Source organism: Leeuwenhoekiella nanhaiensis, from assembly GCF_002744755.1.
GTDB classification, from domain to species: Bacteria; Bacteroidota; Bacteroidia; order Flavobacteriales; family Flavobacteriaceae; genus Leeuwenhoekiella; species Leeuwenhoekiella nanhaiensis.
The window spans coordinates 1-57,671 of the sequence record NZ_KZ319288.1 but is presented as its reverse complement, the minus strand read 5'-3'; the positions used below and the strand labels follow the sequence as shown (position 1 = coordinate 57,671).

At 41.5% G+C, this 57,671-nt stretch carries 41 protein-coding genes and 1 tRNA gene (1 of these 42 running past the window's edge); 14 read left to right on the top strand and 28 right to left on the bottom strand.

Going from position 1 to position 57,671, the window contains the following annotated elements:
• Both CJ305_RS03895 and CJ305_RS03890 read left to right on the top strand, forming a co-directional pair.
• Positions 1 to 1,089: the 3' portion of an alanine dehydrogenase gene (locus tag CJ305_RS03895; RefSeq protein ID WP_099644945.1), read on the top strand. 108 nt of this gene lie to the left of the window's left edge; the window shows 1,089 of its 1,197 coding nt (coding positions 109-1,197); its start codon lies beyond the left edge, outside the window; its stop codon occupies positions 1,087 to 1,089.
• 15 nt (positions 1,090 to 1,104) lie between these two features.
• The gene (locus CJ305_RS03890) at positions 1,105 to 1,488 is read left to right on the top strand and encodes a hypothetical protein (protein ID WP_099644944.1); all 384 of its coding nucleotides are present in this window, start codon (positions 1,105 to 1,107) and stop codon (positions 1,486 to 1,488) included.
• 18 nt (positions 1,489 to 1,506) lie between these two features.
• On the opposite strand, the gene CJ305_RS03885 is transcribed toward CJ305_RS03890, so the two are convergent.
• Positions 1,507 to 2,679, bottom strand: coding sequence for a proline dehydrogenase family protein (locus tag CJ305_RS03885; RefSeq protein WP_099644943.1), 1,173 nt, complete (start codon positions 2,677 to 2,679; stop codon positions 1,507 to 1,509).
• An 89-nt stretch (positions 2,680 to 2,768) separates the two neighbouring features.
• Here CJ305_RS03885 and aroB point away from each other — a divergent pair, with 89 nt between their 5' ends.
• Both aroB and CJ305_RS03875 read left to right on the top strand, forming a co-directional pair.
• The gene (gene aroB / locus CJ305_RS03880; protein ID WP_099644942.1) at positions 2,769 to 3,848 is read left to right on the top strand and encodes a 3-dehydroquinate synthase; all 1,080 of its coding nucleotides are present in this window, start codon (positions 2,769 to 2,771) and stop codon (positions 3,846 to 3,848) included.
• A gap of 74 nt (positions 3,849 to 3,922) precedes the next feature.
• Positions 3,923 to 4,258, top strand: a complete 336-nt coding sequence (locus CJ305_RS03875) for a hypothetical protein (protein WP_099644941.1) — start codon at positions 3,923 to 3,925, stop codon at positions 4,256 to 4,258.
• A 62-nt stretch (positions 4,259 to 4,320) separates the two neighbouring features.
• Here the strand turns inward: CJ305_RS03875 and trxB are convergent, their stop codons facing one another.
• Positions 4,321 to 5,277 (bottom strand): thioredoxin-disulfide reductase, encoded by a 957-nt coding sequence (trxB, locus tag CJ305_RS03870; RefSeq protein ID WP_099644940.1) that lies wholly within the window; start codon positions 5,275 to 5,277, stop codon positions 4,321 to 4,323.
• 188 nt (positions 5,278 to 5,465) lie between these two features.
• Here trxB and CJ305_RS03865 point away from each other — a divergent pair, with 188 nt between their 5' ends.
• Entirely contained in the window at positions 5,466 to 6,596 is a 1,131-nt protein-coding gene (locus CJ305_RS03865; protein ID WP_099644939.1) for a PQQ-dependent sugar dehydrogenase, read from the top strand.
• The gene (locus CJ305_RS03860) at positions 6,593 to 7,045 is read left to right on the top strand and encodes a c-type cytochrome (RefSeq protein ID WP_099644938.1); all 453 of its coding nucleotides are present in this window, start codon (positions 6,593 to 6,595) and stop codon (positions 7,043 to 7,045) included. Before CJ305_RS03865 ends, CJ305_RS03860 begins: the two co-directional genes overlap by 4 nt.
• Before the next feature lie 6 nt (positions 7,046 to 7,051).
• Here the strand turns inward: CJ305_RS03860 and CJ305_RS03855 are convergent, their stop codons facing one another.
• Positions 7,052 to 7,498, bottom strand: a complete 447-nt coding sequence (locus CJ305_RS03855; protein ID WP_223248794.1) for a hypothetical protein — start codon at positions 7,496 to 7,498, stop codon at positions 7,052 to 7,054.
• A 230-nt stretch (positions 7,499 to 7,728) separates the two neighbouring features.
• On the opposite strand from CJ305_RS03855, the gene CJ305_RS03850 reads away from it, so the two are divergent.
• A tRNA-Pro gene (locus tag CJ305_RS03850) sits at positions 7,729 to 7,803 on the top strand.
• Positions 7,804 to 8,346: 543 nt separating this feature from the next.
• On the opposite strand, the gene CJ305_RS03845 is transcribed toward CJ305_RS03850, so the two are convergent.
• The 6 genes from CJ305_RS03845 to CJ305_RS03825 form a co-directional block, all read right to left on the bottom strand.
• Complete coding sequence (locus CJ305_RS03845) at positions 8,347 to 8,961, bottom strand: alpha/beta hydrolase (protein ID WP_099645450.1); 615 nt, start codon at positions 8,959 to 8,961, stop codon at positions 8,347 to 8,349.
• Positions 8,962 to 9,668: 707 nt separating this feature from the next.
• Positions 9,669 to 9,824, bottom strand: coding sequence for a hypothetical protein (locus CJ305_RS19410; RefSeq protein ID WP_189319379.1), 156 nt, complete (start codon positions 9,822 to 9,824; stop codon positions 9,669 to 9,671).
• 42 nt (positions 9,825 to 9,866) lie between these two features.
• Positions 9,867 to 10,265: a BLUF domain-containing protein gene (locus tag CJ305_RS03840; protein ID WP_099644936.1), complete on the bottom strand. Its 399-nt coding sequence runs from the start codon at positions 10,263 to 10,265 to the stop codon at positions 9,867 to 9,869.
• Between the two features lie 488 nt (positions 10,266 to 10,753).
• Positions 10,754 to 10,927 (bottom strand): adenylosuccinate synthetase, encoded by a 174-nt coding sequence (locus CJ305_RS03835; protein WP_143469344.1) that lies wholly within the window; start codon positions 10,925 to 10,927, stop codon positions 10,754 to 10,756.
• A 271-nt stretch (positions 10,928 to 11,198) separates the two neighbouring features.
• The gene (locus CJ305_RS03830; RefSeq protein ID WP_099644934.1) at positions 11,199 to 12,176 is read right to left on the bottom strand and encodes a bile acid:sodium symporter family protein; all 978 of its coding nucleotides are present in this window, start codon (positions 12,174 to 12,176) and stop codon (positions 11,199 to 11,201) included.
• A gap of 100 nt (positions 12,177 to 12,276) precedes the next feature.
• Positions 12,277 to 15,405: a beta-galactosidase, LacZ type gene (locus CJ305_RS03825; protein WP_099644933.1), complete on the bottom strand. Its 3,129-nt coding sequence runs from the start codon at positions 15,403 to 15,405 to the stop codon at positions 12,277 to 12,279.
• 436 nt (positions 15,406 to 15,841) lie between these two features.
• Here CJ305_RS03825 and CJ305_RS03820 point away from each other — a divergent pair, with 436 nt between their 5' ends.
• Positions 15,842 to 16,090: a hypothetical protein gene (locus CJ305_RS03820; RefSeq protein ID WP_099644932.1), complete on the top strand. Its 249-nt coding sequence runs from the start codon at positions 15,842 to 15,844 to the stop codon at positions 16,088 to 16,090.
• A 184-nt stretch (positions 16,091 to 16,274) separates the two neighbouring features.
• Here the strand turns inward: CJ305_RS03820 and CJ305_RS03815 are convergent, their stop codons facing one another.
• From CJ305_RS03815 to CJ305_RS03805, 3 genes are all read right to left on the bottom strand, one after another.
• Entirely contained in the window at positions 16,275 to 16,463 is a 189-nt protein-coding gene (locus CJ305_RS03815; RefSeq protein WP_099644931.1) for a hypothetical protein, read from the bottom strand.
• 46 nt (positions 16,464 to 16,509) lie between these two features.
• Positions 16,510 to 17,634, bottom strand: a complete 1,125-nt coding sequence (locus CJ305_RS03810; RefSeq protein ID WP_099644930.1) for a formylglycine-generating enzyme family protein — start codon at positions 17,632 to 17,634, stop codon at positions 16,510 to 16,512.
• Between the two features lie 105 nt (positions 17,635 to 17,739).
• The gene (locus tag CJ305_RS03805) at positions 17,740 to 18,513 is read right to left on the bottom strand and encodes a M90 family metallopeptidase (protein ID WP_099644929.1); all 774 of its coding nucleotides are present in this window, start codon (positions 18,511 to 18,513) and stop codon (positions 17,740 to 17,742) included.
• A gap of 236 nt (positions 18,514 to 18,749) precedes the next feature.
• Here CJ305_RS03805 and CJ305_RS03800 point away from each other — a divergent pair, with 236 nt between their 5' ends.
• The 4 genes from CJ305_RS03800 to CJ305_RS03785 all read left to right on the top strand — a co-directional run bounded on the left by CJ305_RS03800 (position 18,750) and on the right by CJ305_RS03785 (position 24,046).
• A complete protein-coding gene (locus CJ305_RS03800; RefSeq protein ID WP_099644928.1) occupies positions 18,750 to 19,115 on the top strand; it encodes a DUF2200 domain-containing protein in 366 nt (121 codons plus the stop codon).
• 120 nt (positions 19,116 to 19,235) lie between these two features.
• The gene (locus CJ305_RS03795; protein ID WP_099644927.1) at positions 19,236 to 20,138 is read left to right on the top strand and encodes a cation diffusion facilitator family transporter; all 903 of its coding nucleotides are present in this window, start codon (positions 19,236 to 19,238) and stop codon (positions 20,136 to 20,138) included.
• Between the two features lie 201 nt (positions 20,139 to 20,339).
• Positions 20,340 to 22,760 (top strand): TonB-dependent receptor, encoded by a 2,421-nt coding sequence (locus CJ305_RS03790; protein WP_099644926.1) that lies wholly within the window; start codon positions 20,340 to 20,342, stop codon positions 22,758 to 22,760.
• A 158-nt stretch (positions 22,761 to 22,918) separates the two neighbouring features.
• Positions 22,919 to 24,046 (top strand): PepSY-associated TM helix domain-containing protein, encoded by a 1,128-nt coding sequence (locus tag CJ305_RS03785; protein WP_099644925.1) that lies wholly within the window; start codon positions 22,919 to 22,921, stop codon positions 24,044 to 24,046.
• Positions 24,047 to 24,247: 201 nt separating this feature from the next.
• On the opposite strand, the gene CJ305_RS03780 is transcribed toward CJ305_RS03785, so the two are convergent.
• Positions 24,248 to 25,732 (bottom strand): cellulase family glycosylhydrolase, encoded by a 1,485-nt coding sequence (locus CJ305_RS03780; RefSeq protein ID WP_189319378.1) that lies wholly within the window; start codon positions 25,730 to 25,732, stop codon positions 24,248 to 24,250.
• Positions 25,733 to 26,175: 443 nt separating this feature from the next.
• Here CJ305_RS03780 and CJ305_RS03775 point away from each other — a divergent pair, with 443 nt between their 5' ends.
• On the top strand, positions 26,176 to 27,873 hold the full coding sequence (locus CJ305_RS03775; RefSeq protein WP_099644923.1) for a hypothetical protein: 1,698 nt from the start codon (positions 26,176 to 26,178) through the stop codon (positions 27,871 to 27,873).
• Positions 27,874 to 27,989: 116 nt separating this feature from the next.
• Positions 27,990 to 29,015: a hypothetical protein gene (locus CJ305_RS03770; RefSeq protein WP_099644922.1), complete on the top strand. Its 1,026-nt coding sequence runs from the start codon at positions 27,990 to 27,992 to the stop codon at positions 29,013 to 29,015.
• Positions 29,016 to 29,220: 205 nt separating this feature from the next.
• Here the strand turns inward: CJ305_RS03770 and CJ305_RS03765 are convergent, their stop codons facing one another.
• From CJ305_RS03765 to CJ305_RS03695, 15 genes are all read right to left on the bottom strand, one after another.
• On the bottom strand, positions 29,221 to 29,556 hold the full coding sequence (locus tag CJ305_RS03765) for a hypothetical protein (protein WP_099644921.1): 336 nt from the start codon (positions 29,554 to 29,556) through the stop codon (positions 29,221 to 29,223).
• A gap of 28 nt (positions 29,557 to 29,584) precedes the next feature.
• Positions 29,585 to 31,291 (bottom strand): glycoside hydrolase family 5 protein, encoded by a 1,707-nt coding sequence (locus CJ305_RS03760; protein WP_099644920.1) that lies wholly within the window; start codon positions 31,289 to 31,291, stop codon positions 29,585 to 29,587.
• Between the two features lie 21 nt (positions 31,292 to 31,312).
• Complete coding sequence (locus tag CJ305_RS03755) at positions 31,313 to 33,040, bottom strand: Calx-beta domain-containing protein (protein ID WP_099644919.1); 1,728 nt, start codon at positions 33,038 to 33,040, stop codon at positions 31,313 to 31,315.
• Positions 33,041 to 33,305: 265 nt separating this feature from the next.
• On the bottom strand, positions 33,306 to 34,715 hold the full coding sequence (locus CJ305_RS03750; protein WP_099644918.1) for a sulfatase: 1,410 nt from the start codon (positions 34,713 to 34,715) through the stop codon (positions 33,306 to 33,308).
• Positions 34,708 to 36,501, bottom strand: coding sequence for an alpha-L-fucosidase (locus tag CJ305_RS03745; RefSeq protein ID WP_099644917.1), 1,794 nt, complete (start codon positions 36,499 to 36,501; stop codon positions 34,708 to 34,710). The genes CJ305_RS03750 and CJ305_RS03745 overlap by 8 nt, the downstream gene beginning before the upstream one ends.
• Positions 36,502 to 36,576: 75 nt before the next feature.
• Positions 36,577 to 38,262, bottom strand: a complete 1,686-nt coding sequence (locus CJ305_RS03740; RefSeq protein WP_099644916.1) for a sulfatase family protein — start codon at positions 38,260 to 38,262, stop codon at positions 36,577 to 36,579.
• Between the two features lie 61 nt (positions 38,263 to 38,323).
• Entirely contained in the window at positions 38,324 to 40,069 is a 1,746-nt protein-coding gene (locus tag CJ305_RS03735; RefSeq protein WP_099644915.1) for an endo-1,4-beta-xylanase, read from the bottom strand.
• Positions 40,070 to 41,491, bottom strand: coding sequence for a sulfatase (locus tag CJ305_RS03730; RefSeq protein ID WP_099644914.1), 1,422 nt, complete (start codon positions 41,489 to 41,491; stop codon positions 40,070 to 40,072).
• A gap of 15 nt (positions 41,492 to 41,506) precedes the next feature.
• Positions 41,507 to 42,925 (bottom strand): sulfatase-like hydrolase/transferase, encoded by a 1,419-nt coding sequence (locus CJ305_RS03725; RefSeq protein ID WP_099644913.1) that lies wholly within the window; start codon positions 42,923 to 42,925, stop codon positions 41,507 to 41,509.
• A 6-nt stretch (positions 42,926 to 42,931) separates the two neighbouring features.
• On the bottom strand, positions 42,932 to 44,509 hold the full coding sequence (locus CJ305_RS03720) for a sulfatase (protein ID WP_099644912.1): 1,578 nt from the start codon (positions 44,507 to 44,509) through the stop codon (positions 42,932 to 42,934).
• A 10-nt stretch (positions 44,510 to 44,519) separates the two neighbouring features.
• Positions 44,520 to 46,169, bottom strand: a complete 1,650-nt coding sequence (locus tag CJ305_RS03715; RefSeq protein WP_099644911.1) for a sulfatase family protein — start codon at positions 46,167 to 46,169, stop codon at positions 44,520 to 44,522.
• On the bottom strand, positions 46,166 to 48,529 hold the full coding sequence (locus CJ305_RS03710) for a glycoside hydrolase family 3 N-terminal domain-containing protein (RefSeq protein WP_099644910.1): 2,364 nt from the start codon (positions 48,527 to 48,529) through the stop codon (positions 46,166 to 46,168). Before CJ305_RS03710 ends, CJ305_RS03715 begins: the two co-directional genes overlap by 4 nt.
• A 23-nt stretch (positions 48,530 to 48,552) precedes the next feature.
• The gene (locus tag CJ305_RS03705; RefSeq protein WP_189319377.1) at positions 48,553 to 50,103 is read right to left on the bottom strand and encodes a RagB/SusD family nutrient uptake outer membrane protein; all 1,551 of its coding nucleotides are present in this window, start codon (positions 50,101 to 50,103) and stop codon (positions 48,553 to 48,555) included.
• 43 nt (positions 50,104 to 50,146) lie between these two features.
• Positions 50,147 to 53,323 (bottom strand): SusC/RagA family TonB-linked outer membrane protein, encoded by a 3,177-nt coding sequence (locus CJ305_RS03700; protein WP_099644908.1) that lies wholly within the window; start codon positions 53,321 to 53,323, stop codon positions 50,147 to 50,149.
• A 211-nt stretch (positions 53,324 to 53,534) separates the two neighbouring features.
• Positions 53,535 to 57,431, bottom strand: a complete 3,897-nt coding sequence (locus CJ305_RS03695) for a hybrid sensor histidine kinase/response regulator transcription factor (RefSeq protein ID WP_189319376.1) — start codon at positions 57,429 to 57,431, stop codon at positions 53,535 to 53,537.
• Between the last annotated feature and the right edge of the window lie 240 nt (positions 57,432 to 57,671).

Here is a 57,671-nt window from a genome sequence, read left to right as displayed (position 1 = left end):
CATTTTCAGGAAAAACGAGTATGTTTGACTCCTGATGCAGTAGGTGCTCTTACTGCTCATGGTCACCGGGTTCTTATTGAATCTAACGCTGGGGCTGATGCCCGTTTCTCAGATCACGACTATTCTGAAGCCGGAGCTGAAATCACTTCTGACCGCGCACGCGTTTTTGGCTGCCCAACGGTTTTAAAAGTCGAACCCCCTTCCCTGGAAGAACTGGAAATGATTAATCCACAAACGGTGATCATTTCAGCCATTCAACTTAAAACTCAGAAGAAAGAATATTTTAAAGTTCTTGCTACTAAACGGATCACAGCATTAGCCTTTGAATTTATTAAAGATGCCGATGGTACCTATCCTGCTGTAAGAGCCTTAAGTGAAATTGCAGGAACGGCTTCGGTGCTTATCGCCTCAGAAATTATGTCCAGACCAGAACATGGCAACGGATTGATGTTTGGCAATATAAGCGGGGTTCCTCCTATTGAGGTAGTAATTATTGGAGCCGGAACCGTTGGAGAGTTTGCAACCCGTTCTGCTCTTGGCCTTGGTGCCAACGTCAAAGTTTTTGATAATTCGCTTACCAAGCTGAGATGCCTTCAGGTTAACGTAGGTAGACCTTTATATACTTCAACCATTCAGCCTAAAAACTTACTGAAAGCCCTAAGACGATGTGATGTCGCTATAGGTGCTGTACGTGGCAAGGAGCGTTCCCCGGTAATTGTTTCAGAAACCATGCTGGAGTATATGAAACCCGGTTCAATAATTATTGATGTGAGTATAGACATGGGAGGCTGTTTTGAAACCAGTGAAGTTACCTCCCACGATAAACCCACTTTTGTAAAACACGGAGTTGTACACTATTGCGTTCCAAATATTCCCTCACGTTATGCGCGTACTTCTTCGATTTCTATAAGCAATATTTTCACCCCCTACCTGATTGAAATAGGTGAACACGGTGGGCTTGAAAATAGCCTTCGAATAGATAAGGGTTTGAAAAACGGATTGTATTTTTACCGCGGAATTTTAACCAGCAAATCGGTAGCAGATTGGTTTGATCTTCCGTTTAGAGATATTAATCTGCTCTTTTTTTAAGCACAATCACATTTCATGAAAATTTTATATCGCCTCGGCTTTTATCTTGGTGGCTTCTCTATAGGTCTTATTTTACTAGCTTTTTTTATAAAAGGAAGTGGTGTTGAACTACCTTCGTGTGATTATTTACCAAACGCACGCCTGCTGAAAACCATTCGAAATAATGGATACGCGCTCTCCCCTCAGGCTGAAAAACAACTACAGGAATTGGCTTTAGATACTTCAGACCTGAACACTGTTTTTCTGGAAGGTGAGGTAGATTTCAAAAACAGTGATCCCCGAAAAGAACCATGTGGTTTTTATATTATAAACTCTCAAGAAACTATGCCAGTTCCGCTAGTAGCAAAAGTTGAGCGCTGTGATGAAGCATTTGAAGTGTTGAGCATCACTAAAAAATAGTTCTACTTAAGCTTACAGCTATAGATTTCTGCGTTTACGCTCCTGCTTGATTAACGTGAGCTCTCTGTTGGTTTGACCAGCGACTGATGTATTTTCTTCCGCTCTGCGTATCAGATAGGGCATCACATCTTTTACAGGACCAAAGGGAAGATATTTCGCCACATTATAACCGTGATCTGCAAGATTAAAGCTGATGTGATCACTCATTCCATAAAGCTGTCCAAACCAAAGGCGTTCATCTTTGCTCTCGATTTCCTTTTGAGCCATAATCTCGATAGCCAGGTAATTGCTTTCCTCATTATGAGTACCAATGAAAGCCCAGATCGTATCTAAATTGTCTAAAATATAGACTAGCATTGCGTTAAAATGCGCATCGGTTTCTGCTTTGTCTTTACATATAGGAGAGTCATAACCCTTTTCCTGAGCCCGCTCCCGCTCTTTTTCCATATAGGCACCACGAACAATCTTGACTCCCAGCTTATACCCTTTTTCCAATGCATCTTCGTGCATTTCTTTTAGGTAATTGAGACGATCCCATCGGTAGCATTGCAAAGTTGTATATACCACCGGATACTCCGTGTTGTACTTTTGCATCATTTTCAACACCAAATCATCTACAGCTCCCTGCATCCAGCTTTCTTCAGCATCTATAAGCAAACGAATGTTACACTCTTTTGCTTTATTACAGGCTTTATCAAACCGCTCCTGAATACGTTCCCATTCCTGTTTTTCACTTTCGCTTAGTGCCTCCTTCTCGGTAACTTTCCTAAGAACTTCAAACCTTCCAAATCCGGTGGGTTTAAACACGGAAAAAGGCATACCCGGTTTATCTTTCGCAAACTGAATAATACTAATTACCCGCTCTAGGGCCTCATCAAAAAGCGCTTCGGTCTCCTTACCTTCTACTGAAAAGTCAAGAACCGAATGAACTCCTTTACCATACATTGCCTTAATTGTAGGTTCGCAATCCTTTTCGCTAACTCCACCACAAAAATGATCAAATACAGTAGCCCTGATTAAACCTTCAACAGGTAAACTCGCGTTAAGAGCAAAACGTGTTACTGCAGTTCCAATTTTCACAAGTGGTTGTACAGAAATCATCTTAAATAAGAAATAAGCTCTTTCTAACTCACTATCTGATTTTAAAGAAAATGCACATTGAGTATCATCAAATATCTTTTGCTCTAACATAATGTAAATTTAGGCGCCAAATATAATTAGAATCGCAACGGGAGTTTAACAAAAAGGTACTAATTTCGCTCTCTTAAAGAAGTTTTAACATGCAGGCAGTACAGGCTAAAGACTATCAGGTTGTATTTGGAAATTCAGGTTATAACACCCTAAATAATATCTTAAAAGAAAAAAAACACAGTATCCTTTTTATACTGGTTGACAGCAATACGCACGAGTATTGTCTGTCTCATTTTCTTCAAAATCTGGAGACCGATCAGACCATCGAAATTATAGAAATTGACCCCGGGGAGGAATACAAAAATCTGGAGACCTGCACCGGTGTATGGAATGTCTTGTCTGAACTTAATGCCGATCGTAAAAGCCTGTTGATCAATCTGGGGGGTGGCGTGGTAACAGACCTTGGAGGCTTTGTAGCCTGTTGTTTTAAAAGAGGAATTGATTTTATCAACATTCCCACTACCCTGCTGGCGATGGTGGATGCTTCTGTGGGAGGAAAAACCGGAGTAGATCTTGGGTCACTTAAAAATCAAATAGGTGTCATTAGCAATCCCGATCTCGTACTGGTTGATCCTCATTTTCTGGGAACTTTACCTATGGAAGAATTGCGAAGTGGTTATGCCGAAATGTTAAAGCACGGGCTTATTCATTCTCAATCGTATTGGGACGCTGTAAAGGATGCTGATTTTTCAAAGTTTGAAGATCTCGGCGAATTAATCAGACAATCTGTGGAGATTAAGAATGAGGTGGTTTTGAAAGACCCTTACGAAAAAGACCTGCGCAAAAGCCTGAATTACGGGCATACTTTGGGTCACGCCATAGAGTCTTTGTTTATGGAAGACAGCTCGAAAAACCGACTGCTGCACGGAGAAGCTATTGCTGTAGGTATGATTTTAGCCAATTATCTTTCGCGGGAAATTACCGATTTCGATAATACGCTGTGTGATGAAGTTTCAAAAGCTATTTTAGACTTTTACCAGCCCGTTAGTTTTACAGAACAGGATATAGAAGACATTATTAAGTTGCTCAAGTATGACAAGAAAAACAGTCACGGTACAGTTTATTTTGTTTTGCTTAGTAAAATAGGTTCTCCCGTGTTAAATCAGAAGGTTTCAAATGAACTGATTTTTAATGCCTTTGATTACTATAAAAATTTAAGTAAGAAATAAGTAAAATGCCTTGCAGAAGCAAAACGTTTTTTTTTACATTTAACCACTCATAGCACTTAAACTAAATTATACTTATGCGTCGCGTTATTGTCGATTTTAAAAAGCTTACTCCAGAAATACTCGCGCTTCTGGTTGATAAGTACCCCTACGGGTATGATGATGATCACATCATATCTTTTAAAAATGCAAAGAATGAACTTATAGAATGTGTTGAAGTTCGTACTGCAGATACCATCTATCTCGTAAAAGTGAGTAAGAAGCTTGAAAATACAATGGAGAATTACGACGTTGACGACTACGACGATGATGATTTGAACGAACCAATCAGCGAAATGCCAAGCAAATTGCCTGAAGACGATGATGATGAGATGATCGATGAGGCTTCCGAAGAAGAAGAGGACGAAGATTAATTTCAATCCCATAAAAAAAGCTCTCCAAATGGAGAGCTTTTTTTATATATGAATGCGAAGCTTTAGGCTTCTACTTCCTCTTCAATAGATGCCAAGTAGCGCTCAGCATCCAGAGCAGCCATACAGCCCGTACCAGCAGCAGTTATAGCCTGACGGTATTCCTTATCCTGAACATCACCACTGGCAAATACACCAGGCTTATTGGTTTTGGTGCTTTTTGGTTCGGTAATTATATAACCGGTTTCATCCATATCCAGTTGCCCTTTAAAAATATCGGTATTCGGTTTATGACCTATGGCTATAAACAATCCAGTGATATCAATTTGAATGGTTTCTTTAGTCTCATTGTTAATCATTTTTAGACCTTCAACTACCTGCTCTCCCAATACTTCCTCTACTTCGGTATTGTAAAGAACAGTAATATTCTTTCTGGAATTTACCCGGTGTTGCATTGCTTTTGATGCACGCATTTCATCTTTACGTACCAGCATAGTCACGTGCTCGCAAATATTTGCAAGATATGTAGCCTCTTCAGCAGCTGTATCTCCACCACCTACGATGGCTACACGCTGATTCTTGTAGAAGAAACCATCACATACCGCACAGGCCGAAACCCCGCCGCCTCTTAGGCGCTGTTCACTGGGAAGACCAAGATACTTTGCAGTTGCCCCTGTACTGATTATGATACTCTCTGCTTCTATTTCGGTATTGTTGTCTACTACCGCTTTATGTATTCCACCATGTTCTGAAGCAAACTCAACAGAAGTGACCATCCCAATCCGCACCTCGGTACCAAATCGCTCTGCCTGCTTTTGTAACTGAACCATCATCGTTGGACCGTCAATTCCGTCAGGATAACCGGGAAAGTTATCTACCTCGGTAGTGGTTGTCAATTGTCCGCCGGGTTCTAGGCCGGTATACATAACCGGATTCAAATCAGCTCTGGAAGCATATATAGCTGCTGTATAACCAGCCGGTCCAGATCCTATTATCAAACATTTAATTCGTTCTACTGCCATAAAATTTAATTTAATCCTTTAGGGTTTAAATCGTTTTCCATAAAACACAAAAGTACATTAATAAAAATGCATTCTAAAAAATTCCCTAAAGTCAGTTATGAGTCGTTATTAACAACAACTATTTACATAGATTACTTACGCTATGCGAAATCACTGAATATTTTCTATTTTTAGAAAAAATAGCGATTATGAAAAAGTATATATGTGTTTTAAGCTTTATGTTGGTTGGCCTTACTTCCTGTGGTCAGGATCAGCAGGAAGTAAAAGAAAATGACGTACCCATAAGCGTTTCTGAGGCCTATACCTACGAGACCGTGGTGCCAGACCTCGTAAACCCTTGGGGAATGACCTTTATGCCGGATGGAAGTATTCTGATAACCGAAAAGGAAGGAAAGCTCATTCATTTTAAAGATGGTCAAAAAAATGAAATAACCGGACTGCCGGAACTTTCAAACAGAGGTCAGGGTGGACTTTTAGACATCCAGATTGCTCCAGATTATGAAGCAAGTGGATGGATCTATATCACTTTTTCTTCAACTCAGGGTGAAGAAAAAGGAGCAAACACGGCTCTAATGAGAGCAAAAATAAGCGGCAATCAACTGACTGATCAGGAAATCCTCTACAAAGCAGGCCCTAATACCACTAAGGGTCAGCATTTTGGCAGCCGAATCGTTTTTGATAATGAAGGGCACGTATTTTTTACAGCAGGTGAACGAGGCGAACGGGATGTAAATCCTCAAGACATTACACGCGATAATGGCAAGGTATACCGTCTTAATCTTGACGGTAGTATCCCGGAAGACAATCCGTTTGTAGGAGTTGAGAATGCAAAGGAAGCCATTTGGTCTTATGGCCATCGCAATCCCCAGGGAATGATCATCAACTCAGAAACTCAGGAAATCTGGGTTCACGAACACGGCCCCAGAGGTGGTGATGAAATTAACGTCATCAAGAAAGGAGCTAATTATGGCTGGCCGGTTATTACTTATGGGATTAATTATTCAGGAACTCCTATCACCGATGAAAGACAAAAAGAAGGAATGGAGCAACCCCTGTATTATTGGGTTCCATCTATAGCGCCCAGCGGCTTTGCTTTGGTTACCAGTGACGCCTATCCTGAACTAAAAGGAAATCTTTTGGTAGGATCTTTAAAATTTGTGTATTTAGAAGCCCTTTACCTTAATTCAAATAATGAGGTCGTAAAACGTGAAAAACTCCTTGACGGAATAGGTCGCGTACGCAATGTGGTTCAAGGTCCTGATGGTATGATTTATGTAGGTGTTGAAGGCGTAGGAATTGTAAAACTGATCAAAAAATGAAAATAACTATAACAACACTAATCACCCTGATCGTTACCGGATTCGGTTATTTGAGTACTTCAAATTCAGGTGCGGAGTCTTATACTACTATCACTAAAACTACCAATGTTCAGGATGCTTTACAAGAAAGTATAGAACGAGGTGAAACGGTTTATGAGGATTTCTGTATGCAGTGTCACCTCCCTACCGGAGAAGGGGTTGCAGGTGTCTATCCGCCGCTGGCCAAGGCAGATTACTTGCTTAAAAACCGCGAAAAAGCAATCCACTCTGTTAAATATGGTCTCAAAGGAGAAATCACCGTTAACGGAGACATATACAATAGCGTAATGCCATCTCCCGGACTTTACGACGATGAAGTAGCAGATGTGATGAATTACATCTTACATTCCTGGGGGAATACAAGTCCTAAAATGGTAACGGAAGCCGAAGTAAAAGCCATTAAAGAATAGCTGATTTTATTCAATACGTCTATAGTTTTCTGAGGAAATGCGATTGCCTTCATCATCTACACTGATTTGACTGTACGCATTTTCAGAAATCTGAAGCTCAAAAGTGAAGATGCGTAGCGTATCTATCGCACTCATCATACTCTCTGAACCGTATTCTAAAGTCTCGATGAGCATATCATCTGCTACTTTATAGTTACCATAGCCAAACCACTCAACAGAATCCTTAGGCACATAACGCGTCCACATCACTTTATCTGTGGTATACATCTTTATTTGCCTGTAACCATCAGTAGTAGGTAATGTGTCTGAAATCTCGTTATTATCGTAATAATAAAAACTTTCCAATTCCCAGGTGCCTTTAATCAGGTGATCAGGATGGGTGTCATTAGTTGTTTTAAGGCTGCTTAGGAGTACTACAGACATTAAAGCGAGGATATAATATTTAAGTTTCATAATAAAGACAATTAATTAATTCCTATTGACAATCTTAAGTTACAAAAAATATAGTATCAACAAATGAAAACGTTATAGTTTTATAATTTTTCAACGAAAACAACTACTCATTGAACAAAAACAGAATTAGAGCCTATTTCATAGTGAATATCATATTATATCTTCTACAGTAAAGTTTTAAAAGACTTTGCAGTATATCTTAAATAAGTATATTTGCAGCCTGAAAATTTCGGGATGTAGCTTAGTCCGGTTAAAGTGCGCGTCTGGGGGGCGCGAGAGCGGAGGTTCGAATCCTCTCATCCCGACGAACCAAATTTTGGTTAATCTAGAACAGCCTGTTAATCGTTTGACTAAAAGGCTGTTCTTTTTTTATGGTAAAATCTTAAGATATACAGGTCAACGAATTACCACGCTCATCAATTTCATACGTAAACTGCGTAGCAGAAAACCCTTCAGTCTCTGAAAAACTTCGAGACCATTTTTAAATTGTAGCGTAGGATCGATAAACACCCCATTCGTTTTTTTCTGATGCATTCATCGTACAGATTGTGCCGTTTGGTTTATGGGAATCATATTTACTTTTGTAGTAAACCACTCTTCCCAGCTCATCAAGGCGAACTTCCTCCTCAACGGTGTAACAGGAGCACCATGCGTGACCTGTAAAGAGCAAAAGCGTAATTATCATTCTTATCGATATCTTAATTGCTTTTTTCTGAAATTTTCAAAACTTATTATGTATTTAAAGAGACTGAGCTTTAGAAAATCCCAGGTAAATATGACAATTGCTATATTTTTTACATTTGCAGATTAGAGTCTATTAATAATTAGAAAAAAGCTATTTATCAATACTACAAACTATACTGGGCATTTGCCCAATGTATTGTTGGTTTAACCCATTCACTTAGGGGCTTAAACAAAAAGCCGTGCCCCAATCCTGTTTTGAGTTCAATTTCTTTAAAATGCCTGATCGTGCAGGTTGAGCTTTCCTTACGCTGTATGGCAGATACCCCAAATGGATCGGTCTTTTCATAAATGGTCAGGATATTACCACAAAAATTGATTTCCGGAATGTTTTGCAGATCTTCGTCTCTAAAGCTTGCAATGAACACAAAATTTAGATCAGGGTTATTGGCCAAGGTGGAAACGTATTGCGCGATATATCCACCTTTAGAAGTCCCTACAACTGTTATATGCTGTGGCTCGACTCCCGTCTGCATTAAACTGTCAATCTGGTTGACTATGTAGCCGGCGTATTCCCGAGCGTTTACATTAGCATTTCTCAATTCGCTAATTACATTCAACCCGCTTTTTTCAAATGCAGCCAGGATTTCCTTATACTCCGTTCGTCCGTATTCCGGGTGTAATTCGTTGAGCTCGTGTTCCTCTAAAAATCGATTATGAAGAAAAAACAAGTAGCGCTTATCTTTTTTTTGGTAGCGGTTGAGTACCTCTAAAAACTTTATTCCACCTGCTTCCGTCTGGTCATTTATAAAACCTTCATACTCCGGATGGTTTGTAGCAACCCAATTTAGAAGCTGTTCTCTGTTTTTTCCCCAGGTTTTTTCATCAAAATTGAGATATTTCGTTTCAATTTCAGCAATTTTCCCATTTTTGAATTTAAATGTTTCCTGTGTTAAAAATGGTTTTTGCATAAAGAATGCTATGCGTTTATCTGTTTTTGAAACGGTTGTAACGACGCTTTCATTTGCTATATTTAAAGCAAGAACTTTATAGGTTGGATCAAAGACTGAGTCCCATTTTAGCCATTTTTCTACATAATCCTTTTTTGAATACTTAACCTGATAATCATATTCCGGTATTTTTGCAAGAAGGCTATCGCTTATCACATTGAATAGTTTAGAACTGCTCGATAGATCAAGGGCTGTGAAATAGTCTTTGGTGATCGCGATTCTATTTTTTGGAGATGAAGGGTCACCACATCCGTATAGTATAAAAAGCAAAAGAATCAGCGTGTATATTTTCAGTTTGATGGCTTTTCCTTTTCTAGATATTCGCTTTTTCATGGTTCAAACTGGGTCAGTTTTTTTTAGTATTCTTTACCAATATACGGGGGTTTTGCTAAGCATTTAGGATTCAAAACCTATTTAAGAATGCTAATATAATGATTCTTAAAAAAATCTTAAATTCTTAAATTTTGGAGTTGAAAGTACTATTCCATTATGCTTAAAAAATAGAGCGAATCTGAGTGACTTAAGAATTTCCCGGATTGCTCATTTACATAATATGCACTCAACCTGCCCAGTTGGTTGATGATGAATCCCATTGCGAAACCATAGCCCTTTGGCGGGATCAAAACCGATTTCATGTTTTAAGGGCACATCCAATCGCAGATTGAATATTTTCTTAATTATGCTTTTAAAAATGTTTTTATAATACTCTCAACACAAGCAGAGGTAGTAGAAATCGCTCTATTATCAGCCAAAAAAACTCTCAGACTTTCAAGCCCATTATAGTCGTGAACAATGCTAAAGCCGGTTTGATAATTTTCAAAAACGCGAATACTCTCCCTAGTAAATAGCGTGATTACATTTTTATGTCTTCTATCCTTTTTAATTTTTTTAAATAAGGTAGTTATTACGTTTTTGTCTCCTTCTAGAACCTGAAAAAAGCTTCCATCCTTATGGATGAGCACACCGGTTATCTGTTCTTTGTTATTATTTTGAACAGTCTGTTCATAGAGTAAAATAAGATCTTCTTTTTTTAACTCTTTAAGTTCATCGCTTACGTAGCAGATAGAATACATCATTGGAGGTTTCTACAAATAATTCTTTTAAATGATGCTACTTTATACTTCGTCAATAAATCAGAAGGGCTTCTCATAAAGCGCTACCTCTTTTGGCTTAAAAATGCTCGCAAAACCAATAAAGCCTATAGAATCAAATTCAGCTAAACGAAGAATACATTATAATTCAAAACAATGTAGTTCTACTTTACAATACTAAGCGGATTTATCTAGAAAGTTTTGGCTAATAGCCTACTGATAGTATGGTAAATGGTTTCTCCGTCATCGGGAAAAGGAAAATTGTTGTTGAAAATTTCTGTTGATATAAACATCTCATAGCTTTTTGTTTTGCTGTAGCTATGCACTACGACATTCTTAACAAACTCTTAAATTTTGACTTTATAGAACCCGTCTTCATACACTATCCTAGGGGATGGCTGGGCTTTGACTGGGAGTTGCCCCTCCTAGAGGAGCTATGTAGATTATTTTTAAGTGAGAATAGGCATTAAAGCTTAAGGTTTCCTGCGTTTCTTTCTCCAAATAATATAAAGTATAATAAGGATTACAGGCAGGATGACAAACACAACCAGATCAAAAGGATCTTTAAGATTAACCGGAAGATTATCATCGGGATTTTGGGTTCCCGGGGGAAGCTGTAGAATTGCGAAAAATAGGTTTATCATCATCCCAGAAATTTAAAGTTTCACAGGATGATGTTGTATTAAAGAAAACACAAACTTATTTCTGAATTAATGTAGGCTTCCCCCCTTATAGGATACCTTTAAATTCGATAAATAATTAATATTGACCTCCCCCCTTATTTAGGTACTGGTCCTAACGAGAGAATCCGGGGCAATTTAATTCTGTTCAAAATGAGCTACAGACTTTTTCAAAATTACCGGTTCGGCAACCAATAACTTGTATTTCATAAGTTTTGGCAATAAAACCAAATGAAATCTATGTTAACCGGTTGTGGTTTACTTTCTTATAATGAGATGCGATCCCGCTAATGATCAGTATTTGAAAGATATGAAACAGCATCAGCGGAAGCAGAATAAGACCCAGTGATGCAAAATTTTGAAATAAAATCTTCGAAAAAACAGTCCCGTGTACCAGTGATTTTTTAGTTCCACAAAATTGCGCTGTTATTCGGTCTTCTAAAGAAAAACCAAGCCTCTTTGAAATGATACTGATCAAACTATAGATCAATCCAAAAAGCGCCAAAACACCGGCTACAATAAGAAGCAAATCGGCAATAGAAATGCTGCTGAATAAGCCTTCTGAAAACGATTTTGCAAAACTTTTATAAATGATGATCAATATGATCCCTTTATCAAAAAGCGAAAGCTGTTTGCTGTATTTCTCCAGGAATGGTCCAAAAATCAATTGTAACAAGAAACCCAGAATCAGCGGTACTAAAACCTGAAAAACAAGACTCAGGTAAATTTCTGAAAAATCAAAATCAACTGTAGCTGCATCTACAAAAAGACCTATCCACAACGGAGTGACCAAAATCCCGATAATGCCCGAAATGCTGGCGTTAAAGATTGCTGCCGGAAGATTACCTTCGGCTATTGAAACCATAACCACAGATGTACTTACCGTAGATGGTAATGCAGACAGGAAAAAAAACGCCAGCCAGATAAGTTCCTGCTCTTCATTTTGCACAAAGGGCCTTAGCAGTATGACCAGAACCGGAAACAGCACAAAGGTGCTCGCCTGAATCAAAATATGAAGTTTCCAGTTTTTAAGACCTGCTTTTAGTTTTTGCGGACTTAATTTAAGACCGTAAAAAAAGAAAATCAGGGCAATACCTACCGTACTTATCGTATTTAAGACATCAGCTGAGGCTCCTGCCCCCAATTGTGGAAGAAAGTACGCGGTCGCAACTACGATTACGATCGCAAATACAAACCTGTCAAATTTTAATTGCATCGATAAGGATAAAATGATTAGCTGTTTCAAGCGCCCTAAGGCGCCTTATTTCTGGCCAATACTAAACATTTAAATCTATTTATAACGCTAAAAGCTCTCTTTAAAAGTCAAACTTCATCGTAAAATCAAATGCATACATCCCGGGAAAAATACGGTACTTTTCGTGAGGTAGCGCACCCCAACTGTCATCACCTCCTACCCCACGCTGCACTAGATCTATATGCCATTCTACAAAAGATTCTAAAGCGACATCTTCAGGATGGCGTTGCTCTTTTTCAGCGCCGTCGTCAAAACTTTCCTGAGCAAAAGGCATGGCGCTGGTTCCAAAAGTTCCTGTAGACGAAACCTCTATAACATCTCCTCTGGAATTTTTTAAACGTGCCCAGCGCACATCGGTTTTATAGCCGTTTTCCTGAGGACGCGCGTATTTAAAACGCTGATCTTTCACCGGAGATTCGTACAAACCAACCAGAGCCGAAGTTTTGCGATCTGTATAATTTTCGTGCGGTCCTCTTCCAAAATAGCTAAACGTATCAAATTCGGGCTTGATACGGGTTCTGAATCCTATACGTGGGATTTCCGGAAGCTTATTGTTCAGAAAATCAAATTCACTGTGCACATTCAAAGTTCCATCTCCATAAATCGTATAGCGTACAGAAGCGGTTTGATTTTGTAAAGCCGGAATAACATAGTCAACAGCTATCTCTACCAGACCCGGTAGATCCTGAGTGCTTTCAATTCCCAGAACCTCAAATTGACTCACAACATCTTTCCAAACCGCGCTTTTCTCATGCATTTTGTTACCGTAGTCGTTATCTGTTGGAGCCCTCCAGAAATTTGGTTCTAAAGGCATTTCTAAAAGCGATTTCCCTTTTTTCTCGATCGTCTTAACCCATCCGGTGGTCTTATCAACTGTAATTTTAAAGTCAGCACCCGATACAGTAATTACCGTATCATCCTCATTCAGCTTTAAATTGCCTTCGGATGCGTTCGTAACTTCCTGGATAAGGCTAACCGGTAATTTAAACTGCTCGTAAGCTACAACGTGATTTGCAGGAACCAGGTCTCTTTCGGTCTTCGATTTTAAATACACATTTAAGAAGTATTCGGTATTAATCGCAGGCTCAAAATCGGGAATATTGAGTTTGATCACTTTTGAAGACAGCGCGTCAACTTCCACATCACCGTAAGTTCCTTTCTTAAATTCTTTCCCATTAGCTTCCAATACCCATTCCAACTTCAGATTAGACAAAGCATCAAAACTGTAATGATTGGTTAACTTAATTTCCCCGGTTTTCAAGTTCAAAGCTTCCAAATATATAGGCTGATAAACTTTCTTCATCTCAAACAAAGCCGGATGCGGTTTACGATCTGGAGAAACCAGTCCATTCATACAAAAGTTGTTATCGCTAAGCACATCTTCAGGACCGAAGTCTCCCCCGTAAGCCCAGAAACCTTCGGTATCTTTGCCTTCTTTAACCAGACCCTGATCTACCCAATCCCAGATAAAGCCACCCTGTAACTGCTTGTATTTGTAGATCACATCCCAATAATCCTGAAAATTTCCAAGGCTGTTACCCATTGCGTGGGCATATTCGCAGGGAATAAGCGGCCGGTCTGTGTGATTACGCGCGTAATGCTCCATCCCTTTAATGCCGATGTACATATAAGCAACAATATCGGTATTGAACTCCTCACCGGCACGTTCATATTGTACGGGACGGGTAGGGTCATTTTCCTTGATCCAGTTGTACGTATTGTAAAAATTGACTCCGTTACCGGCCTCATTACCCAGAGACCAGATAATCACACTGGGATTGTTGCGATCCCGTTCCACCGCGTTTTTAGTTCGGTCTAAATGCGCAGGCCCCCAATTGGGCTGATTGCCTAAGGTTTTATCCAGATCATAACCTATGGCGTGGGATTCGATATTTATTTCGTCAACGACGTAAAAGCCATAGGTATTACACATTTCGTAAAACACAGGATCCTGAGGATAATGACAGGTTCTGATCGCATTGATGTTATTTTGTTTCATCAGCTCCAGATCAAGCTTTCGGGTTTCAATATCTACATAGTGACCGGTCTCAGGATGATGCTCGTGCAGATTCACCCCGCGCAGCGTCACCGGTTTCCCATTTACCTGCAACAAACCGTCTTTGATTTCAACCGTCCTAAAGCCTATTTCCTGATTGATTACCTGCGTAACTTTTCCGTTTGATTTGAGAACAAGTTCCAGCTCATATAAATTTGGAAACTCTGCAGACCACTGCGCCACATCTTTGATTAGGGTGTCGAAAGTTAGTTCAGCACCGGTTGTTTCTTTTTCTTCGGAATAAATAAGGTTTCCGTCTCGTTTAATCTGAACGGCTATGCCTGAAGTATGATCTGATTTTTGCTGGTGATCCTCCAGTTTTACCGAAAGATTAAATTTTCCATCCTGATAATCATCAGTAAGCACCGAAGCTATCTCGAAATCCTGAATTCGTACCTGTGGAGTTGCCACTAGAAAAACGTCGCGCTCTATACCCGATAATCTCCAGAAATCCTGATCTTCAAGATACGAACCGTCGCTCCAGCGAATGACTTTTAAGGCCAGTGTATTTTCGCCGTCAACCAGATATTTGGTCAGGTTAAAGGCGGCAGGTGTTTTAGTATCCTGACTGTAGCCTACAAATTTTCCGTTTAGATACAGGTAGAATGCCGAATTAACCGAGCCAAAATGAATAAATACCTGCTGATTATCCCAGTCTGAAGGAAGTTTAAAACGGGTACGATAAAGCCCTGTAGGATTAAAATCTTCAGGTACTATCGGGCTACCATCCGGGTTGATGCCCCAGTTTTTAAAAGGAAATTGAATGTTGGTGTAAATAGGATAATCGTACCCATACATTTGCCAGTCACCCGGCACCGGAATTTCATCCCATTTTGAGTCATTCAAATCTGTTTTTTCAAAACCCTTCAAGGCATTTGCGGGATTTTCAAACCATTTAAATTTCCAGTTTCCGTTTAGGGAAAGATAATAGGAGGACTTTGCAGGGTTATGCGATCTTGCGGCTTCTTCATTTTGATAGGGAATAAACCAGGCGGTAGGTTCTTCCTTATTAATCCGGAAGACCTGTTCATCCTTCCAGGCATTGGAGTAGTCGGCAGAACTATTCTGAGCCTGGAGACTAAAGCTAAACAGGGCTACACTAATAAGGTTTAAGCAAAAAGTAAAGTTTCGCATAATAGATTTGTTTATAACTGGTTTTAGATCGCTAAAAGATAAAGATCACAGGTTTTTAACTATGAAAACAACGCCAAGAAAGAAGAAAATTAGTATTTAATAGGCGATGTAAAAACACGTTCAACGATTTTTATGCTCTCAAAACTATCTGAATAGTACCGATTTTACCTTACCTAATTTTGCCATACCTGATACTTTTTTTGCAAAAAAATCACTTACATACCTGTAACTGCCTAAAAGCGCCGATTCATCAAACAAGACACGTTTGGAATCTGCTTTCTACGCTTTCTAATACTTTACGATGACTGCACTTTATATCCCCCAATATTATATGACTGAATTTCAGTATTTTAAAAAGCTTCGCAAGTAAGACCAATATCTGGAGAAACGTCTGTATCTTTAGACCACATTTGTAAAATCCCTATAATTATTAAAAATGTCAGAACAAACAAAACCAATTAATGACTACGAGCTTTACCTCGTAAGTGCTCTAGCTCACGGAGCTAAAGTATCAGATCTACCCGCAATTCTTGGCTATTTTGGATTTAGTGCCCACTCCATGGGAAGTATTGAAAAAAAGCTGAAGGCTATGCGTAAAAGCCAGGGCTGCTCAACGAATATGCATCTTGTTTATGTTTTAAGGAAAAAGGTCATAGATGTTGATATTGCCAAGGCTCTGAGTTAATTCAATATTCGAAATCCCTTTCAAATTCTATCACCGGGTCAAAACTGCTGGATTTTATTTATGCCTTGAAGTATTTGAAGAATAGTAGATTCAATACGCGCTGATCGCCGGTGCCGTAAATTTTAAACCCGCTGTAAGTTATTCTACTGCGGGTTTTCATTTTAATACCCGAGTTTTCCAAAACTTATTCTTTAGCGCTGTTGGTTTTTAGGATGTTCACGACCAGTAAAACCGACCCAATAAAAGCGAGCAGTATAGCACCTAAGAATATCCAGGTTTGATTAGATTTCAAATCAAAACTCGCTAAATCAAAATTGAGAATGTTGAGCAGCATTGCCAGTATAATCAATATAAGTACAAGATTTCTGATCATAGTTCAGGTCTAAGGCAGTTTTAGATTTTTAATTTGAAGCAAAAAATTATTTTGAAAGTTGGTCAGGTGTTGCTATGGTTCTAAAGCCGGTATGATCTGAAGAGGAATCAAGGGTTTGCCCCATTCGGGCAGAAATGCGGTAACTGGCACAATACGATTTATCACATAGGAATGAGCCGCCTTTAATAACCTTTTCCGGTTGGTATGGATTTTCAGGGTTATAGGATTGCGCAGGACCTTTTGGATTTAGCGTTTCATTACCCGCCAGACTTTCGTAGTAGTTTACAGAAAACCAATCCTGCGTGAGTTCCCATACATTTCCGGCCATATCGTAAATACCCAGTGAGTTGGGTTCAAACGAAGCTACGGGAGCAACATATGAGAACCCGTCTTCGGCAAGATTTTTATTGGGAAAATTCCCCTGCCAGGTATTGGCTTTTTTAGCAAGTTGCGATTCATCGTCGCCCCAGGTATAGACTCCGCCGTGCATTTTTCCGTGTGCTGCTGCTTCCCATTGAGCTTCGGTAGGGAGTTTGCGGTTTGCCCACTCACAATAGGCCAGAGCATCTTCATAAGCGATATGAACTACAGGATAATCATCCTTTCCTTCAATTGTTGACTCCGGCCCCTGTGGATGCCTCCAGTTGGCTCCTGTTTTCCATTCCCACCATTGCGCGTAATTTCTCAAGTCGGTAATGCCTTCTGCTTTCCTGTTGAAAATTAAAGAACCGGGCTGCAAAATACTGTCTGCAGGTTTCGGCGTACCGGGTGGCAAGTCTTTCTTCATTTCTTCCCAGTCTACAGGGCGCTCTGCAACAGTCACATAGCCGGTTGCCTCAACAAAAGCCTTAAACTCAGCGTTGGTGACTTCGGTCTTATCTATAAAAAATCCATCAACAGCCACCGGATGTGCCGGTTTTTCCCGAGGTAAAGCAAGTTCGTCTCCAGATCCTGCTCCCTGAGTAAACCGAATACCGGAAACCCAAACCATGCCTTCGGGAGTGGGTATTGAATCGGGCTGTTCTACCACTAATTGATGCTCCGTCTGCTGTGGAGTATCTGAAATTTCTTCTGAAGTGGTAGTATTTTTAGGCTCGTTCCTGCAGGAAATACAAGCCAGAATAACACAGACTAAAACTAATCGTACACTTCGATTTTTATAAAATAACATAGTTCCGTTTAAGGGTTAAAACCTGCTAAAAGCAGGCAGATAACAAATCTAAATAAAAAAGTGCGGCTTTACGTTTTGTAAAAAAAGCCTCGTTTACTGATCATTTTACTTCTTTTGAATACGGAAACAATCCGTGAGCATTTTATACAGCTCGGGATGCTGAACCCGCATTCGGTTAGGCTGCTCAAAAAAGTACTCAGAAGCCACGGCAAAGAATTCAGCCTCGTTAGTACCTCCATAACTACGTATATCAGACTGATCGGCATTAATTTCTTCCATCTCTTTATGAATACGTTTCAGCCAAGGCACAACATAGCGGTGCTCAATTAAGCGTTCAGGAACCCCATCGGTAACCCCGTCTACCTTATCAATTAAGTGAACAAACTCATGAATCCCGGTATTTTGCAAGTCCCGTTTACGCTCAAAACCCTCGTGCAGCGCTTTTCGGGATAAAATCATCTGATGTTCAAAACGGCCTGTACCTACCATTCCGGCTATAAAGCGCTCTTTGTGATCGGCGTCAAAATCTAAATCCTCATTAAAATGATCGGGATAAATCAACACCGTGCTCAGGTTGGTATAATGCCATTCACTAAATGCAAACACCGGTATGACGGCACTCGAAGCAACCAAAACCGTATCCAGTTCATCGGGTTCAAAATCAACTCCTTCAATATAGGTTTCGCTTAAAAAAGTCATGACGCGTTGTTGAAACCGCTTTTGTTCGGGCTCAGACAGTTCTTTATAAAAATGTACATGATCAACTAAAAGTTGATGCCAGTTTGCAGGAAAAGCTTCTTTTTTTCGGGATCGGGTGCGGGTAAAAGCGTAGATCACAAAAACAATTAAAACAAGAGCGATAGGTAATGCCAGACTCATAGGTGGATATCAAAAGAGACAAGTTTAGTGATTAATTTTACTAAATCCTGATTTTGATATTGGCTTTTCGGGTTTCAGAAACGTAAATACCTTGAATTGAAATCGATCTGACTGAATGAACCTCGTTAATTAAGCGACGCATTGATGAGCTAAACGCGGAATATCAGAATTTCAAGTAATAGAATCAGACAGGTAATTATTCCAGATATTTGTATTTTCAGGGATAAACATAAACGATGAATCAGCCTTCTAAAACCGATGAACGCATTACTACTATGTCTTTCGCTTCGGTATACCCGCACTATGTGACCAAAGTAGAAAAAAAGGGAAGGTCCCGTAAAGATTTACACGCAGTGATTAGCTGGCTTACGGGATATGATGATGCTGCACTAACCCATCACATCAACCAGAAGTCTAGTTTCCAGACGTTTTTTGATCAGGCAGATTTGAACCCTAACGCCCATTTAATTACCGGTGTCATTTGTGGCTATCGCGTTGAAACTATTGAAAACCCCCTGACTCAAAAAGTGCGTTATCTGGATAAACTGGTTGATGAACTGGCAAAAGGCAAAACCCTTGAAAAAATTCTGCGGAAATCTTAAGCAGAACTACAAACCCCCGTTTCTGACAACCGTGCGTATTTTTAGATAGATTAACAAATTATCTGAGCCTTCCTGAAATAAATAAAATAGGTTTGTTATGCAGTTATATCTTCAGGATTTATGGCAAACACCCCCGAAAAATCGGCTGTTAAAGCAATCTATTTCAGCATCATAGGCAATACGTTGCTGGCTGCCGTAAAGTTTTTGTCGGGTATTTTTGGCAACTCCTACGCCCTTATCGCAGATGGTATTGAGTCTACCGCAGATATCTTTTCTTCTTTTTTTGTCCTGATTGGGTTTAAATACGCGCAGCGCCCACCTGACGAAAATCATCCTTACGGTCACTCGCGCATAGAACCCCTGATCACTTTTCTGGTTGTGGCGTTTCTGGTCACATCGGCGACCGTAATCGCCTACGAAAGTATTGAAAACATCAGAACACCTCATAAAGTGCCGGAAGCCTGGACGCTTATTGTTCTGGCAGTTATTATCATCTGGAAAGAAGGCTCCTATCGTTATGTGATGCGCAAAAGCAAGGAGACTAACAGTTCGTCGCTTCGCGCAGATGCCTGGCATCATCGCAGCGACGCGGTTACTTCGGTTACTGCTTTTATTGGTATTTCGATCGCTTTGGTATTTGGAAAAGGATTTGAGACTGCTGATGACTGGGCTGCCCTGTTTGCTTCGGCATTTATCCTGTATAATGCATATCTTATTTTCAGGCCTGCTTTGGGCGAAATTATGGACGAACACCGCTATGACGACGTGGTTGAAAACATACGTGAGGTTGCACTTACCGTCAAAGGCATTAAAGGAACCGAAAAATGCTTTGTACGCAAAGCGGGAATGAAGTACCTGATTGAACTGCACGCCATTGTAGATGGTGAAATTAGCGTAAACAGGGGGCATGTTTTGGCTCATAAACTTCAGGATAAATTACAGGAAGAACTACCCGAAATCTCACACATTACCATTCACATTGAACCCGAATGTGACAAACCCCACTCCCATCAGCTTCGGTAACAAGAAAAATTTAAAAATTTCTTTATTTAAAATTTCAGTATAATGTACTGACATTAAATAGTCTGTAACCCCGCATTAGCGCTCAGATCACCTTCTGAAAAAGATTTCTATTTAGAATTTATCTAAATAATTTGGATGGAATAAACGTAGACAATACATTTGCCAAAACTAATTATTTGTAACAAGTCTAAATAAAAACAAATGAAGATTCTACTTCCAACCTTAATGCTTTTTCTGAGTAGTTGGTGCTATTCCCAAAATGTAAACTTACAAGGCACCGTCACCGATAATACCGGAAGAGCCCTTTCTGGAGTAAACGTGTTTCTAAAAGGAACAACTTCAGGAACACAAACCCAAACTGACGGAACATTCAAAATTTCTAATCTCGAGGCTTCAGATTATACCCTCGTGCTCTCGTATCTGGGCTACCGCACTAAAGAAATCACAGTTGCACTTACAGATGCGCAATCTGGCGATCTGGGCACCTTAGTCATGTACGAGGGAAACGAAATTCTCAATGAAGTGGTGATTGACGGGGAGCGCCGTAATAAGTTCTCCCGTAGAAAAACAGCTTATGTTGCAAAACTGCCGCTTAAAGACCTTGAAAATACACAGGTTTACAGCACCATAACCAACGAATTATTGCAATCTCAGGTAGTGACTAATTTTGACGATGCGCTTAAAAATGCAACGGGCGTTGAACAATTGTGGACTTCTACCGGAAGAGGTGGTGATGGCGCAGGTTACTATTCGCTACGCGGATTTTCGGTGCAGCCACAACTTGTAAATGGTCTTCCCGGTCTTACTAACGGAACCATCAATCCCGCAAATATCGAACGTATTGAGGTTCTTAAAGGGCCTTCTGCAACACTCTTTGGCAACGCGGTTAGTTCGTATGGCGGCCTCATCAATGTAGTGACCAAAAAACCTTACGCGGGTACAGGTGGTGAACTTTCCTTTACCTCCGGCTCATACGGATTCAATCAAGTGGTGGGAGATTTCAACACCGCTTTAAGCGAAAAGGATCAAATCTATTTTAGACTGAATACGGCCTATACCACTTCCCAAAGCTTTCAGGATGCCGGTTTTAGAAAATCATACTTTGTGGCTCCTTCCCTTTCATACCGCGTAAATAACCGCTTGTCGTTTTCATTTTATGGTGAAATCACACAGGCCGAACAAACCAATCCTACCTTTTTATTCTTAAACCGAAGTGCTCCCTCAAGAGCAGCAAATTTGGAAGAGTTGGGCTACAACAACAAGCTCTCCTTTACCAGTAATGATTTATCACTTAAAAATCCTACTCAGAACTACCGTCTTGAAATGGACTACAAATTGTCTGATGCCTGGCAGTCGCAGACCTTGTTGTCGAAAAGCAATACTTCAACTAACGGGTATTACTCCTACCTTTTTGATTATGGCCGCTTAGAAGGAACCACGTTTTCCAGACAGATCAATAAGCAGAATGCGAATACCCAAACCACCGATATTCAACAGAATTTTAATGGGGATTTCAAATTGGGCAGCATTCGCAACCGGGTACTTTTGGGTATAGACTACTTTAATGAAACCCAAACCGATAACAGTACCGGTTACGCATTTTTCGGGAATGTAACAGCCAATGGCGAGACCAGTGGTGACAACCCCTTTACCCCTGAAGTCGAAACTACCGCCTATCCCCTTTCTACAGCAGCTGTAGATGCCGCGCTGGCAAACGCCGGGGTAAACAACATAAAATCTACCTATCACATATACAGCCTCTACGCATCAGATGTGATTAATTTTACCGATCAATTATCAGCAATGGTAGGTCTGCGCCTCGATCATTTTGATAATGAAGGTAACCTAAACGTTGCTGACGATGATTACAATCAAACTACCTTTTCACCCAAAGCGGGAATCGTGTATCAGCCTATCAAAGACCAGCTTTCGGTGTTTGCTAATTACCAAAATGGTTTTACCAATGTTGCTCCGCAGCTGGTAGGTGATCCCGCAGAAGGACAGCAAACCTTAAAAGTCTTTGATCCTGAACAGGCCAATCAGATGGAATTTGGTGTCAAAACCAATCTTTTTAATAATCGCCTGAATGCCACGCTGAGCTATTATGATATCACGGTAAAAGACCGGGTCATAACCGATCCTGAATCCCCTTTTAACCGAATTCAGGGAGGTGAAGTGACCAGTAAAGGCTTTGAAGTAGAAATTAATGCCAACCCGGTTAAAGGTTTAAATATCAGAGGCGGATACAGCTTTAACGACAGTAAAACCACCAAATCTGATAATGAAAACCTTGTCAACCTTAGACCTCTGGAAGCCGGTCCTGAGACACTTTATAATTTTTGGGCTAATTATGAATTTCAGCAAGGAAAACTGGATGGTTTTGGTCTTGGGTTTGGATTTAACGGAGCCAGCGAACGTCCTACCATTATCTATGGTCCTTCTACCGAATTTGTGCTACCCGCATATACCGTTGCCAATGCATCAGTCTTTTATCAGGCCAATCAATACCGCATTGCATTAAAACTGAATAATGCTTTTAATGAAGAGTATTATAAGGGATGGACGACTATTAATCCACAACAACCCAGAGCTCTTCTGGCCAATGTTTCGTATACTTTTTAAATTATCAGACGAGGCTGTCTAAAAAGCAGGGTAATGTCATATTGAGCTTGTCGAAATAGTTTCAACCTACCGATTATCACGATCGGTTTCGACAGGCTCAACCTGACAACTCAAGCTACTAAGACTTATTAGACAGTGTCGTTTTAAAATTTCTATACATGACTTTTAAAAAATTTATTTTTCAGCTTCATAAAATACTCGGCCTGATCACGGGTATTGTCGTTTTTATTGTTGCGGTAACAGGTTGTTGCTGGGTTTTCAGGGATGAGGTAGAAAGTCTGTATGATGATTATAAGACCGTAGCACCACAAGACCGGGCGATGATCACCCCTACGATGATCAAGACCGAAGCTTCAGCAATTTTTCCTGAAAACACCATTCACGGGGTGGTTTTTGGGAAGGCCGATGAGGCGATAGAGGTCATTTTTTACGATGGAGATCCTGAATTTTATCAGAGCATTTTTCTAAATCCCTATTCGGGCGAAGTCCTAAAAATTAAAGATCACTTAAGCGGTTTTTTTGCTTTCATCCTTAAAGGACATATGCGGCTTTGGTTCCCAAAAGGAATTGGGGAACACGTGGTAAGTACTTCCATTTTACTGTTTATACTCATCATTATATCGGGTTTTATTCTTTGGCTACCCAAAAAACGTAAAAATCTCAAACAGCGCTTAAAGTTTGACTGGAAGAAAACCACCCGCTGGAAACGCAAAAATTTTGACCTGCACACTGTTGTGGGCTTTTACATTTGCACCTTTGCATTGGTACTCGCCTTTACCGGTTGTGTGGTATCCTACAACTGGCTTAAATATGTGGTGTATAAAACGGCAGGCGGCGATAAGGTGGCAGCTTTTATAATTCCAAAAAATCAGGAGCCCAACCGGGTTTCTGAAAATACCTTTGCTCCTATTGACACCCTGATGGTCAAACTTAAACGGGAATCGCCTGAAGCTACGGCTTACGAATTGCATTATCCAAATACGCCGGACGAAAGTATCTACGTCGAAATCACAAACAGCAAGGGTGTATATTACAATAACGATTACCGGTTTTTTGACCAAAACACGTTGGAAGAACTGGAAACACCCGGTGTGTATGGTAAGTATGAAGATGCCGAATTTGCCGAAAAACTGCTTCGTATGAATTACGACATTCACGTGGGAGCCATTGGTGGTATCGCCGGAAAGATTATCGCGTTTCTGGCCAGTTTGATCACGGCCAGTCTTCCGGTCACCGGAGTATTGTTGTGGTACGGGCGCAAGTATAAAAAGAAACGCCGACCATAATGCGTTCAGCCTTTTAAAAAAAGACATTGGCTAAATACAACGAAATGTTACGATCAGTTTTCAGATAAATACTATAAGCTTCCTGACGCCCGGTATGACACTGAGTTTAATGGGCTGGTAGGCCATTATTCCTCATTGCCACTTCCTTTGGTTTTAAATTACTTTGTGTAGACACTATTTTATAGCCATTTGAGATATTCTTTAATAGCTATTCAGATAGTTTACTTTAAAGGAAGCTATCTCAAAGTCTGTAAAATCTGCTTGGGTTTGGGTCAGAACTTTTGCGCTGCCGTCAAAGGAATCCCCACTATACACCGTAACTTCAAAATCAAACGGAATCATCATAGATCTTGAAGTTTTATAGAGCCCCAGGTTTTTTAATGCTGCCGCATCATAGTTACCCGGTTGTAAGCGCGTGCCACTGCCGTTATAGTAACTGTCTTTGTAAAGGGCAATGGTCCTGGGGTCTAAAATCGCATCCCGTACCGGAATACCTGCTGCGTCTGAAGTGACATTAAACCATTTTTGGTTCTCATAATCGTAATACTTGTTTCCGGCATTTATAGACCAGGGTATTTGAGCGGCATCGAGTTCGCGGGTCATAAAACTTGCAAAAGCCACTTGTTGGGGTATCGTAAAATCATTGCCTTTATTGTAGTTACCGGCCATCCAGGCGCCAACCCAGGTTTTATAACCGGTTTTTTGCATCCAGTCTAAGGCTGTTTGAATGGGTTGCTTAACATTATCGCGCTCCATAGCGGTAGAACCATCATTCCAGTATTTTTTATTTCCCACCGTCGTATTTGGACCTGCAGCGTAAAAATGCCATTCAGCCATTGTATACTTATCATCTTCCCCGGGAATCTTAAGATTTTCCAATTGTTCTGGATCTGATATTTTTACCGGTGGAAAAATTACAATACGATGCGGATTGCTCTCACGTATGGCTTTAAGCACATCTACGTAAAACGAATTCATCGCAGTAAAGTTATCCTTATAGTTTCCGGATATTTCAATGAGAATATTAAACGTGAGCTCATCGGGATAGTCTTTAAAATACGCTGCCATAGTACGCCACCAGGTAACTAAATGTTCACGTGCTTCAGCATCAGTTGCGGCCTCTTCTTCAAGAAATTTACCCTGATAGGCTAAAATGGGATAAATCCCATGCTTCAAACAATGATCTACCTGCATTTTTAAACGGTTCAGAAATTCAGCATCGGGATTACCTTCTCCCATTCGAATGCGTACATTCTTAAAACCTGCTGCAGCAAAGTCAATCACAGCCTGCTCGCTGTACAGATTCATATACTTTGTGAACTCAGACCAGGTAACATCAAAACCCTTACCTAAATCAGCCACAAAATCTTCGGGTAGTAAATGCGCTGCGGTATCTGATTCTGTTTCTTCGACTTGAGTAAACTGTGCGATTAAGGTAATGTTCTTTTCAACAAGCGTATTGAAATCAAAAAGAACCCCGTCTAAATACCAACCATCAAAAGTGAATCCCTCTTTAACAAGATCTGCAGGTTTCGTGGCACGACTTCCAGTTTCCAGTTCCTGCGCAGCAATTACATTTAGGTTGCCTTCTACATTAAAGGTCAGCGTGACCAGAGGTGCTTCCGTTTCTTCTTCAGTTTCAGTGATAGATTCATCAGTAGAACAGGAGCAAAATACTAAGGACAAAAACAAAATAAGGTAGCGAAAATAAAAGACTCGTTTCATGGGATACAATGAGGGATTACAAGGTCATAATTAACCAGAAACGAAAAGTAGTAACCGAAACCTGAAGAGCAAAGACCTTTGATTATGAGCGGTAGCTTTTTGTCAATTTTTAAACCTTTTTAAACCGAATAGCTCAGTTCAACTAAAAAACTAACAGTTTTATCCATAATAAAGAGATTTCAAAAAATTGATATTAAATGTACCAATAACGCATATAAATGCTTGATTTTTTGAAAGATAGACAAATCCTGAACGCTTTCTGACGAAAATTAGACCTCTCTAAAACCTGATAAAAGCACCTTTGTAACCGAAGAATCGTGTAAATCGCAACACATTACGAAAACGTTGTACCCGGAGCTTCAACATTTAATTTGTAAATCAACTTTTAATTAAAACTAAAAATTATGAAGACACTTAGACGTTCTTTCTTAACCCTGGCAGTTTTTGCATTGGTGCTCACTTCCTGCTCAAAAGATGATGGAGACTCTACGGGCGAAGTCAAAGGAATGGTAAACTTTGGCACCGTTCTGCAAGATCTGGTTACTAAATCTAAAAAAGGAAAAGGTCCGTTGACTGACATTCCAGATTGTTCTGGAGAAACTCCGGCTTATGCAATGGTCGTTGTAGAAGGTCCCGAAAATGTCGGAACTCTGGCAGAGCCGTTCCGAGTAAACATCAACCCTACTCCTTTTGATCAGGATGGAGATGGTATTACCGAGTTTGTTACGGTAGAAACTACGCAATTAAGCGTACGTGCAGGTAGTTATTCCCTTACCTATTTTGCCGTTTACGATGCTTCTGACAATCCGATCTGGGTTGCACCACAGGCAGAGACCGAACTGGCTAACTTTGTTCCGGAAGCTTTACCTCTATCGTTTGAAGTAGCCGGTGGTGAAGATAATTATGTGCCGGTAGATGTATTGTGTTTTGACAATCGTAATCTGCTTGATTATGGTGCTATTTATTTCGCCCTCATCCCTAACCAGGCAATTGAATTTTGCATCAAAGGTAACTATTGCGATGCTGGTACTACCTATGATGCCAATTTTAGCGTAAATATCTGGACCGGGACAGACAACACGGGAAACGTATTGTATGCTGCTGAAGCTAACGCGGCGGGTGCGCCTCTATGCCTGCCTATGCCAGACTTGAGCGGGGAAGATTCTTATTATTTAGAATTGACACTTGAAGATAATCTGGATACCTACGGTGATATTGAAAACGTAATAATCAGACGGGGAGTTTTTACCGATGCTGACATCAAAGCACTTTTTGAAGGAGCTACTGATGTGTATCCCTTTGTATTTAATCAGGGCTGCGGTTTAGATGATAAGCCAACACTTTTTGAAGTGGTAGATGCAGGAACAACACCTCCCGGAGATACTGATCCTTCAGGTTTAACCTTGCCTTACATTGAAGACTTTGAAGCTTATGATGCCACAAGTATTGTTGCTCCTTATGACAGCTACTTAACTTTCGTATTCCCGGCTCAATCTGCAGAAATAGGAAAAACCATTTCTTTAGATCGTAATACCGGTAACTATGCCGGCCCTATAGCAAACAGACCTAATATCAACGATGGTACCGCACCGGTTTCAAATGCAGGAATGGATTTCTTCTTCAATGCAGGTACAAACACCGGTACTGATGACACAGCCATAGGAAATACGTATGTGATTGATAACGCAATCGTAAGTCCGCAATTTGCAGCTACTGCAACAGATGTTATCGACTTTACTATGGAAATGCAGTATACTTTTGGTGGCGGAGAAAACACCCAGCAGGTTGAATACTGGTATTCTACTACCTATGACGGCAGCTCACAACCTGATCTTGGTACAAACTGGACACTTATCGACTTTACTGCCTTAGATAGCGGAAACTTTGATCCGGCCAACGACCCTTCCGGAACTGATGAAACTGCTCAGGAAATGGCAGATCAGGGAACCAGCGGTCAAATGTGGAAAGTAAAAGAAGCTACTTTCACTCCAGGAGGATCATTCTATCTATTGGTTCGTTACAAAGGAGATATCATCAAAACGGCTTCAAACCGGGATCGAACCCGTTTCCGTTTTGATAACCTTACAGTTGAAAAACAGTAATACATTAGATTTAAAAAAAAAGCTGCCCGGTAAAAAGGGCAGCTTTTCTATTTAAACCGCAAATACAAAAACTTTTCGTTTAGAATCAAAAATCTCATTAACTAATCTTTTTTATTATGAACATTAAATTACCACTCAAACGATTGAAATTTCCTTTAATAGTTGCGGGAATCTTTAGCATTTACTCCTGCCAACCTGAAGAAGACTTAAGTCTGGAAAGCTCAGAAATGGTTACGCAACAGGACAGCGCAGAACTGCGTAAAGGAAATGGAACCCGGACAGCCGTTTACGTATCAGGATTTCAACAAATCATACCCAACCATTTCATAAAAATGACTTTGAACGACGGCTTTAGCAGTCTGTATTACATAGCAGAAGATTTTAATGAAACTCAGGGTGGCAATTATGTCTTAGACTATGTGGATGCCGGTGGTACGGGTATGGACGCTTACCCTAATATCACGATAGGTAGCAGTAAAGCCTCAGGTACGTATTATGTTTCTGACCCCGAAGCTGTTGGAATGCCGGTTCAAATCCAAGACATTCCAGCTACGATGAATTTTGTGTTTGAAACTTCACAGGCCAATGCCTTAGACGCTGAAGATAAATGGATGGCCTCTATCAATTTTATTTTTGATAGTTATGGTACTGCAGACTCAGAACCCGATAATTCCCTACGGGATTATGATCTGGTTGTGATGCACGAATCGCATAATTTTAATGATAGTATTGAAGACAATCCCAAAATTGAAACTACCGAACGCCTCACCTATTGGTATTTTGCACGCAATGCTGATTTAAGTATCAAGCCTTACGTCATCAGATACAAAGGGAAAGATTACACCTATGCTGTACGTTATAAATTCTTTGCCAATCAGGGATCTAAAGACGAAAAAGTACACGTTAAGTTTATCCCTTACGGACCAAATGGTACACCACCACTCGTACGGGTCAACGTTAAAGATATTGTTGCTGCGAGTAAATCTTATTATCAATACGCTAACCTTCCACAAGCGGAACGGGATTTAGCCGATGCAAAAGTGGCGAAATCCGACGCCTGGATTAAATCAATTAATTTGGGATATGAAGTCTACAAAGGTGAGTCTCAATTGCGTATCAATCAGTTTAAAGTACATCTTTAAAAGAATTCCCTTTCACCTCTAAATTTAAAACCCGTCCCTTATTGCCGGGTTTTTCCTGCTTATTCCCCTGCCGCTTTAGAGCAAAGTAATCAGTACGTGCCTTTATATTTCCTATTTACATTTCCCCATACTAAGATACTAGGGCATAAAAAAACCTCCCGTTTCCGGAAGGTTCTTCTTCAATTAAAAATATAAGCAATCAAACTTATTCATCTTTACCGGCTCTGCGAGCTTTGCGCTGTTCTTTGGTCAATATTTCACCAAAAATACGCTTGTTGTATTCCTTTCGAGCCTCTTTCATTTCCTCCTGATCCCCGTCGTTTTTCCGCACCTTTTTCATAGCTGTAAGCATTTCGGTATAAATGGCAGATAATTGCTCCTTTTGTTCATCAGACAAAGCCAGTGAAGCATCTCCGGCAATAATCTGTGCATTAAGTTCTTCGGTCTTTTCTGCTGCTTTTTCTTTGATCTTGTCCGATTGTGCGTGAGCGCTAATACTCATTCCGCCAATTAGTAATAAGGTAAAAAGTAATTTTTTCATAATTCGTTGTTTTTAATGTGTTATTAATTTAATTCAAGATTTCTACTGTAAAATCGTCAAACCAGTAATTACCGGCCTGACTTCCGCAAATCAATTGAAATTGAATTTCCAGAAGATCTGCAGGTAAATCATAGTCAAAACTATAAGTCTGGTACGCGTTACTGAGATTAAGCGTAGGTGAACCGTTGTAGGTGGTTGCTGTAACTCCTGTTGCCTTTAAACGCATTTTAAATACCTGAGCGGCCGTCTCTGCTTTTGCGGTGCAACTTATGCGTAAGCGCTTACCAGCCCATTCCTGTCCGGCACTAGTTGTATTGTTTAGGATGACATCATTCAGATTTGCAGTACTGCTGACCTGCAAATTTATAGTTGTGCTTCCCTGGGCTACATCCTGTGGCTCTGCAGACTGTAGAATAGCATCAGCGCCGTTTTTGGCAAGTAGAGACCAACCTGTATCAGTTCCACATTCTATATCTGCATTGGCAATAAACTGTGATGCGGTACAAAAGTCCTGTATACCAAGCACTGCGTTTTTTACTGAATTTACCCAGCTTCGATCATCGGCCCGGTAAATGGTCTTGTTTGATTTATGCCCGGCGTCCCAAACGGTGCAGGCAAATCCGCGTGCCAGTGCAGCATCTGCAATATAACTGTGGTATGCTTCCCGTGCGGCTTCAGTGGGACCACCGAAAGCACCGCACTGCCCTGTGTCATAATTAAAACCACATACGTTATCCGCACCAAATTCTCCTAAAAGCACCGGCTTATTTACTGTTTGTGCCCAACTTTCAACCGCATCAAAATGCGTGTTAACTAAATTGATATCGGTTTGAGATCCCCAGTCAAACACATTGTTATTTTCTTTTGAAGAACTGGTGAATTTAAACGGAATGTAATAATGAAAGGTTGCAATAAGATGCTCATCGCTGTTTAAAAAGCTGTTATTCATTTGCAAAGGAGCTTCCCAGCTATTTTTACCACCACCGGTCACAACGACGTTACGCGTAGGGTTTGTCTCCCTGATAATACGAAGCATTTCGCTATTGATAAAATCAACTTCCTGAGCACTCATAGAGAAATACGCCTCATTCATAATTTCAAAAAGCAGATTTTCAGAATAGCAGGCAAAGCGGTTAGAAATTGCCTTCCAGATCGCCCTGAAACGATCTTCGGCAGCGAGACGCTCATTACCGGTTTTGTAATACGTACTTCCCACATCATAACTTTCCCAGAACCAGTGATCCCCATGCACATCAATTATTGCAATAAGGTTTTCGCCCATAGCCCAGGTGATAACCTGTTCGATACGGTCTAAATAGGCGCTGTCAACCTGAAAACTATCAGGCGAAGCAATATACTTTCCACCATTATTCTCATAATTCACATCTGCGAGGGCAGTCGTGTAGGTATCAAAACGAATGGGAATACGCACCGTTTTAAAACCTGCTGCGGCAACATCCTGAAAGTAGGTTTGCTCAACAGGCAAAGCCCAATTCCCTTCAACAGGAGCACTGAGTACATTACCCAGATTAATCCCTCTGCCCATACGGGCTACCATATCAAATGGATTAATAGCAGGAACACTACACGCGGGTTCCTGAGGCTGGTTTCTCGCTTTTGCAGATGCATCCTCAACGTTAGAATCTGCTAAAGATTCAGAAGATTCCGATGTTGAACATCCAAAGGATAATAGCAGCACTACAAGAAACCAAAATATGTTGACAACGTTTTTCATGGTTTGAGGTTTATACTTTTATTACTTAGAGTTTACCTGAAAATTATCGCAACGCCATTGTACCACATTATTGGCATCGGTTACCTCCTGTTTTATGCGTACCGCAACGTAAAAATTAGCTGAAGGATTTATATCGAATGCTCTTCTTGAAAATTGTGTACGCCCTATCCCCTCTCCCTCTAAACTAGCGGCTGTAACTGTTTCCAGAGCATTCCATTCGTTCTCATTCCAGGTACCATTACCGGTGTAGCTATCAGACCAGTAGAGCGTTACCTCAGAGATATTCTTATTAGACCCTGTTACAAAAGCCACATCATAAGAAATGCTCATCGCTCCCTGGGCTTCCTGAACAGGAGTAATGGTTGCGTTATCTAACAGACCATTTCCTTCCTGATCGTTACGGTAAAAGATTTGTATACCATAGTCGCTAGTACCACTCACATCTGCAAGAGCAGGATATTCGCCGGCACGATTGTGTGTGTCAAAGACTTTGCTGGCACTAAAGTCCTGATCAATAAGTACAGTCTGGAATCCCAGATCTGCCAGAGGCGACCCACTCTCAAAATCTTCCGCAAAACTGTAAGGGGTGGCGGCATCATTATCAGTCAGGGTAAACGTTTGTTGCTGAAGGTCTACTCCCGCGCCTAAACCTCCGGTAATATTGGTTATGGTCAACGTTATTTCTTCATCATCTTCGGTAGCGGTATCGTCAACCAGTTCAAGATCGATGCTTGCAGAAGTCGCTCCGGCAGGAATTACCAGTTCATAAGGCGCAGTAGATGACCCATTAAGGGTATAATCAGTTCCTATAGCGGCAGACCCTCCTGCGGTAATTGTAACCGTACTTTCAGTAGAGGTGGCTTCAGATAATACAAAATTCAACGTAACGGTTCGGTCTGCTTCAGTAAAGCTTGAAGGGTTTGCGTTACTAAAATCAATAACCGGGTTGGGCGCCGCATCATCGTTCACAATGGTTACTTCGATGGTATTCACAGTACCTACTGAAAGACCACCTGAAACCTCTATGACTTCAAAAGTGACCATTTTATCGGCATCAAAAGTCGTGTTATCAATAGGAACTAATTCGAAGGAAGCCGAAGTCGCCCCAGCAGGCACATCAATTATAAAATTTGAAGCATCCTCACCGGCTATGGTGTAATCGGTCCCATAGACTGCATCTCCAGACCCACTAACAGTTATGCTACCTCCATTTGTTGTAACCTGATCAAAAGTGAAGTTTAAAACCAGGTTACTCGTTGAATTCTCTGTGATGCTTGCGGTTTCGGTTTCAAAATCTACAAAAGCCACCAGCGGATCATCATCATCTAAAATGGTAAAATTGATTTGGGTGGACTCACCTAAACTCAAACTACCGGTAGCATTACTGAGTTGTATCGTTAAATTCTTATTGGCTCCTATGTTTTCATCATCTACAGGCGAAATGGTGAAGGTAGAAACCAGCGTACCCGGTTCAATATCTACCGTAAAATTAGCGCTACCGGCATTGGTTGTATAATCGTTGCCGTAATCTGCTCCGGTAATCGATACGTCAACCGTACCGCCACCATGAAGCGGATTGTCTAAACCAATGTTTAAGGCCAAAGCCTGACTGGCGTTTTCAACTTCGCGTATCTCCGAAATGGTGAAAAACACTTCAGCGGTACCGTTAGTTTCCTGCATAAGTTCGTCTTCACAGGAATACAAAGTGCTTGCAAAAATTGATAGTATAAGTAAAAATCTAAAGTTCATAATGGTCGTTTGTATTAATTGAACACATTCAAATTTCTTAATTCAAAGCCCGAAGAAGGTTTAAAAAGCATCAGGATAGGTTCGTTTTGCGTAATTCCGATTTATTTTACTGTATTTCAGTTATTTATACCTTAAAAAAAGACTTTTAAATTATACGTAAGTACCAATCTATAACGAAATAGTATACCTATCAGAAATCAATATAGGCGAATTAAGCATAATACTAACTCAAACTTTTGAAGGAAAAACCAGCCCTGATATTTTTTTACTTTTTATCATACGCCGGGTTTCGTAACGGTTTCTCGTATGATGTTTCATTTTTCCAGCGCTCCAGACGTTGTTGTAATTCTTTTAATTTCGCCGGGAACTCGGAAACAACATTGTTTTGTTCATAAGGGTCTGTATTCAGATTAAAGAGTGTGTAGTTGCCGGTTTCGATGTCTTCGGTCATTTTATAACCATCCATCTGAATAACATTTACCCAGCTTGAAGCAAATGTCTCACTACGCTCACTCCAACGTGCGTAATTGGTATACTCCCAAATTAAGGCATCTCTTAAGCTTTTTTGACTGCTGCCATAGAGTATGGGAGTAAAGTCCTCTCCGTCTAAAATATAATTCTGAGGAGTATTCACTCCAGTAAGACCTAAAATTGTTGGATAGAGATCGACGTGGATTATAGGCTGAGCACTTGACGAACCGGGTTTGATTTGACCCGGCCATCTAAAAATATAAGGGACACGTATTCCCCCTTCAAGAGTCTCGCCCTTTGAACCGCGATAAGGCTTGGTAAAAAGATTTCCTTCGGTGCGATAGTGACCATTATCACTCACAAATAGGACTATTGTATTTTCTTCAATACCTAAAGTCTTTAAACCATTGAGCAATTGTCCCACGTTTTCGTCAAGGCTTTTTATCATGGCCAAAACTTTAATTTCATCAACTCCTAAATCCTCAGTTTTGTATTTCGATTTAAAATAAGAAAGGTATTCGGGCTTAGGTTCTAAAGGCTTATGCACTAGATAGTACGGTACATAAGCGAAAAATGGCTTATTCTGTTCAACACTTTGGTTTATAAAAGAAAGGGTTTGTTGCGTAATAAAATCTGAAGAATATGCTGAATGATCTACTCCCTCTTGATGAGGAGTTGTTTTAAAATTATAATGCCCGGTAATCTCATAGCCTACGTCAAAACCCTGATTTTGTGGAAGAAGTTCATTCTTACCTAAATGCCACTTACCGAATGATGCGGTAAGGTAACCTGCCTGCTTTAAGGTTTCGGCTATTGTGACTTTATCGAGACTTAAGCCTTTACCACTACCTTTTACCGAATTTATGGGCGGTGGTAAAAAGCGCATATTTCTGAACGTTTCGGGGTCATTTTTATAGCGGTCTGCCACGCGATACACTTTATGCCGTGGTACATACTGCCCAGACAGTATACTTGCTCGTGATGGCGCACAGGTTGGGTCATTAGAATAGCCATTTGCAAAGTGCATTCCTTCATTAAAAAGTTTATCAATATTTGTGGATTCAACGAGAGGATTACCATAACAGTTTAGGGCGTTGATACCAAGGTCATCTGCAAGAATGAACAATACATTGGGCTTGTGCTTATCTTGAGCCAAAAGCATTTGGGAAAACAGTACTAAAAAATGAATGAAACTCTTATTCATAAATATTGAAAGCGGTTATTTGAGTCTGATATTTCGATTCTAATATGCGCAGTTGAATCCCATAAACTGGATTCCCATTTAACTTGATACGCAAACCTTCTCCTATGTAATTTCCTGTATAAATTGTAGACCATTTGTCATTTTGGTCTTTAGAAAGCAGCTCAAATTTTGAAACAGAATGCGAGCGCATATTTTCACTAATGAGAACCGTTTCGATGGGTTTGGGTTTATTTAAATGAAGCTTAAGAGCAGGATTCTGATCAGATTGATGTGGTTGCCACCAGGATTTTAGATGAATACCCTCGCTAAAAATATTTCCTTCCACTTCATAAATTACCTCAGGTTCATTTCCTGACTTAGCAAAAGAGGAAGCCTCTATTTGAAAATTTTCAGAACCTATAGCTTTTGCTTCCCAGGTTTTAATTCGTTCCAGGTTTTCTGGATTTTTGGTCAGTACGAGTTTAACGATATTATCTATATTTCTGCTAAATGCTTCCGACTCAAAATACAGTTTTAAATCAGTATCGCTTATTTCAAATCCTTGGTAGCCCGGTGTCACACCTTGTACCGATTTTAGTGAAACTGGTAAAGCGGGTAAGCTAATTACTGGTTTCGTATTGGTTGCGAATTTTTGAAGAACGTGAATATAGAGGGTATCACCTGCTTGCGTAGAAGCTCCATAATCTCCGCCCACATAAATTCCACGTCGGGTATTTCTGAGTGTTTCCCCATATTCTTTAATCCAGTCTCCTACCCGCCTTGCCTGTGCTGCTTCTTCGGCTACAAATTCTCCTTTACCATTAGGCCCAAGATTTAATAATAAATTACCTCCGTTACCGGCAACCTGAATCAACATTCCTAATATGGTCTCTGCAGATTTAATGGGTCCTTTAGGGCTGTAAAGCCATTTATCGGTCATCGTAAGACAAGCTTCCCAGTACCTGTGATGGTCTATAGGACCCAAGCTTTGTTCTGGAGTATCATAATCCCCACGATCTGCTAATGGCCAATCAAAACCTGTACGGGCATTGCTAATAAGTCCCGGTTGCCAAAACTTCATATCCTTAAGCACGTGATACGAATCCCATTGCCAGTATTTGGTGGCCAAATGATCCCAAAAAACACCATCTATCTTACCATATTCAGTGAAGAGCTGCTTAATATGAGATTTCATGTAAGGCAAATAATTTTCGTAATGCTTCTCTCGTAAATTATCAGGATGCACCCAATCTGGCTGTGAATAGTACCAGAATAGTTTAACCCCGGCTTTGTGAGCAGCATCTGCGAGCTCTTTGCAGATATCCTTGCCGTATGGGGTGTGCATTATGGTATAATCCGTGTTATGGGCATCAAAAAAAGCGAAACCATCATGATGCTTTGCTGTAAAGACAATATATTCTGCTCCCCAGTCCTTTACTTGTTGCATCCATTTATCGGCATCAAAATTTACAGGATTAAATTGCTTGTATAAATTATCATAGATATCGGGATCTATACCTTTATTTGCAGGTTTACCGGCTCCCGGTCTCTCCCCATTTCTTCCCCAACTCAACACGTTAGTTTCGAGTAATGCAGGTCCCCAATGTACGAAGATTCCCAGCTTTGCATCTTTAAACCAGTTCATCTCCTCCTCTGTAGCATACAATTCCTTTTGTTGATTTTCAGTGACATAAAAGGAAGAATCTGGTGCAGGAAATTGCCACTGCTCTTTGTAACCGGCTTTTTTCTGTCCAAAGGCAAGGCTGATACAAAGTAGTAAACAAGAGAAAGTATAGCTGAGTTTCATTTTTTAATGAGATTAATCAAATTTGCAGCTGTCTTATTCATATAGTTCTTTAAGCCTATTTATAGTCCACTCGAATCAAAACTGCTCGCTTTTTATTTCGCTTTCGCGGAAACCAATACGTTGCGCCATCGTGTACAACACCTGTCCTTTTTTGACCGCTATGGGCTCAAAATACACCTGCCAGCCGCTGTTAAAATCCAGATTAGTGATGGGTCCTTCTGAAAGAATATAGGCAACCGAAGCACCCTGAGTTTCTGAAGCAAGGTTTACTTCCGTTTTTCCGTTTGTCTTTGTGGTAGTCAGGCTTACAGCTTCCGTCACGGGTTGTTCAAAACCGGGCCACATTTGCTCAATCAATTGGGCTTCAGGCATCATCCCATAATCCATATGTTGATCTCTAAATTCCAGCAAGGCTGCGCGCATACGCTTGCGTACCTCAGCATATTTGGGATCGTCAATCAGGTTATTCATAGTATGTGGGTCTGCATTCACATCGTACAACTCATCGGCAGTACGAGTGTTAAACCAGGCTTCCTGGGCTTCGTTTAAGCCTTTAGACTTATATAATTGCAGTAATTCCTGCATCATCGGGATTTGCAAGCGGTAGCTGATGTCCTTATACCAGGTTTTTTCCGGAAAATCATTCATCACATACACATACTGCTTGTCAAAAACTGCCCGCGAACGGTCGGTGATCTCATCAAAACGGTCTGAAGTTCCAAAGACATATTGCCGGGGCGCTTCATCCTGCGCTCCCATAAAGGCTTTACCCTGTATGTAATCGGGAATCTCAACACCGGCAAGGTTTAGCACCGTTGGTGCCAAATCCACAAAAGAAATCAACCGATCGGTTCGACCGGTGGTTCCGCTGACGTTTTTGACCATAAACGGCACGTGGAGGCCACTCTCATAGATTTCGCGTTTTTGGCGTGGTAAAGGTCCGCCGTGATCGCTGTAAAAGAAAATGATGGTGTTGTCGTATAGTCCATCCTCCTTAAGCTGAGCGATGAGTTTACCTACCTGCTTATCAAGCAATTCGATGTTGCTGTAATTGCGTGCCACATCGGTGCGAGAAGTTTCGGTATCGGGATAATACGGCGGTAAAGGCACGCTGTCTGTATTTACAGTTAGCGGTAAATCGGCATTTTTCCAGATTTTGCTTTCGTGGGTTACGTCAAAATTAAAGACCGAGAAAAACGGCTGCCCTTCTCCCCGATTGCGCCAGTGCGCATCGTTGCTGTTTTGGTCCCAAACCGTAACCGGAATAGCAAACTGATAGTCTGTTTTTTGATGGTTTGTGGTGAAATAGCCTGCTTTTCTCAGGTATTCGGGAAAGCCGCGTACATATTCCGGAATAACCGCAGCGTACTCCCTAATCGAATCCCCCGCCAGGTCTACCCGACCAACAGATTTGCTATACTCCCGTGTACCCCAGGATTGAATATCTCGACCGGTACGCATATGCATAGTTCCCAGACTTGTAGGATACATCCCGGTAACGATAGCCGAGCGTGATGGGGCACAAACCCCAACTACCGAATAAGCCTTGTCATAAATCAAGCTCTCTCTAGCCAGCGCATCCAGATTAGGTGTTTGTGCGGTAGAATCGCCATACATAGACAATGTAGGGCTGATGTCTTCGGTTACAATCCACAAAATATTGGGCCGTTGCATTGCAGAAACTTCTTCACCTGGTGTTTCAGTCTGCGATTTGCAGGAAGCGATTAGTGTTAGCGCCGTTAAAAGAGCAAAAAATCTCATCTGGTTAAAAATTTATTGGGGTGACGTTAGTAATGTATCCTATAAAAAAGATTCCGTAGGGTTACAATTGAATCTCTAATTCTTTAGGCATTCCCGGGAGGTTTTTAAAAGTACCTATCAGCTCTTTCCCGTTATGTTTCAATTTAAAAAAATAGAGCCCGTAAAAACCGCGTCCGTCCAGTAATCCTTCGGCATTTGTTTTTGCCTTGAGCTCGGTATGCCACTCCTCGCGTATCAGTGAAAAATAGGCTTTTCCCATAGCGCCCACGCTTCCGTCCTGCTTATAGATGTCAACCTTCCTGTTGTCGTCTTCCTCAAAGCCCCAGAACATAAATTCAGAAACATTGGGATGGCTGAATGCTGCCCGCATAAAATCGCGGGTATATTGCTCACGAATTTCAGGCTCCTGAACATCCATGGTAAACTCAGAAATGCTTATGGGTTTACCCAAAGTCGCATAGTAAGACAAAATGCTCAGGACTTTTTCGGGCGGTGTCAAATCGCTGCCCATATGCGATTGTATGCCTACGCCCTGCACGGCACCGGGCACATGAGCATCTACCCGCCTGATATACTCATAATACCATTTTTGCTTTTGCTCGTCTATACCTCCCTTGCTGATGATACCGTATTCATTGGTAAACCGGCGTACCTCAGGCGCACGTTCCTTAACTATCTCAAAGGCCTCATAGAGAAAGTCTTCTCCGCCCATCAGGTTTTGAAAATCTTTATTGGTATAGGTTTCGTTTACCACATCCCAATGCGAAATTTTGACCTTTGTCGCATCGAGAATACTATACATATGCTCCCGAACGATCTTCTTTACGGCTTCGGGATTGTTTTTATTAGCCTTTACCTCATCGGTATTGTACTGAAATCCCGGCCACATCAGGACATGACCTTTTACCGTGATGCCATCCTGATTGAGCAGCGTTAAGGTATTAAGCGTATTTTTTCGGCTGCTTTTGCGGGCCCAGCGTTTTATTTTAAGATCGTTACCCAGCACCGTGAGTGAAAAGGCATCTTTAAAACGGTCGTAGAGTTGCGGATTGTTCAAAACACTATCAGCATGGAGCATTGCTCCAAAGGGAAATGCGTGACGTACCAAACTGATTTCGACATCGGTGGCAGGTACAGGTTTACCGTCTTTTGTAAATTTCAGTTGAAAGTGACCCTTACGGATGCGCTCGATACGGTCATTTGCTGCTTTACGCCAGGCCGCGTCAGCTTCCATCCCGGCATAGGTGATTGCAGTTTTTGGCAAGGCCGAAAGTGCTGTTCCCGGATCAAAAACTTCCACATTGATATTTTTAAGGCGGAAGGATTGCGGAGAAAAGCCATATTGCAAGACTACGGCAAGATCATCTTTTGAAATGTTACGGGTTGACTCAAACGGAAGATAATAACGCTGCCAGTGCGAACTGATGTTTATCGAATGTTCGAGATTGTCTTTATAGCTGTCTGATTGCTTCAGCTGAATGAGAAGCTTCGCTTCCCCGGTTTCTTCGCTTGATTTCTCAGTCAATGCATCAAAAGAAACCAGAAATACGCGACCCGCTTTAAAATTTTCAGTCTCCAAAGGTAAACGGCTGGCCAGATTGTAAATGAATTTGGGTTGCTCAATAGTTTCAAAAAGAACTTCAAGCGTATCTGCGTCTTCAGCTACCGAAACATTTCCTTCTTTGTTATTGTTTTTTAAAAATTGAAGTCGTTCTGCCTTGAGAATACTTCGACCTTCCGGCACAGTTTGCTGAGCGAAGGCTGAAAAATTCAGAAGGATTAGAAAATAGAGGATTATGTGTTTCATTTATAAGTTTGCTTTCCAGTCGTTAAGGGCCTGTGCCAATTCATTTACTTTATCAGGCATTGTTTTGCTTAAATCTGTTTGTTCAAAAGGATCCTGTTTGAGATTGTATAATTCAAAACGGCCTTCTTTATACCAGTTAATCAGCTTATAATCACCCACCCGTATAGCTGAAGACGGAGTATCACCGGTATTTGCAGGACGGGCATTGGGCGAATGCCAGTACACCATGCGATTTGCTTCAGATTCCCGACCCTGAAGAGCGGGTAAAAAACTCTGCCCGTCTGTTTCTAATGTTTTGCTCTGAGTGAGATCAAGCAACGTGGGAAATACATCCATCAGTAGCGTGAGCCGGTCTGTAGTATGGGGTTGTAGTTTAGTTTTCCAGCGTGCAAAAAGCGGAACCTTAATTCCCCCTTCATACAGCCAGCCTTTACCTGCCCGCAGCGGATAATTTGAGGTCGCCAACTGGCGCTTTTTGGTCCCGTCATTAGAAAGACCGCCGTGGTCTGAAGACAGCAGCACCAAAGTGTTTTCGTCCAGATCGAGTTCGTCAAGCAACTTTAAAATACGCCCTACATTAGCATCCATATTTTCAACCATCGCGGCATATTCGGCATTGTCCTGACGCATTTTGGTGCGCCCGGTGCCTTCTTCAATGTATTCGGGCAGGTTACCAAAATCGTGAGCAGCAATCTCTGCCTGATTGCGTTGCGTATCGGCTTCTTTAGCTTCAATAGGCTGATGCACGGCATAAAATGCAAGCATTGCCATAAACGGTTGCTTCGTATCTCTGTTTTTAATATAGTCTAAAACCTGATTGGTCAATAAATCGGTAAGGTAATCGCCTTCCTGTTCGAGCGCATCTACATCTGGGATGGGTTCTTTTTTAGGCTGCCCCTTACCTTTTGGGGTATTTATGGGATACAGGTAACTCATAGGCGAGCCTGCTGCTCCTGCAGCAACCGAGGTGTCAAATCCAAATCCCTGAGGATTGTTAGCACCACCCCCCAAATGCCATTTTCCGAAATAAGCAGTCTGATAACCGGAAGCATCTATTTGCTTGATGTAGTTCTTCGTATCAGAAACAGTATTCATTTCAAAACCATCATCAGGCACATCACCGTCTTTAATGGGATAACCACCTGTCATCATCGCATACCGCGAGGGCACGCAACGCGGATAATTGGCGTAAGCGTTAGTAAATACCACAGCTTCTTTGGCAAAACGGTCAATATTTGGCGTCTGGTAAATCTCGGAACCCGTAAAACTTAAATCATGGTAACCCAGATCATCTACGTGAATAATCAGGATGTTAGGTTTAGCAGCTGAAGCCGCATCAGTTATGGGCTGATCTCCTGCGCTTTTACAAGCGGTATTTAGCAAACCCGCTACTAACAAAACATATACGACTCTGAATTTCATCCCGGCTGTTTGCTTTTATTTGTCGGCCTTTTCCGCTTTGCGGTGATTCTTCCACATATCCATTTTTTCGGGAACCAAGTATTCCTTTTTCCAGTCTTTAAGCAATTTCAAAAGCTCTTTCGCTTTTTTGGATTCCCGCTCACTTAGATCATAGGTTTCGCTGATGTCTTCCTTTACGTTATAGAGTTCGGTATGATCTTTAAATTGTAGCAATTTGTAATCACCGCTGCGTACCGCAGAAGTTTTAGGATCTCCGGTAGAATGGGGTCTCGCTTTGTTGGAATGCCAGAAAACGGTGCGATCTTCCCAGGTGTCTTTTCCTCTTAGAACTTCGGCATAGCTCATCCCATCTATGCCAGCCACTTTTTTACCGGTTGCCAGATCAAACAGGGTTGGAAATACATCCATGCCTAAAACAATAGATTTATCATCCTGATGCGGTTTCAATTCATCTGCCCATTTTACAAATAGAGGCACACGTATTCCGCCTTCATACAACCAGCCCTTTCCGGCTCTAAGTGGATTATTTGAAGTAGCCAGGTGACGCTCGCGCTTGTTACCGTCATTACTTAAACCGCCGTGGTCTGATGAAAATACAATGATGGTATTTCGGTCAATACCCATTGCTTTAAGCTCTTTTAAGATTCGTCCTACATTCTCATCTACATTTTCTACCATACCCGCATATACCGGATCATCCTGATGCATTTTGCGACGGCCGCCACCTTCTTCAATATAACCGGGACCGTCAAAAGTGATATTTTCCAATTGGGCTTTATTGCGCTTGATATCCTCCTTTTTAGCCTCAATTGGCGTATGTACTGCATAAAAAGCCAAAACTCCCAGGAAGGGTTTTCCTTTTGGACTGGTTTTAATCAGATCTAAAGTTTTTGAAGTCATCAGGTCTGAAACATAATCTCCGGGTTTACCATCCTCTTTAACATTGGGTACCGGAGCTTTATCTCCTTTTTGTATTTTCTCGGAATTGAAGGGATAGAATCGCGTGTGAATACCACCGGTTTCTCCCGCAGCATAAGAACGGTCGTAACCAAAACCTACCGGACTGCTTTCTTCATCTCCCAAATGCCATTTGCCCACATAAAAGGTGCTGTAACCGGCATTCTTAAACTGGCGTACAAAATTTTTAGATTCATCAATTCCGCCCAAATAGCCTTTATCTTCATTTACGGGATAGGTACCGGTCATCATTCCATATCGGGAAGGCGTACAACGCGGATAACTGCTGTAGGCATTTGAAAAGGAAACCGATTCTTTAGCCAGCTCATCGATATTAGGCGTATCATACAATTGCGAACCTGTAAAACTTAGATCGTGATACCCCAAATCATCGGTATGAATGATTAAGATATTTGGTTTATTCTGCCCGGTAACAACAAAGGTCACCATTAAGGCAAGTAGCATTAGGTATTTCATTTAAATTTATTTTTTAGTTTCGTGAACAGCCATCAAATGCGCCTTCAATTTCTCATGAAGTTGCTCTTTGATTGCGTTATAGCTTTTGTCTTTAGCCCAGTTAACCGTCTCCAGCGGATCTTTATCGTAATCGTATAATTCGGTTGCTATAAGCTTGCTCCCATCGTAAGGCTGTGTGCTGCGGTAGTCGTCGTCAAACCATTCGGTAAGGCGGTAACGGTCTGTACGTACCGAATAGCCCATACGCTTACCACGGGCATACTGATGAAAGGCGTAATCCTGATCAATTGTTGTTGAAGGATCTGAATCTAAAAGCGGAACCAGAGATTTACCTTCGGTTTGTGCGGACTGCTTCACGTGAGCCAATTCAAAAACCGTTGGAAACAGATCAACCAGATTTACCGGGTTGTCCACCATTTTATCTTTAGCCACGCCGGGACCTGCAAACATAAAGGGGATGCGCGTAGCCTGCTCAAAATTAGAGTGCTTATTCCACTCGGTATGGTCTCCTAAATGATAACCATGATCTCCCCAAAGCACGATTACCGTGTTATCAAGAACACCTTTAGACTCCAGTGCATCAAGCAATTTACCCAGTTGGGCATCTATATACGATACACAGGCCATATACCCGTGTACGAGTTCGCGTTGCTTGGCTTCGTCTATTTTATCTCCAATATTTAAATCATCATCTATGTCTGAAAAAGCACGCAACTCGCCGAAGGAATGGTAAGCGAACTTGGGCGTTCCTTTACCCAACTCCTGGAATTCTGCTAACGGGACTTCAGCTCTGTCGTATAAATCCCAGTATTTTTGAGGAGCTACAAAGGGTAAATGCGGCTTTTGCCAGCCAACGGCGAGCATCCAGGGTTTGTTTCCGGCTGTTAAAATATCCAGCTTTTTAAGTGCTTCCTGTGTATATAATCCGTCCTGATAAGCTTCGTCTGAAACATCGGCACTTTCGGTGCTGGGTTTTAATTGTTTGAACACATAATTACGAAGTTGCCCGCGTTTTTTTCCTTTGGCTTCTGCCTCTGCAATCAAAGCATTCATTTTAGCTTTGGTTTCCGGATTCTGATAATACTCAAAAGCCGCATCACCATATTTGGGATCGTAATTATCAGGCTGACTGTGCGGAATACTCCAGCTTTTGCCATCATGGCCTTCTGCCGAAGAACCCTTATGATATATCTTACCTATCGCGGTTGTCTCATATCCCTGCTGAATCAGGTATTCGGGCATGGAAATCAAATCGGGTGCGCTTTTGCGAAAATCGGTATGTAAATCCCAAACTTTAGTACGGTCAGGAAACGTACCGGTCATCACACTGGCCCGTGAAGGTCCGCACACTGCGTATTGCACGTGCGCATTGGTAAAACTCACACCCATTTTCGCCAGACGGTCAAAGTTTGGCGTTATCATATAATCAGCTCCATAATGATTTAGCAGGGGCTTCAAATCATCAATAGCGATAAATAAAATATTATTTTGCTTAGGTTCTGAAGAATTTCTTTGTTGTGCCTTACAACACCATAAAGCAAAGAGCGACAGAACAATAAGGCTTGTATTTTTAATGAATTTCATAGCTAATTCTTTAGTCTTTAGTTAAAACGTCCTGTACCGAAGTTTCCTCATCATCACGGTCAACAATCGAACCAAAATCGGCATCGGTAATTTCGCGGAATTCGGCAAGTGAACGATCATCCCCGTATTTCTTTTGAAGTCTGTTAAGCTGCTCTTTCAAATCTGCAACCACTCCGGCATATTGAGGATCGTCAATCAGATTATTCAGCTGATTTGGATCTTTTTCCAGATCATACAATTCCCACACATCAATATTGTAATAAAAATGTGCCAGCGTATACTTCTGGGTGCGAATGCCGTAATGCGGCTGCACATGATGCCAGTAGGGCCATTCGTAATAGTGATAATACATCGCCTGCTCCCAGTCTGCAGGAGTTTCTCCCTTCAATAAAGGCACAAAACTTTCTCCCTGCATTTCAGCATCGGTTTGAATACCCGCAAGTTCCAATAGTGTGGGCGCAAAGTCAATGTTGGTCACAATATCGGTGTTGACGCTGCCTGGTTTTACCATTTTGGGATATTTCACCATAAACGGCATACGCAGCGATTCTTCATAGATAAAACGCTTGTCAAAGAAACCGTGATCTCCCAGGTAAAAGCCCTGATCTGATGTAAGCACGATAACCGTGTTGTCTGTCAATCCATTTTGGTCTAAATAATCTAAAACCCTTCCAATATTATCATCTACCGATTTTACACAAGCCAGATAATCTTTGATGTAACGCTGATATCTCCATTTTTTACCTTCTTCGGCGCTCATTCCCTCGGGCTGAACGATTTCATCGTTTTTAGCCCCGTAAAAATCCCAGGCAATTTTGTCTTTGCCTTTTAAACCGTCGGGTGTAGGCAATTTCATATCGCGACGGCTTAGGTGCTGCATGGTCATTTCGGTATCCCCTGCCGTAAGTTCGCGACCTTCATAATCATCATTAAAGGTTGCCGGATAAGGCATTTCAACATCATCCCAAAGGGTTTCGTATTTATGATCGGGTTCCCAGGGGCGGTGTGGCGCCTTGTATTGCAACACCATCATAAAAGGCTTGTCGCTCTTGCGATCTCTTTCTAACCAGTTTAGTGCAAAATCTGTAGTAAGATTAGTGGCATAACCTTCTTCCTTAACGTCTTCCCCATTTTCGTTAAAAATCGGATCCCAGTAATGTCCCTGCTGCCCTGCGGAATTGTGGTATTTAAACACATCAAATCCCTGAGGTTCGGTTCCCAAGTGCCATTTTCCGAACAAGCTGGTAGCATAGCCATTATTCTGAAATTCCTGCGGAAAGGTCCATTGTGAATCATCAAATTTTCCGCCGCTCTCGTTTTTATAATAGCCGTTCTCATTACTGTATTTTCCAGTAAGTATTGCTGCCCGGCTGGGACCGCAAATCGCATTGGTACATAACACATCCTGAAACAGCATTCCCGCTTCGGCAATACGATCAATATTAGGCGTAGGCGCGATGTCTTTATAAATACCGCCGTAGGCGCTAATGGCCTGAGTGGTGAGGTCATCGGCCATGATGTAGATAATATTGGGGCGTTCGGCTACCGCAGCTGTCTCTTCTGCTTTCTTTTCTTTAGCCTTTAACGCACAGCTCAACAGGGTCGCACTCAGCGCGACAGCGGCAAGCCGGGGAAGTTTTTTAAACAAGTGATGTATCATAATGGATTTTTTTCTAACATTAAATATTGGGTGGCCTCCAGACTCGTTTTCTGAAGATCTTTATCTGCGGAAGAATTACCGGTCATGATGCTGAATGTACCGGGTTCTATTACATAATTGTAGTCTCTATCGTAAAAGGCAAAAGCATCTGCATCAAGCGGAATCTCAACGGTCTTAGTTTCACCGGCTTCCAGCGAAACGCGCTTGTATCCTTTTAATTCTTTTATCGGACGCGTAAAGGAACTGACCTCATCGCGCACGTACACCTGTACCACTTCTTCCCCGGCAAGTTTACCGGTATTGGTTACCTCAACAGAAACGGTAACGGCATCTGTTGCGCTGTCAAAAGTTGCTTTAGAGAGTTGTGGTGCTCCCAGTTTAAAACTGGTGTAGCTTAAGCCAAAACCAAAGGGGTGTAAAGGCACTTTTTTCTCGGTGTTGTATTTATGAATGTAAGCCGTAGGCTTATGGTTATACACCATTTGCAGCTGACCTACACTACGCGGAATGGTAAGAGGTAATTTTCCGCCGGGGTTGAGATCGCCAAATAAAGCTTCGGCAGTGGCCTGCCCGGCAAATGCACCGGCTTCCCACGTATTGATAACGGCAGCTGCCTGCTCTTCCAGTTGAGGCTCTGCGATAGGGCTTCCGCTTACATAAATAACAATCACAGGTTTATTGAGTTCAAGCATGGCTTCTGCCAGTTGCAGTTGATTCCCTGAGAGTTTTAACGTTGCGCGGTCAATATTCTCGCCGGTAGTTTTGCGCGACCAATCGTGACGGAAGGAGTTTTCGCCCAAAACCAGCACGATATAATCTGCATCCTGTGCTTTTGCAGCAGCATTCTTGATATTAGCTGGTGTGATTTCTTTAGAACGGTCACCTGAGTCAAAGAACTCCACCTCATAAGCGTTCTGCTCACCTAGGTGTTTGATACCTTCAAACATGGTCACCACATTTTCTTCCGGCTGCGGAGAAACCCAGTCACCCAGAGTGGTCTGGTTGTCTGCATTGGGACCTGTGATAAAAATTTTCTTTCCGTTACCTGATTTTGAAAGCGGAAGTGTATTTTTTTCGTTTTTAAGCAAGGTAATTGCTTTACGCGACTGCTCTAAAGCGTTACGCTGATGAGCTTCCGAAAAGTTTACAGCTTTAGCTTTTTGCTCATCAACAAACGGATTTTCAAAAAGACCGAGTTTAAACTTGGCAGTCAGAATCTTTTCGCAGGCTTCATTAACGCGGTCTACAGGGAGTTTGCCTTCGTTGACCAATTCGATAACGTACTGGTCAAAAAGGGGGCCGTGCATATTCATATCCATACCCGCCTCTACCGAAAACAGGATAGCTTCTTTGAAATCGCGGGCTACGTGATGCCAGATAGCGATACGCGAAACATCATTCCAGTCGCTTACATAAAAGCCATCAAAGCCCCAGCGATCGCGCATCAAATCGGTCATCATAAATTTATCCATATGACCCGGCATTCCAGCTACTTCATTATGTGCTGCCATTATAGAGTACACATTAGCTTCCTGAACCGCTCTGCGGTAGGGAGGCAAGAAGATTTCAAACAGGGTGCGTTTGGATACATCTGTAGGTGAAGCGTTTAGCCCATTGATAGACGAGCTACCGGCAATGAGGTGTTTGGCACAGGCAATCACGTTTTCTGCACCTGTAAAATCATCACCCTGTAAACCGGTGATGGTGGCAATACCCATATTACCTACGAGATAGGGATCTTCGCCATAGGTCTCGCCGGTGCGGCCCCACCTGGGATCGCGCAGCACGTCAATATTAGGAGTGAAAGACCAGTGCATACCATTTGCACGCATCTCTGCAGCAGTTTGTTTACTGCCTTCTTTAATAAGCGCATCGTCAAAAGTCGCTGCCTGCGTTATGGGTGATGGGTAAATGGTAGAGCCGTTTACCAAACCATTACCGTGTATGGCATCAATCCCGATTAAAAGGGGAATCGCTAATCGGGATTTTTGTGCCAGTTTTTGAAGCTTATTGGCTTCTTCAGGGGTTACGACATGTAAAAATGATCCTATTTTTCCTGCTTCGGTAAGGCGTGCTACATCATCGCTGCGCATCCCGGGATAAAAACCCAGCGCGTCATTTTTCTCCAGTTCTTCGGGAGAAATTTTAGACTCGGCAGCTTTCATATGTTCCAAACCTACATATTGACACATCTGGTACACTTTTTCTTCAAGCGTCATCTGTGACATAAGATTTGCCACACGCTCTTCTACCGGTAAACCGGCATTCCTATAGGTTTTATCAAGCTTCTGCGCGTGTATAGCTGCCGTAGAAAAAACTACAAGCAAACTGAGGTAGTGCTTTTTAAATTTCAATTTCATCGTTAATTTTTATTCGGGTGTTTTTAGTAACCGGGATTTTGATCTGCCGGACTCAATTCGCGGTTTGCTGCCAATTCATCAGAAGGAATGGGTAAAAGCATATTTTTTACACTTACCGGATAGACATAATCTGTTCGATCATCAAATGTGGGATGGGTGTTATGTTCTTCAACCACTTCTTCCAGAAAATACTCGTAGCCTCTTCTTCGGGTATCATACCACTCGTGACCTTCCCCCAGCAATTCGTATTGACGCTCTTTAAGAATACGCGTTCTAAACTCGTCCTGAGAAAGCCCGGCAAAGTCAGCCGGCTGATCTGCAGTCCCATCTGCCGTATTGCGGGCACGGGCCAGCACTTGATTTACGTATTGATAGGCATTAGCGGGACCGTTAAGTTCGTTTTCAATCTCAGCCAGCATCAGTAACAGGTCAGCATAACGCAGCTTTAGCATATTTCGGCTTGTGGTGGTACCGTTATAGGTGGGGTCGAGATACTTTCTAAGAAAGGCATAGCCAAAATTACCGCGTAATTGTACCGGGTAAAGATCCTGAGGCTGAATTCTGCCACCGCGCAGGCGGTCATACGAATTGTAAATAAACGTCGCATCGATACGCGGGTCGCCGGGATACTGATTGATGTGACTGTCAAATACTTCTTTATTGGGTTTTACACGTCCAAATGTAGTTTGCTCCGGTGGTGCAAATAAACTCTGTTGAGGTGTGTAAAAACGCACCACATCAGAATTTCGAATTGCGCCATTCTGCCCGTACTGAATTTCAAATATAGACTCTGATGTATTCTCGTTTCCGGGATCAAAGAGCTCTGCAAAAGTGGGTGTAAGACTGTATTTATCGAGCACCACTATAGCCTCATCGTATGCGTTCTGCCAAAGGGATGGGTTGCCTCTATCTTCTCCGGCCAGAGTCATATAAACTTTAGCCAAAAACATATTAGCTGCATATTTTGCCGGTCTTCCAGGAGTAACCTCTCCGGGTTCTCCCAGTAACTCTTTAGCTCTATTAAAATCTGCAATAATTAAATCGTAAACTTCCTGTTTGGTATTACGTGGAAGGTATAGGGTTTCCTTATTGACACTTTCGGTACGAATAGGAACGCCTCCAAACAAGCGAACCATATCAAAATAAACCGCAGCACGTATAAAGTAAGCCTGACCTAAGACTGAATCTCCGTTAGTAAATGCATCTTCAGGAGCTCCTTCAATATTGCTGATAATTAGATTTGCAATATTAATGGTCTCGTACATCGAAGGCCATAAACGGGTCAACCAAGTATTAATAGGCGTACAATTAAGGGATGTGGCATCTTCACTGGCTCCCTGATTGGAATAGAATTTTCCTGAAATTGGGGCAAGCAGGCCGTGGTAGGCAGATCCGTGATAGGCTCCGCCAGAGTAGCTCACATAAAGTCCATTTAAAGCTGATTCCAGTCCTTCTTCACTGGAAAATACCTGCTCCTCGCTGTAGCCGGTTTGCAGTTCTTCATCTAGCGTTTGCTCACAGCCGGTTAAAACAAACAGGCCAAGCATTAAACTGTATACTAGTAAATTTTTCATTGCTGATATTTTATAATGATGTTGTCTTGTCGTTTTCATAGCTCTAAAAAGTTAGGTTTAGAGATACCGAATAAGAGCGCTGGTTGGGGAAGGAGTTATAATCGATTCCCACACGACCGGGGTCAAAAGAGTAGCTGTTAACTTCCGGATCGAAACCACTGTATTTGGTAAACAACAGGAGGTTTTGCCCGGAAACAGACAGGTAAGCGCTGTCAAAAATGGAGGTTTCCTTCACCGGTACCTGATAGCCCAGAGTAATGTAACTCAGTCTTAGGAAGCTTCCATCTTCTACAATACGATCTGTAAAACCGGTATCTGCTGCCAAGTCATAACCCACTCTAGGATAAGCCCCGTCGGCATTGGTCTCGCGCCAGGCGTCAAAATAAGCTTCACGACGTACATTGTTATTGCTGTTATCTGCATAGGCTTCACGCAGCAGGTTTCCGTTTGCGATCTCATTACCGTAAACCCCGTTGAAAAAGAAATTAAGAGATAAGTCTTTGTAGGTAAAGCCCGATCCAAAGCCATAATTAAAATCAGGGTTAGGGTCACCAATGATGGTCAAATCGCGATCTGTAATATTTCCGTCTCCATCCTTATCTACTAAAAACACATCACCCAGTTGCGGGTCGTTTCCTCTAAATTGGGGTGCCTGCGCCAGCTCAGTCACACTACTAATAATGCCATTGGTTTCAAAACCGTAAAATAATCCGGGCGCTTCACCTTCAATAAAAATGTTTGCAGGGACTTTGAAGAAGTTTCCACCAGACACCTGATTCCCCAGAAAGGCACTGTAGGTTTGGTTTCCAAACGTAGAAGGCTGAATACCCAGTTCACCTACCCGGTTTCGGTTAAAAGCGATGTTTCCATACACATTCCACTGAAAATCCTTTCCATCAATAATATCTCCCGAAAAGCCAAACTCAATCCCTTTGTTGAAGAGTTCGCCCTGATTGGCATAGTAGGTTGGGAATGCTGCAGATCCCGGAAGCTGTACACGCAGTAGCAAATCATAAATACGCTTGTAATATACATCTATGGTTCCCTGAAAGCGGTCTTCCTTAAAACCAAAGTCTAAACCAGCATTGTATTGACTAGTTGTTTCCCATGTCAAATCAGGATTGGCAAGACTGGTAGGCGTTATACCCACGAGGGCACCACCCTGCGCATCAGAATAAGGTACTTCGGTATTATTAAAAGGTACGATAGTTTGATAATTGGGAATACCCTGATTACCGGTAAGCCCCCAACCCAGACGCAGTTTAAGATTTGAGATGGTTTCTGATTTACGCAGAAATTTTTCATTCTGCATTTTCCAGGCAAAGCCAAAAGCCGGAAAGTAACCCCAGCGATTACCGGGAGCAAATTTACTACTTCCGTCTGCCCTAAACGTACCTGTAAACAGGTATTTATTCATCAGGGTGTAGTTTAAACGGCCCAGGAAGGAAACAATTGACTCTCCTTCTTTGTTGAAGAATACCGGTTGTTGTACGCTTCCGAAGGAAATACCGTCTGCCCGTAAATCCTTATTGGCAAAATTTGCAGCCTGATTGGATTGTTGTTGTATATCACGCTGATCTAGAACTACCCCAACGGTACCGTTGATACGGTGGTTCTTATTGAATCGCTTTTTAAACATCAGGGTATTATCGAGGTTATAGCGGAAACGATTTAATGTAGCAATACCTGCTTCTCCGTTAGACTGCTCTCCCCTTCGCAAACCGGTTCCATACCAGACCTTACGTTCTTTTGTACGATAGTCCCCACCAAATTGAACTTTATAATCAAATACATCTGAAATCTCGTATTGTAAAGACATAGAAGCCAGCAAACGGGTTTCTTTAGAAAGGTCATCATAATCTGTAATCCAGGCTCGCGGACCGTCTACGGTTTCTTCAAGTTCAGTGGTCGCGGCATCATCTTCATTGAAGTCAAGCAAGGGCGCACCACTAATGATTTGACGTACCAAACTATTATTGGTAGACCCCAGGTTTTCAGTACCCTTAGAAGCTGAGTTGTTTGCATGCTCTGCAGCCAGTTTAAGGTTCATTTTAAGTTTATCGGTAAGGTCAAAGTTGAATTTGGAGTTAAAGTCTACACTTTTCGCATAGGTATTGGGTATAAGACCCTGGCTGTTTATAAAACCTCCTGAAATGTAATAGTCAGATAAATCAGACCCCCCGGAAACCGCCATACGATGCGTAGTGGTAACGGCGGTGCGATACGTGTCCTTACTCCAGTCTACAGGTTCTAAGCGGGTAATAGTATCTGAGTTTTGAATCATAAACTCTTCACTTTGTGTATATAGGGCAATACTTCCGTTAGGATATTGATAAAAGGTAGGTTCGAATTCGCGGTTGGCGCGTGACTCGTTAATATAATTGATATAGTCATCCGTTTTAAGAACATCAATATTATTGGTAATGCTCCCCAGCCGGGTTGTAGTTGTATAATTGAATTTAGTTTTTCCTTTTTTACCGCTTTTCGTAGTGATAATTATAACCCCATTTGCACCACGTGATCCATAAATGGCGGTTGCTGAAGCATCTTTAAGAATTTCAATGCTTTCAATATCTCTTGGGTTAATTCCCGAAATACCTCCCTGCGGGGCTAAATAGCTGTTTCCTCCTGAAAGCGGGTCGTTCGTATCCTCAGTGGCCGAGTCAACAATAACCCCGTCAATAACGTAGAGTGGTTCGGTATTACTGGTAAGGGAGTTCAAACCTCGTATACGAATACTCGATGGAGATCCAGGCTCAAAACCATTTGCCGAAACGACAACCCCGGGTGCTCTACCCTGTAGTAATTGTTCTACACTTTGGTTTTGGGCAACGGCGTCTTCTTTAGGGTCTACTGTTGCTACCGAACCGGTCAGGTCTTCCCGCTCTACAGCACCATAACCTATAAGTACAATCTGATCAAGCACCTCGCTGGCTTCATCAAGGGCCACATTGACTTCGGTCTGGTCTTCCAGATCAATATATTGAGTTTCAAAACCCACATAGCTAAAAACCAGAGTTGCTCCCTCTGTCTTTACGTTAATCGTATAAAGTCCGTCAAAGTCAGTAACAGAACCGTTTGTAGTACCTTCTACCAAAACCGAAGCTCCGGGAAGCGGAAGTCCCGACCTATCGGTAACTTTTCCTGTTATGGTCTGTTGCGCCCAGATGCTCAGCGGCAACAACATAAAAAGCAGTGTGAGTTTGTTGAAGTGTTTCATAATGGAATTAACATTTATGCTAAACTACACAGATATAACGTTTTCGTGTTTTGCTCAGCATCATAAAAGGTATACTTATCGTCAAAACCAGTATTTATAAGGCATAGGCAGGGTTAAAACAGCAGTAAAAAGTCCGTTTTGACGGAAATTGAACCCCGAAACAAACCCAAAAAGTAGTGTTAACGCTCCGTTTTCTCAGCTGAAAAATAGATTACGACGCATCCCCCTGAAGACTGCTTACAAATTTAGAGGGAGACATTCCGTAGAATTTTTTAAAGGAAGTACTGAAGTATTTGGGGTTTGAGAAACCAGAGCTGTAAGCAACTTCCTTGATGCTGATATCTCCCCGAATGAGTAAGGTTTTGGCGTGCTTGAGTCGCGTATGGATGATAAAATCCTGAGGAGAAAGGTCAACCAGGTTTTTGAGCTTCATATATAAAGACGTACGGCTCATTCCAAAATTCTGGGCAAGTTCATTTACCGAAAAGTTATTGTTTTCAAGATTTTCAAGCACCGTTGCTTCCAGGCTGTTTACAAATTCCTGATCGCTTTTATTCTTAAATAAAGCTGCCGACTCACTATCGCTTTCGTGAACGTATTTCTCACGTAGTTTTTTCTGCCACTTGAGTGCATTGATGATTTTGGCCTTAAGCAATTGCATATCTAAAGGCTTCTCAATATACTCTGCAACCCCACTCTCAATACTTTCAAGTTTCTGTGTGGAGTTTTGCAGCACCGTCATCATAAATACGGGGATGTGATTGAGGTTGATGTCGTCTTTTACGGCTTTAGCAAACTCAAGGCCATCCATTTCAGGCATTATTAAATCTGTGAGGATCAAATCCGGGAAGAGCTCCTGCGCCAGATCAAAACCGGCCTGGCCGTTTATAGCCTCGTGCACATCAAAATAATGCGAAAGATTTTCTACAATGAGATCGCGTAACTGGTCATTATCTTCCACCACCAGAATCTTACTGTCTGCAAACTGACTGATCAGTTCGGGTTCAAGAGTGTACTTGGGTTCCTTTTCTTCAAAAGCCCTGCGAAGGCGCTCCTGCTTTTCAAACAATTCTTCTCTTGATTTTAAAATCAAGGTGAACGTAGTACCTCTATTCTCTTGGCTTTCGAAACTAATGTTACCATCCAGCTTATCAATTAGCTTTTTGACCATAATCAACCCCAAACCGGTACCCGGACGCTGACTGTTGATGACATTACGTGCGCGATAATATCGCTTTAATATAAATTTTTGCTGATCCTGAGGTATACCCATTCCTTCATCGGCAACTATCACTTTAAGTGTATTATTATATAACTGAGAAAGCTTTACCTGAATAATTTCGCCTTCAAAAGAATACTTAATCGCGTTTGAGATCAGGTTGAGTACAATTTTATTAAAAACCTCTATGTCCTGATAATAGGGCGCATTTCCCCATTTATTTTCAATCTCAATATGCAGATCTCGTTCTTCAAGTAAAGGAGCAAGATCCTTTTGCAAACGATTAAAGTATTTTACCAGATTTATTTTTTCAATGTTTTCTGTGACACTATTCTGAGAAGTGACTTTGTGAAAATTAAGCATTTGTTCAAACAGGGAGTTGATGCGCTTAACTGTGGCTTTTACCCGTTTATTTGATTTTTTATCACTATCGCTTTCGGCAGACACCGAATCTAAAGAAGAAAGCAATACGGTAAGTGGAGTTTTTATTTCGTGCGTAATATTATTGAAGAAGGCAATTTGCTCTTCGGCATTGCGCTTATTAACAAGAATACGGGTGATGTGTATGGTAAGTATGATCAAACCTATGACTAATAAGGCATACAGTATGTAAGCCTCGGTTGTTGCCCACCAGGGTGAAAGAATTATAATCTCAAGTTTACGTACCGGGCCATACTCACCAAACTTATTTGCTGCTTTTATCTCAAACGTATAATCCCCGGGGTTAAGGTTGGTGTAGGTCGCAGTTGTGATGGAGACTGGCTCTGTCCATTCTTCATCAAAACCTTTAAGACGCCAGCTGTACTTCACTTTGGAAGCATTGTGTAAAATGCCAGCAAAATCAAAGGCGATGCTGTTTTCGGTGTGGGGCAGAATAAGTTTATGCGTCTCATTGATATGTTTGAACAGGGGTTTTTCACCCGGCGTTACGCTTTTATTGAAAAGTTTAAAATCAGTAAAAACGATCTTTGGTGCTGCATCTTTAGCCTCGATGCGCGTAGGATCAAAAATACTGACTCCCCTGGTTCCTCCAAAAGCAAACCTTCCATCTGAAAAACGGGCAAAGCTTCCATAATTAAACTCTGTACCTGCCAGGCCGTCGTTGGTATCATAAACATTGATCAGCGTATCGGTCTCGCTCATTTTTATATGTGCCAGACCATTTGCTGTACCTGCCCAGATGTTTTGCTCGTCTTCCAATAAAATACCCTGCACGATATCAGAAGGTAATCCGCTACCGATATCTAAACGTTTTACCTCTTCGGTATCCCTGTTGTAAATGAGAACACCCGCTCCGTTAGTAGCTATATAATACCGGTCTTGAAAAGGTTGTACAGCATTTACTGTAGAGTAGGCTAATGTATTTTTATCTGGTTTGATGGCTTCTACTAAGGTAAACTCATAGGTGTCTGGATTAATACGGTATATACCATTGCGCCCTGAAGCTAAAATCATACCCTCCTGATCCTGAACAAGATTTTTAATCTGGCGTATAGGTAATGTTTTAGCAACCCGGTCATTTTTAATTTGGGTAAGTGTACCATCTACTCCACCAAACCATACGGAACCATCTCTAGTCTTTAAAATTGCGTATACCTTATCAACTCCCACTTCAGGCTTGATTGTGGGATTATACGATGTGCTTTGTAAGCTATTAATATTTACTTTATATGCACCATCATTATAGGTGCCCACCCACATAAAATTTCCGTCGGGTTCTAGAGCCAAAACGATATCTGCATTAAGATTGGTTTGACTGCCAAGCTTTTTGATGTGTTTCCAGGTTTGGTTTTGCTCATTATAAATACTCAGGCCTTTTTTGGTTCCAAACCATAAGTTTCCCTTTTGATCCTGAGCGATAGCCCGGGTAAAGTTGGAAATGATACTATTAGCATCGTTGATGCGGTGACGTATTTTATCGAAAGAGCGCGCACTGCTATCGTAATAATTCACCCCACCGCCGTAGGTGGCAATCCATAAAATATTCTGATCACCCAGAAGTAAATCATATACCCCATTACTGCTTAAGGAGTTGGGATTGTTATCATCATCTTTATACTGTGCCAAAATCTCAAAATTGGGACTTGTATAAAATACTCCCAGCCCATCTGTAGCTATATAAAAATTGCCATCAGAATCTTTGATAACATCAGTAATATTGACCCTTCCGGGACAGCTGAAAGCCGTCAGTTCAAGACGATTTAGATCGCTTGTCGCAGAATAAAGTTCACCGGCACGATTGCCAATGTAAAGTCTTCCATCCAGGAGACCTGTATACGTTATGCTGGTATTTTTCAGACCGGAGAATGCCGTAGTGACTTTACCTCCCTCGGTAGCTTTAAACAGACCTGATGTTGTACCGATGAAAAGCGTGTTATCCACCGCAACGAGACTCTGTACTCCTATGGTCTCAAAATGTTGTTTAAGTTTTTGGGTTTTTGGGTTGACTTCCCAGACCCCGTTAAAAGCGCCTACCCAAACTGTACCTTCTGCAGTCTGGGCAAAGGCTTTAACCACCGCGGGATTGATAGCGTCTTCAAGGTCCACCGCATCAAACCGGTCTAAGTCCTTATTATAATAGCAAATACCTTTATCAGTCCCTGCCCACAAATTACCCGAACGGTCTATAAAAAGGCTCTGACTTCTGTTGCTTAGCGACTCTGGCAGACCATTATACGTATTATAGATTTTTGAATTATTGGAGTCGTGTCGTAAAATACCCTCTTCGGTAGCTACCCAGATAATGCCCAAACTATCTTGTTCTACCCGGTAGGTAATGCTTTGTGTAGGTACATTTCCCGCCGAAAGTTGGGTGAATTCAAGATCGCTCTGTGCCATAACGGGCACAAGAAAACAACCGTAAAATAAGAGAATAATGAAATTTTTCACGATAACTATTGTCGAAATAATACTAAATGGTGCCTCAGATTTTAAATATAGCATTAATTGAATAACTCGCTAAATTTTATTTCATTCCGGGAATGTTCGGATTAGTGAGTTATGCTTAAAAATTTAAACTGAGTAGAGTCGAAGGAAGATATTTATATGTGAAAACAAAAAACCCTTCAGATTAAATCTCAAGGGTTTTGTTTTAAAACGTGATCGCGACAGGATTCGAACCTGTGACCG

What these genes read in the sequence shown, in the direction of transcription:
- CJ305_RS03890 (WP_099644944.1), top strand. Translation starts at nt 1,105, where the DNA reads ATGAAAATTTTATATCGCCTCGGCTTTTATCTTGGTGGCTTCTCTATA.
- CJ305_RS03885 (WP_099644943.1), bottom strand. Translation starts at nt 2,679, where the DNA reads ATGTTAGAGCAAAAGATATTTGATGATACTCAATGTGCATTTTCTTTA.
- aroB (WP_099644942.1), top strand. Translation starts at nt 2,769, where the DNA reads ATGCAGGCAGTACAGGCTAAAGACTATCAGGTTGTATTTGGAAATTCA.
- CJ305_RS03875 (WP_099644941.1), top strand. Translation starts at nt 3,923, where the DNA reads ATGCGTCGCGTTATTGTCGATTTTAAAAAGCTTACTCCAGAAATACTC.
- trxB (WP_099644940.1), bottom strand. Translation starts at nt 5,277, where the DNA reads ATGGCAGTAGAACGAATTAAATGTTTGATAATAGGATCTGGACCGGCT.
- CJ305_RS03865 (WP_099644939.1), top strand. Translation starts at nt 5,466, where the DNA reads ATGAAAAAGTATATATGTGTTTTAAGCTTTATGTTGGTTGGCCTTACT.
- CJ305_RS03860 (WP_099644938.1), top strand. Translation starts at nt 6,593, where the DNA reads ATGAAAATAACTATAACAACACTAATCACCCTGATCGTTACCGGATTC.
- CJ305_RS03855 (WP_223248794.1), bottom strand. Translation starts at nt 7,498, where the DNA reads ATGAAACTTAAATATTATATCCTCGCTTTAATGTCTGTAGTACTCCTA.
- CJ305_RS19410 (WP_189319379.1), bottom strand. Translation starts at nt 9,824, where the DNA reads ATGAAATCGGTTTTGATCCCGCCAAAGGGCTATGGTTTCGCAATGGGA.
- CJ305_RS03840 (WP_099644936.1), bottom strand. Translation starts at nt 10,265, where the DNA reads ATGATGTATTCTATCTGCTACGTAAGCGATGAACTTAAAGAGTTAAAA.
- CJ305_RS03835 (WP_143469344.1), bottom strand. Translation starts at nt 10,927, where the DNA reads ATGATGATAAACCTATTTTTCGCAATTCTACAGCTTCCCCCGGGAACC.
- CJ305_RS03830 (WP_099644934.1), bottom strand. Translation starts at nt 12,176, where the DNA reads ATGCAATTAAAATTTGACAGGTTTGTATTTGCGATCGTAATCGTAGTT.
- CJ305_RS03825 (WP_099644933.1), bottom strand. Translation starts at nt 15,405, where the DNA reads ATGCGAAACTTTACTTTTTGCTTAAACCTTATTAGTGTAGCCCTGTTT.
- CJ305_RS03820 (WP_099644932.1), top strand. Translation starts at nt 15,842, where the DNA reads ATGTCAGAACAAACAAAACCAATTAATGACTACGAGCTTTACCTCGTA.
- CJ305_RS03815 (WP_099644931.1), bottom strand. Translation starts at nt 16,463, where the DNA reads ATGATCAGAAATCTTGTACTTATATTGATTATACTGGCAATGCTGCTC.
- CJ305_RS03810 (WP_099644930.1), bottom strand. Translation starts at nt 17,634, where the DNA reads ATGTTATTTTATAAAAATCGAAGTGTACGATTAGTTTTAGTCTGTGTT.
- CJ305_RS03805 (WP_099644929.1), bottom strand. Translation starts at nt 18,513, where the DNA reads ATGAGTCTGGCATTACCTATCGCTCTTGTTTTAATTGTTTTTGTGATC.
- CJ305_RS03800 (WP_099644928.1), top strand. Translation starts at nt 18,750, where the DNA reads ATGAATCAGCCTTCTAAAACCGATGAACGCATTACTACTATGTCTTTC.
- CJ305_RS03795 (WP_099644927.1), top strand. Translation starts at nt 19,236, where the DNA reads ATGGCAAACACCCCCGAAAAATCGGCTGTTAAAGCAATCTATTTCAGC.
- CJ305_RS03790 (WP_099644926.1), top strand. Translation starts at nt 20,340, where the DNA reads ATGAAGATTCTACTTCCAACCTTAATGCTTTTTCTGAGTAGTTGGTGC.
- CJ305_RS03785 (WP_099644925.1), top strand. Translation starts at nt 22,919, where the DNA reads ATGACTTTTAAAAAATTTATTTTTCAGCTTCATAAAATACTCGGCCTG.
- CJ305_RS03775 (WP_099644923.1), top strand. Translation starts at nt 26,176, where the DNA reads ATGAAGACACTTAGACGTTCTTTCTTAACCCTGGCAGTTTTTGCATTG.
- CJ305_RS03770 (WP_099644922.1), top strand. Translation starts at nt 27,990, where the DNA reads ATGAACATTAAATTACCACTCAAACGATTGAAATTTCCTTTAATAGTT.
- CJ305_RS03765 (WP_099644921.1), bottom strand. Translation starts at nt 29,556, where the DNA reads ATGAAAAAATTACTTTTTACCTTATTACTAATTGGCGGAATGAGTATT.
- CJ305_RS03760 (WP_099644920.1), bottom strand. Translation starts at nt 31,291, where the DNA reads ATGAAAAACGTTGTCAACATATTTTGGTTTCTTGTAGTGCTGCTATTA.
- CJ305_RS03755 (WP_099644919.1), bottom strand. Translation starts at nt 33,040, where the DNA reads ATGAACTTTAGATTTTTACTTATACTATCAATTTTTGCAAGCACTTTG.
- CJ305_RS03750 (WP_099644918.1), bottom strand. Translation starts at nt 34,715, where the DNA reads ATGAATAAGAGTTTCATTCATTTTTTAGTACTGTTTTCCCAAATGCTT.
- CJ305_RS03745 (WP_099644917.1), bottom strand. Translation starts at nt 36,501, where the DNA reads ATGAAACTCAGCTATACTTTCTCTTGTTTACTACTTTGTATCAGCCTT.
- CJ305_RS03740 (WP_099644916.1), bottom strand. Translation starts at nt 38,262, where the DNA reads ATGAGATTTTTTGCTCTTTTAACGGCGCTAACACTAATCGCTTCCTGC.
- CJ305_RS03735 (WP_099644915.1), bottom strand. Translation starts at nt 40,069, where the DNA reads ATGAAACACATAATCCTCTATTTTCTAATCCTTCTGAATTTTTCAGCC.
- CJ305_RS03730 (WP_099644914.1), bottom strand. Translation starts at nt 41,491, where the DNA reads ATGAAATTCAGAGTCGTATATGTTTTGTTAGTAGCGGGTTTGCTAAAT.
- CJ305_RS03725 (WP_099644913.1), bottom strand. Translation starts at nt 42,925, where the DNA reads ATGAAATACCTAATGCTACTTGCCTTAATGGTGACCTTTGTTGTTACC.
- CJ305_RS03720 (WP_099644912.1), bottom strand. Translation starts at nt 44,509, where the DNA reads ATGAAATTCATTAAAAATACAAGCCTTATTGTTCTGTCGCTCTTTGCT.
- CJ305_RS03715 (WP_099644911.1), bottom strand. Translation starts at nt 46,169, where the DNA reads ATGATACATCACTTGTTTAAAAAACTTCCCCGGCTTGCCGCTGTCGCG.
- CJ305_RS03710 (WP_099644910.1), bottom strand. Translation starts at nt 48,529, where the DNA reads ATGAAATTGAAATTTAAAAAGCACTACCTCAGTTTGCTTGTAGTTTTT.
- CJ305_RS03705 (WP_189319377.1), bottom strand. Translation starts at nt 50,103, where the DNA reads ATGAAAAATTTACTAGTATACAGTTTAATGCTTGGCCTGTTTGTTTTA.
- CJ305_RS03700 (WP_099644908.1), bottom strand. Translation starts at nt 53,323, where the DNA reads ATGAAACACTTCAACAAACTCACACTGCTTTTTATGTTGTTGCCGCTG.